Here is a 57,671-nt window from a genome sequence, read left to right on the forward strand (position 1 = left end):
CCGGCGGCTCCACCACCGCGTATGAGTGGGACGCCGCCGGCAACCGCACCAAGGCCGGCGATGCGACGTTCACCTACGACGAGCGCAACCGCCTCACCTCCGGCGACGGCACCGACTACACCTACACGGCGCGCGGCACGCTGGCCACCAGCACCAAGGCCGGCGCCACCACCAGCTACACCTTCGACGCCTTCGACCGGCTCATCGCCGACGGCGACAGCCTCTACAGCTATGACGCCCTCGATCGGATGACCAGCCGTATCCGCGGCACCGCCAAGCACACCTTCGCCTACAGCGGGCTCGGCAACGACTTGGCCGCCGTCACCGACAGCGGCGGAGTCGTCCAGGCACGCTATGCGAGAGACGCCGGTGGTGGCCTGCTCGGGCTGAAGGAGGGCACCGGCGCGGCCGTAGCGGCCCTGACGGATCTCCACGGCGACCTGGTAGCCACCTTCACCACCAGCCTGCAGTCCTCGGCTGCCTACGACCCCTTCGGCACAGTCACCGCTCAGACTGGCACCTCGAGTCAGCTTGGTTACCAGGGCGAGTACACCGACCCGGACACCGGCAAGCTCAACATGCACACCCGCTGGTACCAGCCCGGCACCGGCACCTTCACCAGCCGCGACACCGCCGACCTCACCCCCAACCCCTCCGTGCAAGCCAACCGCTACACCTACGCCAACGCCTCACCCCTGACCGGCACCGACCCCACCGGCCACGCCACCATCAGCATCGGCAGCGGCTCACTCGCCGGATTCGGCTACAGCGGCTCCGGATCGAGCGCTGCCGGCTGCATCGGCTACTCCCTTGGAGCCTGCGGAGGCGGCGACGCAATCGATACGTCCAACGACATGATCGGCGCCTGCCTCGCCTGCGTCACCGCAGGAGAGGTGATAACGAGCGGCTTCGTCTTGGTGATGACCGAGGAGCAAATGAGGACGCAGAATGTTCTCCCGAACGGCATGGAGCCTCCCAAGGGCTTTTGGGCCACCGATAAAGCGGTACGTAAGAGCGTCGTTGAGCTAATCTACAAGGGTGCGACCGAGGAGATCATCACTCGGATGTGGGCGCGCCTACAAATAGGCGGCCTTCCTGCGGCCAATGCCACGTTGAAGATCGCCGAGGCGCAAGCGGATATGGAAGTCACGCTCAGCCAGTGTAGGGAGAGCCTCCGCAGCGATGATTGCCAGAAACTGATCAAAGAGAAATGGGAAGAGTTCAGAAGTGCCATCTGCGAGAACCCTTCTTCGGGTAAGTGCACTCCTACGAAGGAGCTTAAGGATTCTGGCTACCCCGTGGAGCTCTACAAGTTCTTGGGCAGTCAGCCTCCAGGGCAAACGAATGCGAAGTTCACTGCCAATCTGATAAAGTGGGCAGAGGAGCATGGTAAGGGCTGCAGCAAGAGCGGGATATTGACCGTATGTACAGGTTTGCGCAAAACGAAGCATTTCGACGGTGACGCGATGACGTTGTCTTCGGTGATGCTCACTGACAAGAAGCCTGCGGCCGATTTGCTGCGGCACGAGGCCGTGCATGCGCGCCAGTGGGCGACCTACAACAAGGGCTCAGACTATTGGCCCACGTTTCTGGTTTACTACATGGCCGAGGGCAAAGATCCCTGCGAGAACAGGTTTGAGCAGCAGGCTGGGAAGGCGGGCAGGCCGTACAAATGCTCTTGACGCGGCGAAAGTGCTTCAACTCGATCTTCCGTGATCAATGGTCGGCTGCGCGGTTCGGCTGAGAGTTGATTGCGGGTGGTGGTTAGCGCGCCAGTATGTCTGCCGATAAACCATTCGTGCAGGTCAAGTTGCGTGTGAGTACTCGTGGAGGACTGCGCCTGCCGATAGTTACATCCGCCCAGGTCATGACTCTGCGAGGGCTTCACGTGGCGTACGCGAGCTCCGGTCCCCCGGGAGAAGGGGGCGCGTGCGGCAGGATGATCCGCTGTGCTCCGTCGCTTTGCCTACCTGGCCTGCGCCCGCCGAAAATTCCATCCATGCAGGTCAAGCGGCGTGTGAGTACTCATGGAGGATGCTGGCGAGCTGGTCTCGTCGGCGTATGTTCAGGCCGCTGATTCGCTCTGAATCCGTGATCGGATCGGAGACGGTGCGCAGCGGAGCAGCCTGGCTCAGGGCTTGGTGGGCGCGGTGCTGGTTGTAGAACCGCTCGTACTCGCGCAGAGCGTGCCGCAGGTGGCGTTCGTTCCATACCAGGCATCGGTCGAGAAGCTCGTGACGGCACGACTGCACCCACCGCTCCATGATCGAGTTCATCCGCGGTATCCGGATGCCGGTGAGCACCGTCTTGATGCCGGCCTCGGTGAGGATCTCGTCTATGAGGGCGGGGAACTTCCCATCCCGATCTCGGAGCAGAAAGCGCGCCCGACAACTCGCATCGTCGAGGTCCATCGCCAGGTTCCTTATCGCCTGGGCGACCCAATTTGCGGTGGGGTGCGCGGTGGTGCCGAGCACACGGATGCGCCTGGTGGCGTGTTCGATGACGGCCAGGATGTACTGGCGCTGGCCGTTCAGGGTGATGGTCTCGATGAAATCGCAGGCCAGCAGGGCGTCTGCTTGCGAGCGCAGGAAGTCGGCCCAGGTGGTGGAGGCCCGCTCGGGCGCCGGATCAAGACCTTGTGGATGCCCGAAACTCGGCCTTTGGGGTTGACCTGGGGTTCGGCGTTTCTGTTCGGGCGGGCATGATCGCTATTCATGGCGTTGCGGTTGCTTTATCTGATCTTCGTTCGGCTCGCGGGTTGGCTGGTGCTGTTGGGGCGCTCGCAGAGGTCGAAGGAGGCGGAGATTCTGGCCTTGCGTCATCAGCTCGCGGTGTTGCGTCGGCAGGTGGCCAGGCCTCAGCTGGCGTGGGCGGATCGAGCGGTGATCAGCGCGCTGGCGCGGCTGCTGTCTCTGGAAGGTCGTCGGCGGTTGTTCGTGACGCCGGGCACGCTGCTGCGCTGGCACGCCGATCTGGTGCGGCGGCGCTGGACCTTCAAGCGGCGAAGCCAGGGTCGGCCTCGCACCCGCGGCACCATCCGGGCCTTGGTGCTTCGTCTGGCCCGGGAGAATCCGCTGTGGGGTTACCGGCGGATCGCCGGGGAACTCGCCGCTCTGGGCTACCGGGTCGGGGCCTCCACGGTGTGGCTGATCTTGAAGAAGGCCGGTATCGAGCCGGCGCCACGACGCGCGGGGCCGACCTGGAGTGAGTTTCTGCGCGCTCAAGCAACGGGGATCTTGGCATGCGACTTCTTCCATTGCGACACCGTGCTGTTCAAACGCGTGTATTGCCTGGTCGTCATGGAAATCAGCACCCGGCGGGTGCACGTCCTCGGCGTCACCGAGCATCCGACCGGGCCCTGGGTTGCGCAGCAGGCCAGGAACCTGATGATCGAGCTGGGGGACAGGGCGGAGGGGTTCACATTCCTCATCCGTGATCGGGATACGAAGTTCACCACCATGTTCGACGAAGTCTTCACGGCCGCAGGCATCCGCATCCTCAAGACGCCACCTCGAGCTCCGCGGGCCAACGCTTTCGCCGAACGCTGGATCGGCGGCCTGCGCCGAGAACTCCTCGATCGGATCCTCATCGTCAACGCCCGCCACTTACGACGCGTGCTGGCGATCTACGAGACCCACTTCAATGAGCATCGCCCGCATCGCTCCCTGGGCCAGGCCGCCCCGCTGCGAGCCCTTCCCGACCCGGTCGAGGACGATATCAAGGTCATCCGGCGTGATCGCCTCGGTGGGCTGATCCACGAATATGTGCAGGTCGCATAGGGCGGCCGAGTTCTTGGCACCCACAGGCCTGGCGGCACGGGGGAGAGCGTTCGGCGGTGGCGGTGTGGACGGTCGAGCAGCTGGCCGCCTTCCTGCGCTACGCACAGGAGGATTCGCTGTTCGAGCTGTGGTGGCTGGTGGCCTTGCGCGGGCTGTGGCGCGGGGAGACCGCGGGCCTGCGCTGGGTGGACGTCGACCTGGAGCGGCGCGAGCTGGCCATCGCCCATCAGCTGGTGCACACCGACGAGGGGCTGGTCTGGTGCGAGCCGAAGAGCGCGGCCAACTGGCGGACGTTGGCGCTGGATCCGGAAACCGTGCGGCTGTTGCGCCGGCACGAGCGTGCGCAGCGCCGGCGGCTGGGGAGTGGTGGTCGCCGACCAGCCCGATCTTCACCCGGGCAACGGGACGGCCGTGCAGCCGAGCTATCTCACCCACCGCTTCCACAAGCTGGTGGCCGCCAGCGGGCTGCCGCCGGTCCGATTGCACGACCTGCGGCATGGAGCTGCGACGTTGGCGCTGGCGTCGGGCACGGAGTTGAAGGTGGTGCAGAGCACGCTGGGGCATGCCAGCATCGTGCTGACCGCCGATACCTATGTCTCGGCGCTGCCGCAGCTGTATCACGACAGCGCTTGCGCGACGGCGCGGCTGGTGCTGAGGGCGGTCCGGAGCAACCGGAAGATGGCAAGGCCCGGGAGACGGCATGACTCACCTGTGGCTCACCCTGACTCACCGGATGACGCGACTACAGACCTGGGTAAAGCCCCAAGGTCGAACGCGGTTTGGAGAGTAGGACGGGTGGGACTTGAACCCACGACCCACGGATTGTGAGCTGTGGAGGAATTCTCCCCGCCGTCCTGTCGGGAAGTGATGATTGATGCCGTGCTGTATCGCGCACACGCGAGGAATTGCCGAGCAACCCTGTGTTCTTGACCATCACCAAAATGTGCCGTTTGCCCCCTTCTCGACGTGGCCATGTGTTGCCACGAGGCCTCGCCCCCACGGCCGCCGAACGTGGGCGAGCAACCACGGAGCAGTCATGGGAGGCGATGCGTGCCCTCTTGCGAGGATGCCTTGTAGTCGCTTCGGAAGCGATGCAAAGCCTGCCTGACGTGCGCGGATATAATTTTCGGCAGGCGCAGTGTCATTGACGGCAACGATCTAGGCATCGGCGGCGCCGAGCCCTTCTCTCCTGCGGGAAGGATTACTGTGAGTAGGTAGAGGGCGTAAGGCGGTTGCCTGTCACGATGCCCACGAGCACGCATCGATCGACCTCAGCATTGTGGGGGCGGTGCGAGGCGAGCCAGGTGAGCTCATCGATTCTGCGGGTGCCTTCGGTGCCGGTCTTGGGAGTGAGGTCCAGGACGAGAAGCTGGCCGAAGGGCGCGTTTGTGTTGGTGTACTCGGCTTCTTGGGTGAGGTATTTCCCCTCAATGTGCTCGCGCGTGTTGTCGTCGCTGTCCTGTTTCATCTCGGTGAGGTAGCGCAGCGAGCCGAAGTGCACCATGACGTCGGCGCGTCCCATGCCGACATCGGTAGATTCGACCTGGACGATATTGTGCAGCTTGCCGGACATCAACCAGCTGTGAAAGTCTCGCTGTAGGTCGGCTTCGACGGGCATACGTTGCCCCTTTTCTGGTTTACGGCGGTAGTCGTAGGGAGGATCGTCCTTCTTGCCCGCGCCGAAGAGGCTGGTGCGGGTTAGGTCGGAGCGGCTTTTGAGGAAGAGCAAGGTCTGTTCGACAAGGGCGCTGAACGTGGTCCGGACATCAGCGGTGAAGGCAGGGTGGGAAGACAGTTCCGCAACGAAACGGTCCAGCAACGGCACGATCAGGGGATCAGAGGCTTCGAGCCGTGCGACATCACTGGTGTAGGCGATGCCCTGGAGATCGGCGAGTTGGAAGTCGTTGAGGTCTTCGGCGATACGCAGGGCTCGTTCAAGGCCGAGCGTGCGGACCAGGTTGGGTGCGATGCGGTGGAGGCGGTCGGCGGCTGCCTTTTGCCCGCCCTCCTCGTCGTCGTCTTCGGCAGGGTCCTTGATGGTGTCGCTGGTAGTCTCTCGGGCGTCGATCCTAACGATGATCTTCGTTGCCGTCTCGGTGTCGAATGCGGAACCGGGATAGTCCTGCGGGTGTTCGGCGGCGTGCCGGAGTGCGGCAAGAAAAGACGCCTCCCGTAGGAAGCTGTCTTCGATTGCGGGTTCGACCAGCGTGGCCAGGCCGGTGGCAGGCGTGCTGGTACCGACGGGCCGTACCGTGCGGGCAGCGCGATAAGCGTCGAGAACAGCGTCCAACGCACGCCAGGAGTCCATCCACACCGGCGCATTCAGTGTTTGCGAGGTTGCCCGAAGCTGGAGAAGAAGCCGTCCCCAGGCTATTTCGGCGGACCGGCGTGGCTGTAACCATGTGGGTTGGTGAGTGCCGTGCAGCCATGCCTCCCGCCGTTCCAGCGCCTGCGCTACTTGATCGGCGGCTGTGGCGACCTGTTCGGCGTTGCCCGCAGCGAAGTGCAGAATGGCATCGCACACCGCCGTATACACCTCGGCATCGTCACGGCCCTCCTCTGTGGCGGCGGCAGCAGCGAAGAACCGGCGGGCCTCGGTCATCTCGCCTGTGACTACTGACAGCTCACGCGAGGTCAGGGCGGCCCGGAGTCGGTCGCAGCCGAGTTCGAACAACGCGTCGACGTCAGCCGCCTCGTCGACCGACAGTCGTTGCAGCAGGTTGCGTACGGTCGCCGTGATCGCCGCGTCCCGCTGTGACCAGCAATCCAGCGCGACCCCGAGGATGCGCGGCAGTCGTTCAAGGAAGTCATCCGGTCCGTCGGCGGGCAGATCTTCCAGCGCCCCCCAGATCTTGTAGGGGCTGACGGCCTCCGCCACGGCCAGCCGCACTGCTCCCTCCAGTCGCGCCGCTGCAAGGAGGGGCACTGTGCGAATGGCCTCGGGCAGACCGTCCAGCAGGATGCTGTTCAGCGGGCCGGCAAGTCCACGAGCGGCGGCGGGACTGCTCAGCAGGGTCTCCAGCGCTGAGGAGAACGCCAAAAGGCTAGTTTGCCCTGCGAACCCGCTGGGGAAGGCTTCGGCCTTTTCGATCCAGGTCGCATCGCCTTCGTCGAAGGCGTGCACGATTGCCTCGGCCAGCAAGGGCGCGTAGGGGCCGGCCGCGACCTCGGGCACGTCGCTGTGCACCACCTGGGGTGGCAGGGAAACGGTCTGGAAAGTGATCGTCTGCCCGGAGGCCGCCAGGGCGTTCAGCCTGTCTGCCAACTGCGCCATGCCGTCTCCTTCACCAGCCCGCGATTTCGTCACCACAACGGCTTGCCGTCGGGAGCTTCGATGATGTTGCCCTGCTGCAGAACGTCATGAGCCAGCTTGAAGTCGGTGGTGGTGATCAGCACCTGCAGGTGCTTGTCTGTGGCGAGCGCGGCCAACTCTCCCAGCAGCCTCCGGATGTCGAGGTCTTGTACCTCCTCCGCTTTCGGGCTGTCGATGAGCAGCAGTCCCGGGTGGGTGGAGACATGATGGACGTCGCCCACTCGCAACAAGGCGATCACTACCGCGATGCGGAGCCGGAGTCGTTCTCCCGGACTTTGGACGCTGAAGGGCTTGGGCCGGTCACCGCCCTTGGTGATCTCCAGGCGCGCGGCGCGATCGATCTTCACCGCCTCCAGGGAGTCGATGCCGAAGCGTTGGCCGAGTTCAACGATCTCGCGGTTGAGGTCGGCGAAGAGTGTTGCCGCAGCCGATTCGTGATCTTCTTCCAAGATCTTGACTGCGGCCTTCAGCACTTGCAATGCCCGCGTCTCGCTGGGGTCATCGACCAAGGGCGGGAGTTCCGGAAAGACGCTCAGCGCGCCCTCCAGGCGCAGCACCTCCTCCCGCGCCGCGAGCCGGGCGGGCACTTGGGTGGCGAACTCCGCGCGGCGAAGCCGTTCTTGCACCTGGGCCAGGTCCTCGGAGAGACGCGCCAGTTCTGCTTCGGCGGCTTCCAACGCTTCCTTGGCGGCTTTTTCCGCAGCCGCGCTGGCCTCAAGTCGCTGCTTGGCTTCGGTGATGACGTCCTCGTGGTTGTCGTCGTCACCTGGCACCGGTCGCGAGCACACAGCGCACGCGCGCGCCTCGATCTCCTCGCGACGGCGGTCGGCGTTGATCTCCTGATCGCACCGCGGGCACGCCTTTGGGTCGAGCCCGTGAAAGAGCATCCGGGCGGTGGCACTCTCGCTGACATCGTTGAAGAGTTTGGAGTCGTGCTGGCGCTGGGCACGAGCACGGCGATGTGCCTGCATCATCTCGTCCCACATGTCCTGTGTGTTGGCCACTGCGCGGGAGAGCCCGACCGCCTCGGCCGCCAGATCTGTCAGAGACTCCTGCTCACCGTCTTCAGTGTCGCTGACCAAGGCGAGCCGCTCTTGCGCCTGCCGCAGATCCGCCTCGATCTGCTGTCGTTCCTGGCTACGTTGGTCTCTGGCTGCCTTGTCCGCGGCAAGGCGCGCCTTGCGGCGCGCTCCCAGCACATCGGCCGTGGTCTTGACCCGGGTGAGCGCGGCGGCGGAGGGCAGGTCCAAGAACACCTGCAGAAGGCGGCCGGGCAGGCCGCTCATCAGGAGCTCTCCGAGCAAGGCCTTGTCCCGTCCGGCAGGCAGATAGATCGCTCCAAAGTACACGGGCCAGCCATGGGTCTGGGTGCCCGTCTCCTGAAGGCTGTTCACGAGTGGATGCAGGTCCAGCCGGTCCATCATCAGAGCCTGAATCTGCTCGGAATAGCTCTCCTCGCTGGATGCCCGTAGAACCGCGACGATGTCACGGGTGGTGTCCGGTTCACGTGCCGCTTCCAGCGCTTGGATATCAGAGCCAGTCAGAACCACTGCTGAGGTGATCTTTTCCTCGGACAGGTTCAGCCGGAAGCCCATGGGTTGCCCGGCCACCTCGGCGTCCAAGTCGATCTCGTGCAACCAGTGCCGTACGCCGATCGACTCGCGCGGCGAGCCGCGGAGGCACCAGGTGATCAGTTCCAGAACACTGGTCTTCCCTCGGAGATTGGCCGCGACCAGCCCCGTCAGGCCTTCGGAGAACCGCAGCGAAGTATCGAACTTTCCCGGATAGACCGAGCCCGTACGCACTCCTGACAGGCGCAGCCTATGCAATCTGAGGGTCCGGGGCCTGGCGGGCGGTGTCGCGAGAGGAACCCCGTAGTCGTCGAACACACCGCGGACATCCTCCGCCGAAACGCCGCTCCGCTCAGCGATCCGGCTCTCCAGGGGCATGCCGTTCTCAGCCATGAATCACCGCCTGCGCTCGCAGTTTCTCCAGACGTGCCCGGGCCCGGGCACTGACCGATCCGATCCGCTCGCCCCGAGCCGCCTGGGCGTACTCGCGTTGCAGATACTGCCGCTTCTTGAGCTGGCTGCCTCCCAGTCCATCGGCCAGGGCGAGGACGAGACGCGTTCGTTCGACGTAATACTGAAAGACCGGTGCCTCGCGAATCATTTTTCGGGCTACTTCCCGCCCTGCCGCTAGCAAGAAGTAGTCATGCTGGCGCACCCGATTGATTGTGCCTCGCCGACGGCTGGCGACCAGACCGGCGCTGCGCAGAACCGCCAGGGCATCGTCCAAGGGCTCGTAGGCACCGAAGTGATGGCGAAGCATCGGGTACCGCCGGACTTCTGGCTCTTCGGAGTCCAAGATGCTGCCGGCGAGCTCCAGAAGAGGCCCTTCACCGCTCTTCTCATACTCCGTCAGCAGCTCGTCCGCGAGATAGTCGGGATTTCGCAGCCAAAAGTCCAGCTTCTGGATCCGCACCTGAGTTCGGACCACACCCACGGCCTCGGCAAGCCCGGGGAGAGCACGCTCGGCATCACTTACGGGCTCGCAAGCACCATCGATGAGTAGCAGGATACGCACCGCATCCTGCTCTCGGCTGGTCACTGTCGCTCCGATGTCCGAACTCGAATGTGCTAGATCCACCGGCTAAGGATAAGGGTCAAGGTCGCATTGTGCAGGATCTGAACAAGCCTGAATTCTGAGATTAAAATGTTATTCTGACACTCTTGTGCCGGACGCGATCACGAAACCGCGTGAAACGTCGAGCTGAGTGTCCGCAGGCGGAGCCGACCGGCGGAGTCCTCCGCGAGTACTCACGTGCCGCGTGAGCTGTATGGATGTACTTTCGGCAGGCGCAAGGACAAGCGCAGTAACACGATCGACCATCATGCCGTCCGTGCGAGCGTGCCCGGACCGTACGGCCAGCGGCCCCAGCCGGCGGGCCGAGCGACTCCAGCACGCCGGAGACGGTCACCAGCCGACCGGCCCCGTCGCGCGTATGCCACGCTGCCAGATGGCCCCTCTTCCACCACACCAGCGACCTCCAGGCCGGTGAGTTGGTCGCGCCAGCGCTCGTCCACCGTGGCCGGCGCGTAGGCGTGCAGCTCGACGGCGACGAGATCGGTCGCCGCCCGCCCGTACCAGTCGGTCAGCCGCCTAGCCGCGATCCTGACCACGTCGGCGGGCTGCCAGCCGTTCCACCACGACCCCGAGATCGCTCCGGCTACGACCTCCACCAGCACGCGATCGGCGTCGTCCCGGTTGGCCAGGTAGGCGGCGGCGGAGTCGAAGGCCGCCTGGTCCTCGCGGGCCAGCGCTTCCATCGCCGCGCCGATCAGCTCATTGGCCTTACCCACACATGCCGTCCACCTCTAGGAAAGTCCGCCAGAACTTCACCGTGACGGAGCCCCGTCCCTGCTCGCTGGCGGCGGAACGCGGCGAGGTACTGACCGACTCACCCTGTGTCGTTTCGGCTGGCGCCAGCCGCCTTGAGCCTCGTTTTCAAGCTGTGGAGAACACTGCATGTCCGGTCTTCTGCCACCCTGAGGCAGGGCACGCTGTGGCATGAGCGGGTTTCAGACCCATAACCACTTGTCCTGCAGCTCATCGAAGACGCCCGATACTCAGGACGAAGAGGCGAAGTGAAGGAGATGTATCCAGTTCTGGCCACACCTTCTGACCGTAATCTGGACCGCCGTAAACTGCCCCAGGCTGTCCCCATGCCGGAGGGGGAGAGCTTTTTGCGTAGAGCCTCTGGCCAACTATGCGCAAAGATGCTTCATTAAAGATGAGTAGGCGTGACACGTTGGTTAGGAGGCTCATGTCCAAGTCTCAGCATCAACGTTCTACGAAGACACAGCTCCTATTGGAAGTGCGACCAAGTGAAGTCTCGGGCGATCTCAAACCTCGCGTGCCCGAACTCCCTGAGAAGTTTGGCGCCCGGGCTCAGGAGATCGCAGACAGCATCGGCGCGGTTGCCGATGAACTTAGATCTCGTCTCGAACGGATTTTGGACCGCCCGGCACACCCTAAAGCCTGGGGCGTTGAATCCATCGAGATTGGATTCGATATCGCCGTTCAAGCGGAGACTGGCGTAGTAATCGCCAAAGCATCAACGGAAGCAACATTCTCTGCAAGATTAGTTCTTAAGCCTGCACCGGACAGCAAATGAGTCTTGCGGTAGGTCGGCTGTACGACACCGTGTCCGATCAAGAACTCGGAACGGTCTTTGCAGTAACTAAGAGCCTGGCCTTAACGGCTTTTCACTGTGTCGGAAATCGTCACACTGGCAAGGTCGAAGTACAGCGTTTGATGTGTGTTTGGGGTACTGCAGAGACTATGGCTACCGTAAGCGATGCCGATCATATCAATGATGTTGCCCTCCTTGCTTTGACGCAGGCTCTGCCAAGTTCGCTTGATCCGATCTCGCTATCCGTTGATATTCATGAACACGAACAATATGTTGCTCCCGGGGCTCCTAAAGCTGTAAAGGGGGCTTTCCTATACGCGGCATCGGGAGCTATCGTCTGGAGAGCTTCGCGGCTGGACGACGGTGCAGAGGCACTGCAACTCTCGTGTAGAGACTCTACCGCCGGCCTGTCGCTCCACGGCCTTAGCGGTGCGCCCGTTCTGGTTGGACACCCCATGCGGGCTGCCGGCCTCATTATGCGAAATCAGCCTCGGGACGATCGCCCTGATCTAGCGACGGGCGCCACCATCTATGCTGCACCAGCGCACAGAATTTTAGCTAAGTGGCCTCAATTACACGATCACCCAGTTGATATAAGTATTATCATAAAGCGGCTTGCGAGTCGCAGGGCCACTCGTAGATTAGAGGATGTTCGCGACGACATCCTTCAGCTACTACAGAAAGGCGACCTTGGTCTCACAGAGCTAGATCTAAGTGACGTGCGAAATTCTCTTTGGGGCGTTGGATTCCAGGTAGATATACGTATTGGACGCACTGTTATTGACGTCCGGCGAGACTTGACGGACAACAGAGACCTATTGGAAGCGAAAGCGAGTTTAGAGCAGTACATATCGGCAGTCCAGCAGCGTGATAAGGGTAACTATCTCGGTCTGGTCACCGATGGCAAGGAATGGCATCTTCATGTCTGGTCGGGTGGAAGTCTTCGCAAAATAAGATCCTTTTCCGTGACGGTGGGCAAGAAGCATGATGAAGTGGTCTCATGGCTTGAGGCAGTACTCGCTGTCAAACAAAGTTTGCGGCCCACTCCTGCTGAAATTGAGGCCAAGCTCGGCGCTGAAAGCCCATCGTATGCCCTCGCAGCCACACAACTGAAATCTCTCTACGAGAAATGCCGTGAATTCCCCCGAGTAAAAGTAAAGCGCGACATGTGGGCTAAGTTGCTTACAACCGCCTCAGGAACAAACTTCACCGACGATGATGCTTTGTTCGTGAATCATACGCTCCTAGTGGCAATGGCGGATGTTATTGGCCATGCAGTTTTAGGCCTGCTTCGGCCAGTGTATGGACAGGTTACAGCTGACTCAATCATGTCTGGACGCGAGTTCTCTAACGCACAGGTAGGGGGCGTTATCGAATCCGACTTCTTTGATTGGGTTAGTGAAATACCGGAGGGTCTTAGCTTTATTGATGACCTGATACGCCGACTACGCCGTTTCGCATGGGATGAAGTAGAACATGATGTGTTGAAGACGCTTTATGAGTCGATAATTCCTGAGCTGGTCCGCCATCGGTTGGGGGAGTACTATACGCCGGATTGGCTAGCGGAGAAAATTGTGTCTGATCTCGTAACAGATCCGCTCTCGCAGCGTGTGCTGGACGCCAGCTGCGGAAGTGGCACTTTCATATTTCATGCTGTTAGGCAATATGTTGAAGCCGCTGAGCAACACGGACTTCCTGTCCCCGACATTATCCGAGGAGTAACAGAAAAGGTTTATGGATTCGATGTACAGCCAGTTGCTGTTACTCTAGCGAGAGTCACGTACCTGCTCGCCATCGGGATGAGGCGCCTGCAAGCAGATAACCGTCCGCGTTTTACTGTCCCGGTATATCTCTGCGACTCGATGCGCTGGGGACAGGAAGGAAAGCTATGGTCATATGACGGCTTAAGTATACCGACAACCTTCGACCATGCAGCTCTACTCTACGATCCAGATTATGAAGGTGCAAATGCTACGGACAAACTCCGGTTCCCTGATCGTATAATGGCGAACGCTGGCCTATTCGACCAGATCGTGCAAGAGCTTGCCGATAAAGCAAGTCAACGTCTAGCAGATTCTTCAGTACCGCCTTTGAATGCCTTTTTTTGCAAATACGCGATCGAGGAAGAGGACCAGGCTGTACTCACGCAGACTTTCGAAAACATGTGCACTCTCCACGATAAGGGACGAGACCATATCTGGGGTTACTATGTACGAAATCTAGCTCGACCCATCTGGCTCGCAAGGCCAGATAATCGAGCAGATGTGTTAGTCGGAAACCCGCCGTGGTTGGCATATCGCTATATGACAGATATTCAGAAGACGTCATTTCGCATCATGTGTACTGACCGGGGCTTATGGAGGGGTGCTAAGCACACGACAAACCAAGACTTGTCGGCTCTGTTCGTTGTTCGATGTGTAGAACTCTACCTTCGTGCCGGCGGACGGTTTGGGTATGTCATGCCGTTGGCTGCACTTACTGGAGGGCAATATCGAGGCTTTCGTCAAGGTGTATATAAGGGCCAGAGTCCATTCAATGTTCGTTTTGAGCAGGCATGGGACTTATCGGGAATAAAGCCAACCTTCTTCAAGCAGGCTGTTGGAGTAGTTCAAGGTGAGCGTATGTCTCACGATAGAAGCCCGCGCGCACTTACGCGTGACTGCGAAGAGTGGGTAGGGCGGCTTCAGAATTCTGGTGGGCGCTGGTCAGATGCGGAGAAACATATACGGCGCAATCCTCGTGGTTCCATTCCCGCTCTCACTGCTAGTAGCCCCTATCGATCGCGCTTTTTTGAGGGAGCGACCGTAACCCCTCGATACCTATTTTTCGTAGAACCTGAGCCAGCGGGCCCTTTGGGCCCCGGGCCAGGACGACGCCGAGTAAAAAGTTATCGTAGCCCGAAGGAAGATAAGCGTTGGAGGCGCATGGAGTCACTCCGCGGAGTGATCGAATCGCAGTTCATTCAGCCTATTTATCTAGGTGACTCCCTTCTCCCATTCAGATGGCTCACGCCAATGGAGGCGGTCCTCCCCATGCATGAACAACGGCTAGTCGCAGATAGTGAGCAGCCTTGGTTGGAGAGGTATCCAGGATTCTTGCAATGGTGGCGAGCAGCAGAGGATGCCTGGCTGCAGAATAGAGCGAGTGACAAGATGGATCTTATCGATAGATTAGATTATATGAAAGCGTTGTCGCGACAATTCCCCGCTTCCGGTCATCGCGTTGCGTATCTTAAGAGTGGAATGTACCTTGCCGCCGCTATAGTTAAGGACAATGCGACCGTAATCGATCATTCGCTCTACTGGGGTGTGGTGGCAGATGAAGACGAGGGTCGCTACTTATGTTCGATTCTGAATTCAATGGTAACTACGATGGCTGTGCGTCATATGCAGGTCCGGGGCGAGCATAACCCTCGACACTTCGATAAGCATGTTTGGAATCTTCCCATTCCTACTTATGACCCCAGTGACCAGTATCATCGCCGACTTACTACTCTGGCCCAACAGGCTGAAAGTGTCGTATCTGAAATGTCACTCCCTGTGCTCAGTACCGATGCCTTGCGGCGCCGCGTGCGCCAAAAGCTTCTAGAGGAGGGCATCGCGGGTGAACTTGATCAGGTCGTTCAGACGCTGCTTTTTGCTCCGGATGCCACGGATGAACGCGGTCATGGAGGGGTGGGTGCAGTCCTGCCGCCGTAAGCTCCTGGATCGATGTCTGCTCCGGAACGAGCGCCTTTTCGGCATGCCTTGCGCGGGTGTGAGGCGTTCTACAACCGGCACAGAGCACATCAACCTCTGGACCAGGCGGCTCCTCTACGCGCCGTCGCCGATTCGATCACCGATCCGGCCAGGTTTGCGGACCTTGAAGGTACGGTGGTCTCCAAGTGGATCGCTCGGTACAACACCCGCAGAAGACACTTGGGCTTGATCCGGTTTGACGGACATCTGAGATCAGGGGTTCGTCCCCGGGAGGATGTCCATGATGGAGAACATGGGGAAGAAGAAGCCGCGTCCTCGCCGCTCGTTCACACCGGAGTTTAAGGCCGAGATCGTTGAGCTGTGCCGGCGTGGTGACCGCTCGGTCGGCCAGGTGGCCAAGGACTTCGACCTGACCGAGACCGCGGTGCGTCAATGGATCCGCCAGGCCGAGGTCGATGCCGGGCAACGAGAGGGACTGACCAGCAGCGAGCGTCAGGAGCTGGAGGCGTTGCGGCGGGAGAACCGGCGGCTGCGTGAGGATGTCGACGTTCTCAAGCGGGCGACGGCTTTCTTCGTGAGGGAGACCCGGTGAGCGTGGATCCGTTCATCGAGGCGGAGAAGCAGGGCGGTCACAGCGTCAAGCGGGCGTGTGAGCTGCTGGGAGTCTCCCGTGCCGCCTTCTACGCGCGCCGCAGTGGCGTACCCGGCCCGCGCGCGGTGCGCGATGCGGCGCTGGCCGAGCGCATCGCCGAGGTGCACGCGCGCTCACGGGGCAGCTACGGCGCGCCGCGCGTGCATGCGCAGCTGCAGCGGGACGGGCAGCGGTGCGGCAGGAGGCGGGTGGCCCGGCTGATGCGCACGCTCGGCCTGGCCGGACGGTATCGGCGCCGCCGGCAGCAGACCACTGTGGTCGATCCGAACGCCGATGCCCGGCCGGACCTGATCGGCCGTGTCTTCGCCCCTGATGCGGCAGCCGTCGATACGCGCTGGTGCGGCGACATCACGTACGTGCCGACCGAGGAGGGCTGGTTGTATCTGGCCACTGTCATCGACATCGCCTCCCGCCGGGTGGTGGGCTGGGCGACGGCCGACCATCTGCGCACCGACTTGGTGGCCGAGGCTCTGAAGCGGGCCTGCGCCCGGCGCCGGCCCACCGGGCCGGTGATTTTTCATTCGGACAGGGGCTGTCAATATACGAGCGCCGCCTACGCCGCCCTGGCTGAACGGCTCGGGGTGCGGCTGTCGGTCGGGCGCACCGGTCAGTGCTGGGACAACGCGCTGGCCGAGTCGTTCTTCGCCACCCTCAAGGGCGAACTCCTCGACCAGCAGGTCTGGCCCACCAAAGCTGCGGTCCGCAGCGCGATCTTCGAGTTCATCGAGGGCTGGTACAACCTGCACCGCTTGCACAGCAGCCTGGGTTACCGTAGCCCGGCCGACTACGAGGCCGCCGCAGCGGCCTGACCACCACAACGATGGTGTCCGTCAAACCGGATCAAGCTCAACTCCACTCTGGGCTACCTGAGCCCGCTCGACTGCGAGCAGCAAACCATCTCAAAGGACCTGCTCGGCGGACTGGCCGGAGTCGCTCGCCTGGCCGGGCGCCTGCGGTGAACGGAGCCGAAATGCCTGTGTGCGCCTCGGCCCACCGGAACAAATTGCTCGAACGTCGTGACCGCCCACCGGGCGAGGTCGGCGTTAAGCAGGTTCACGATGGCCTCCTCACCGGCGTCAGGGGCGATATGCTCTTGGGCGACGATTGCGGCGTGCAGCCAGTCACGGACGTCAGGGTCTTTGTGCATGAGGTAGTTCCTCCAGGCGCCCAGTTGCTTGAGCGTGGCTGCCTGGTCGGGGCTGATCTCGAAGTCATCCGGGCGCTCAAGCTCCGCGGCCGCGGCCGGCAGCTCCTTCCACGCGGTCTGCCACTTCATGAAGCCGGGGTGTCGGCCGGCCTTAGGTGCACCCAGCTGGCGTAGGACTCGGCGGCTGCCTGCGTCAGCATCACCGTAGCGATAGGGGCGTCGGTTTCACGGTTGCGTGGTTCCATTCCAGAAAGTCTCTGCTGGCGCTCGTTCTGGCAGTCGCGGTGCCGCTCAACCCTCGATATGCGTGCTCCAGGGCGGACCGAAAGTGCACGTGGCTAGCGTCGTAGATGTAGCCATGCGTCGATCATAACGATGGCGCGGGTGCAGCCTTTAGCCTGCCCTTGTCGCTGATTTGGAGGAGGACGGTGGTCACCATCGTCTTTGATTGCGAGCCGACGCGGAAGCGGTAGTCCGGTGGCATCATGCCGCCCTTGCTGTTGGGCAGCCGTGCAGGCCCGGTCCGGACCAGAGGCCGTCGGCTGCTCCTCCTGAGCCCTCACGATCCGATGCCGGTTCACCCAACTGCCCAGGGTGCTGGCGTTGCTGTCATGCTCGCACGCCACCGGTGCGACTCTCTGATCGCCTTCCAGCGCCAAGCGGATGGCTTTTCGCGACAACTGCCTACGACGCCTCGTCACGTACCTTCCAGAGTTCTGTCAACTTATGTTGCGAATGTCCGGAACATGCTGAGCACCTCACTCATCTATATCGGATGGACCAGAAGTCCCCATAAGTGCCGTAGGCATGCGTCGCATCGGTAACAAGAGAACCTGCTGGTGCTATGAGGGATAGACGGAACTAAAGTTCCTTCCGATGCGGGGGATGACCTCGGGCATCTTGAATGTCGAGCCGAGCGGGCTTTGCAGGGGTGAGCAGTGAGCTTCTTGGACCGGTTCCGGCGTGAACCCACTCCATCGACAAGGACCGCTCCGCAACCGGGATCCACCCAACATCTGTCCTCTGCCCGCCCTGCTCGCCACGCGATGCACGCTTCTGCCGCGCCAATGCCGCAGTCTCGTTCGTACGCTCCCGTAGATCCATGGTTGCCTCCGGGAAGGGGAGTAACCATAGCGGGCTACAACATCGTCGGCGGGCTCCTCTACGTCGGCGCCCAGTTAGCCGCGCCTTCGCAATACACAGTGGACCCTGCGCTGATCAACCCGACCTTGCCCGTTGACCTGCGTCAACCGGACTGGGGCGGGCAGGGTTTGGACTATTGGCCGTCGTACAGCGACATTCCGCCGCAGGCGAGGGCCGCCTATCTGGCCTGGCTTGCGGATGGGCGGCGCTTCCCGCAGGCGCCGATCGGCTATGTGTTCCTCTACTTCTACGGGCTGGAACGTCGGGTGCTGTATGACCTGCAGCGGGACCGTTCCACCGCGGCGTTCGAGCTGCCGATCATCCACCAGGAGGTCCGCCGTCTCCTGGCCATCTACGGCGGTCACAAGGCATTCAAGCGCTACGTGGGACAGTTCGAGCAGGTGCTGGACATGTTCACGGCTGAGCCCTCCGCGAAGGCGCCAGCGCCGACGCGTGATTACCCGCCCCCGCTACGGCTGCGCGCCGGTCTGGGAGCGTTCGCGGCGCAAGGTGTACCCGTGCCTGCGGACTGGGCGTTGACCTGGATCCGCTCGCACCCGGAGTACTACCCACGTACTCCTGCCACCCGATGCGCCGCCGAGTTTGACAGGCTCTTCTTGCAGCGCTACGCCGCCCGCTACGGGAAGGGTCTGATCGTGCGGCCCGGCCGCAAGAACGTCACGCTGGACTACCGGCCCGCCAGCGCCGGCTTCCGCGGCGTCGCCGAACTGACCTTGCCCGGCATCCCCGACGTTCTCGGATACGCCGCGCCGACCCGGAAGCTCGTCGCGTTGGCCGACGAGTGCACCGCGGACCTGGAGGCTTACAGCCGTTATCTCGGCCGGGTGCCCGACGGGCAGCGTTCGGTGCAGGCGCAGGCGCTGCTGCCGGTCGAGCTGGTGAACCTGTCCGGAGGCGGTGCCGGGCAGGCGATCGCGTGGGCGCGCCACCGGCTGGACGCTCGGGAGCTCGCCGTCGTGCCGGTGGCGGAGTTCTCGGCCTTCATCTCCTCACCTCAGGTGGCGAAACCGGCCAAGAAGGATGTCGTTGCGATGGCGCAGGTGCTGGGCCGGGTGGGGGTCGGCATCGAACCGGATCCGCGCCTGGGCGGCGCGGTGCTCACCTCGGGATCCATGGTGTTGTTCGCGGCGCCGGACGGCCCGACGGCGGCGGCTTCCGACGCCTACCAGGCGGCGACGCTGCTGCTGCACCTGGCGGCGGCGGTCAGCGCCGCCGACGGCGACTTCGACGGGACCGAGCAACGCCACCTGAGCGACCATCTGGAACGGGCGCTGCACCTGACCGCCGACGAACGGCGGCGCCTGCACGCGCACCTGCGCTGGCTGACCGTCACCTCGGTCAAGCTCACCGGCCTGACCCGGCGCATCGCGGGCATCGATGCGGGCCAGCGCCAGTACGTGGCGGAGTTCCTCACCGCGGTGGCCGGGGCCGACGGCCGGATCTCGCCGGACGAGATCAAGACCCTCACCAAGATCTACCGCCTGCTGGAGCTCGATCCCGCTCTCCTGCCGACCCCCACCAAGCCCGCCCCGGCGACGGAACCGGTCGTCGTCCGCCCAGCGCAGCCAGAACGCGGCTACGCCATCCCGCAGCAGGCCGAGCAGACCGTCGCCCCGCTCGTCCGGCTGGACGAGGCGGCGATCGCGGCCAAGCTGGCTGAGACCGCACGCGTCGGCGCGCTGCTGGGCTCGATCTTCACCGAGGACGAGCCCCCGCCGGTCGCCGCGCCGCTGCCCGCTGCCGCACCCGTAGCCGGGCTGGACGGGCAGCACTCCGGGCTGGTGCGCGAACTGGCGTCAACGGGGCAGATTTCGCGGGCGGAGTTCGAGCAGTTGGCGGCGCGCTGGAAGCTGCTGCCGGACGGCGCGCTGGATCGGATCAACGAGGCCGCCTACGAACTGGCGGGCGAACCGCTACTGGATGGTGACGACCCGATCTGGGTCGACCGGAACCTGCTGGGAGAGATGCTGACGTGACATCGACCGCGATCCGTCCCCGAGAGCGTGACGCCCTGCTGCAGTCCCTGCGGGCCGGCGTCGTGCCGCGCATCGGGCAGCGCCACATCCAGGTGGGACGCGAGCCCGAGGTGAAGGCGCTGGTGACCGACATCGACCGGATCTCCGACGGCGGTTCGGCGGTGCGGTTCGTGATCGGCGAGTTCGGCGCCGGCAAGACGTTCTTCCTGCATCTGGTGCGCTCGGTCGCGATGGAGAAGAAGCTGGTCACGGCGCACGCCGACCTCAACCCGGACCGGCGCCTGCACTCCAGCGGCGGTCAGGCCCGCAGCCTGTACGCCGAGCTGATGCGCAACCTCGCCACCCGCGCCAAACCGGACGGGGGAGCGTTGAGCAGCGTGGTGGAACGGTTCGTCTCCACCGCGCTGGCCGAGGCCCAGCAGAGCGGCACCGACCCCTCCCAGGTCATCCGGGCCAGGCTGGCCCATTTGAGCGAGATGACCGGCGGCTACGACTTCGCCGAGGTCGTCGGCGCCTACTGGCGCGGCCACGACAGCGGCGACGAGCAGCTCAAATCGGCGGCGGTGCGCTGGCTGCGCGCCGAGTACGCCACCAAGACCGAGGCCCGCTCCGCGCTCGGCGTGCGCACGATCATCGACGACACCACCGTCCACGACCACCTGAAGCTGATGAGCCGCTTCGTCCGGCTGGCCGGCTACGACGGGCTACTGGTGTGCCTGGACGAGATGGTCAACCTCTACAAGCTGGCCTCCACCCAGGCCCGCAACTCCAACTACGAGCAGATCCTGCGGATCCTCAACGACACCCTGCAGGGCACCGCCGCCCACCTCGGCTTCGTCTTCGGCGGCACCCCGGAGTTCCTCGCCGACTCCCGGCGCGGCCTGTTTAGCTACCCGGCCCTGCAATCACGGCTGGCCGAGAACTCCTTTGCCGCCGTCGGCCTGGTCGACTACTCCGGGCCGGTGCTGCGTCTGGCCGCGCTGACACAGGAGGACCTGTACGTCCTGCTGACCAAGCTGCGTCACGTCCAAGCCGGCGGTGACACCTCCCGCTACCTGCTGGCCGACGACGCGCTGACCGCGTTCATGTACCACTGCGCTAACCGCATCGGCGAGGCATATTTCCGCACCCCGCGCACCACGATCAAGGCGTTCTGCGACCTGCTGGCCGTGCTGGAGCAGAACCCGGGCGTGGACTGGCGGCAGATCCTGCCCTCGGTGGAGCCGGTGTCGGAGGCCAATCCCGACCTGGCGCCGCTGGACGAGGAAACCGATGGAAGGCCCGGTGATGACGACCTCGCCTCCTTCCGGCTCTGACGCCTTCGAACGCCTGCACCCCAAGGTCCAGCAGTGGATCTGGCAGCAGAACTGGCGCGAACTCCGCGAGGCCCAGGAAGCCGCCGTCGCACCCATCCTGTCCGGTGACCGGGACGTGCTGATCGCCGCAGCCACCGCCTCCGGCAAGACCGAAGCCGCGTTCCTGCCGATCTGCTCGGTCCTGACCGAGCAGCCGGACACCGGAGGGTTCGCCGCCGTCTACATCAGCCCGCTCAAGGCCCTCATCAACGACCAGTACGGCCGGCTCGACCAGCTCTGCGACCACCTCGGCATCACCGTCTCCCGCTGGCACGGCGACGTCGCCGCCTCATCCAAGAGCAAGCTGCTCGACCGCCCCCGGGGCATTCTGCTGATCACGCCGGAGTCGCTGGAGGCGATGTTCGTCCTGCGCGGCTGGAAGATCCGCGACCTGATGGCAGGCGCCCGCTACCTCGTCATCGACGAGCTGCACTCCTTTATCGGCACCGAACGCGGCGCCCAGTTGCAGTCCCTCATGCACCGCCTCGACCTGGCGGCCCGCCGCCGCATCCCCCGCGTCGGTCTGTCGGCGACCCTCGGTGACATGGGCAAAGCCGCCGACTTCCTGCGCCCGCGGGCCGGCGACGACGTCACCGTGATCGTCTCCAGTAGTGACGCGCAAGAACTCCGCCTGCAGATCCGCGGCTACGTCCAGACCGCGCCCACGCTCGACCCGCGCGCCCGCGCCGCCCACGAAGCCCTTGGCGAGGAGGTGGCCGCCGACGACGTGGCCACCGGCGACCGGCTCGCCATCGCCGACCACCTGTTTACCACGCTGCGCGGCTCGCACAACCTCGTCTTCGCGGGCTCCCGCGCCGCCGTCGAGGACTACACCGACCTGCTCAACCGCCGCTGCGAGGACGCCCGCGTACCGGAGGAGTTCGTTCCGCACCACGGCAACCTGTCCAAGGACATCCGCGAGCACGCCGAAGCCCGTCTCAAGGACCGCACCCGCCCGGCCACCGCCGTTTGCACCTCCACCCTGGAGATGGGCATCGACATCGGCTCTGTCACCTCCATCGCGCAGATCGGCGCTCCGCCCAGCGTGGCCGCCCTGCGGCAACGCCTCGGGCGCTCCGGACGGCGCGGCGGACCGGCCGTCCTGCGCCTGTACGTCAGCGAACCCGAAGCCACTCCGGCCATCCACCCGGCCGACGAACTGCGCGCCCAGCTCGTTCAGGCCATCGCCACCATCGAGCTGCTCCTGCACCGCTGGTACGAGCCCCCGGCCGCCGAAGCCCTGCACCTGTCCACCCTCACCCAGCAGATTCTGTCCCTCATCGCCCAGCACGGCGGCATCACCCCTGCCGACGCCTACCGCACTCTCTGCGGGCAAGGCCCCTTCCGCGCCGTTGACAGCCCGACCTTCGCCACGCTGCTGCGCGACCTCGCCGCCGCCGACCTCATCCGCCAGGAGTACGACGGGCTGCTGCTGCCCGCCGAGACGGGGGAGCGGCTGATCAACCACCACACGTTCTACGCCGCCTTCGCCGCACCCACCGAATACCGCATCGTCACCGAGGGTCGCACGCTCGGCAGCCTGCCCATCGAACAACCGCTCCCGGAAGGCAGCCTGATCATTTTCGCCGGCCGCCGCTGGCGCATTCTGACCATCGACACGCACGCCAAGCTCATCGAGGTCACCCGCGCCTCCGGTGGCCGCCCGCCCCGCTTCACCAGCGCCGGCCCGCTCGTCCACGACCGCATCCGCACCACCATGCGGCGCCTGTACGAGGACACCACGGTCCCGGCCTACCTGGACGCCACCGCCCAGAGCCTGCTCGCCGAGGGCCGCGCCGCCTACCGCCGCCTGGGCCTGCACGACATCCCACTCGTCGGCTACGGCAACGACACCCTGCTGTTCCCCTTCCGCGGCGACGCCGTCATGACCACTCTCGGCCTGGCCTTGCACGCCTACGGCGTCGACGTCATCCGGTACGGAGTCGCGCTGCTGATCAGCGACACCTCTCCGCAAGCCGCCGCCGGTCTCCTGGCCGACCTGGCCGCGGAGGGCGTTCCCGACGCCCTCGCCCTGGCCGCGCTGATCCCCGACAAACGCGTCGACAAGTACGACGACGTCATCGGCGAGGAACTCCTCACCCGCTCCTACGCCCGCCGCCTCGACGTCACCGAGACCCAGGAGTCCCTCACCGCTCTCGCCGCCACCAGCGACCGCACCCCAGCGGTCAACCTGGCCACACCCGAGGCTGCCGTATCGCCCCGCCGGCACCGCATCGGCTCGCTGCCGTACGCCGTCGTTGACGTCGAAGCCACCTGCCTCGACACCCGCAAGGCCCGCATCACCGAAATCGCGATCATTCGCCTGCACCCCGACGGCAGCGAAGACCGCACCTACTCCACCCTGATCAACCCCGGACGCCGGCCAGGCCCCACCCACATCCACGGCCTCACTGAGGACGACCTGGCAACAGCGCCTCACTTCCCGCAAATCGCCGGAGACGTGGCGGCCATGCTCGACGGCGCGATCGTCGTCGCCCACAACGTCCGCTACGACACCGAAGTCCTCAGCACCGAATTCGCCCGCATTGGGTACGCCCCCGACAACCTCATGACCCTGTGCACCCTGAACCTGGCGCGCCGCTTCGGGCCGCCCCTGCCCTCCCACCGCCTCGCCGATTGCGCCGCCGCCGAAGGACTCGGCAACGGCACAGCACACCACGCCGAGAGCGACGCCCGAACATGCGCCACCCTGCTGCAGATCTACCTCCAACGGGCAACAGCACAAGGACTGCAGGGGCTCGATGAGCTTGGCGCCACCGGACAACTTCCGGCGAGGCCGTGGTGTCCGGCACCCGCCTCCTCCCTCACCCGACGCCGTGTTATGTCAGGGCGAGAAGACCTTCATGAGACGTAGTCGAATGGCACCTCCGCGGCAGACCACGCTCCTCTCGCTTCTCGATATCGGCGCCGTCCTTTGGGTTGAGCTGCTAGGACCGCGGATCCCGACACCGCCGAACGTACTCAGCCTGATCCGGGCTGCTGCAGCTCTATCAACTAACAGAATGCGTACCGTAGGTCTGTCCTAGAGCAGGAGATCTTGATGACACGAAGCTCGGCGGGTGGGGCTGGGACAGCCGGAGGTGTGGGGCATGAAGCTCGATGCCTCGCTTGGGCGGCGGCGTACATGCTGGCTGAGGAGCCCCTGCCGTCCTGGGCTGGTGGCCATAGGGTCGTCGCGATCGGCGGCCAGACGGAACGGCCGGTCGATGACGTCGGGATTGTCACGGACGTCGATGGCTGGGTGACCGTCCAGGCGAAGAAGGCCATGGATCTGGCCAAGGCGGCGTCATCCTCACTGGCGGAGGCGCTTGAGCAAGTGGTCGATATCGCGGCGATCGGCGTACCTGATAGCCCGTCACGTCTTGATCAACTACGTCCGCTCGATCCGGCGAGGGACCGTGTCCTCATTCTGACCGACGATGCGGCCCCGAAGACTGTTAACGAGATGTTGGCCCCGGTGGTTGATCGCTTGCGAGACCTGCCGGCCGCCGTACCCATCACAGAGGTGCATCGGAACAAGGGCGAGGAGAAGGCGTTCAAGCTGCTCGAATCTCACCTCGGACGAGTGTGGGCAGGCCGCCATGGCGTGCAAATGGGTGAGCAAGATCTGCGCGCTCTTGGTCGGGTGCTTGGTGTCTATGCGGTGCATCTCGTCGATGGAGGCAGCCATGTCGCCGCAGCGCGGGAGTTGATCAAGGGCATTGCTCCAGACGCAGGCAACGTTTCGCGGATATGGGATCGGCTGGAACTAGAGGCTCGCCGCCTGGCCGAGGATCGCACCTACCTTGACCGAAGTGGACTCGTTCGGCGTCTGGAGGAGGAAGGCGTCTACCTGCTTCCCGTAGCGCGGCTTCGGCCCGATATCGTTCGGCTGCGTAGCCGGTCAGCGGGAAACCTCGCCACGATCTTCGGGGCATTGACGATTCATGCACCCGAGGGTCCTGTTTCGCTTCCGAGAACGGTTCTTCCGGCCGTTCTCGCTGCTGATGGCAACCTCGCAATCATAGGTGAACCTGGTGCGGGCAAGACCGTCATCCTTCACGCCTTGGCGACCCAATGTCAGGCACGGGGGACGGACGTAGTCGTGCTGCGGGCCAACGACCTCGGTGCCACGCGGGGGCAGACTCGTAGCGAACTCGGCGTGACGCACGATCTCGATGACGTGCTGGTCGGCTGGCCAGGGTCGGGCAGCGGAGTCGTTTTGATCGATGGGCTGGACCAGGCACGTGGAGCTGATCCATCGGTCTGGATGGCGGAGCTCGTCAAGAGCCTCAGCGGAACACGCTGGAGAGTCGTGGCGACCATACGCAGCTACGATCTCCGACACGGACACCGCTGGCGGCGCATGTTCGCCGGCGCTCCGATCGAACAGCAGCAGAGCGATTCTGCCTTCTCGAACGTCCGACACATCGTCGTACAGAACCTATCCCAAGCCGAGCTTGCCCCGCTCCAGTCCAGCAGCCCTCGACTATGGCATCTGATCGAGGGCGCCGAACCACGATTGGCGGACCTGCTCGCCAACCCCTTCAATCTCGATGTTGCCGGGGAGTTGCTCTCTGATGGTCTAACAACCGACCTTCTGGCGGTGCGCAGCCAGGTCGATCTGCTGCATGCCTACTGGGAGCGACGCGTAAACGATGAACCATCAGGTCGAGTGGACCGCACGCGTGCACTCGGCTCGATCGTGGGCCGCATGGTTGCTCAGGGCCGTCAGACGCTGCACCTCACCGATCTACCGGCAACGGCCTCAAGCTCTGCCGTGGAGGCCCTTACCAGTAGCGGCGTGCTTCGTGACGCTCCGGCAACCGCAGGCCACGCCGCAGCACCCATCGAGTTCGCTCATCCAGTGCTGTTCGACTACGCCGTGGCCATGCTGGCGCTGGGCGACACGAATCGGCCCGACAGCTTGGCAGACGTCCTCGACGGATCGCCGAACCTTGCCATCACCGTCCGTCCCAGTCTCCACTATCGGCTCGCCACGGTATGGAAAGACGACGCGTCCCGCGACGTGTTCTGGAAGCTCGCCCTACGGCTGGCATCGCGTTCAGAAGGCCATCCACTTGCCGTGCTCGCGGCCGGCCGGGTCGCGGTCCTTGAGGTTGAGCAGCCCAGCGATTTCGAGCCGCTCAGGGCCGCGTGCACCGCTGCCACCGGTGACTCGAATGCGCGATGGACCGTCGCTGACGCACACGAGATGGCCTTTCTCGTAGCGGCCACTGGTGCCTCCGCTCCCGAAGCCGCGTTCGCGGGCCTGACGGTGATGAGTGCCAAGCTCGCGCAGGAGGCGCGAAGCGCCAACGATGTTGGACTTGCGCTGCTGGCGGTGCAGCTCCCGCTACGCGCGTTCAATGACGATCTCGGCATGGTCCAACGCCACCTCGGCGAGCTGGCTGATGTAGCGGTGGCCAGCATGAGCGTGGCAAGCGCCGACCGCAGTGACCCTCCGCGGGCCCAACTGGCGAAATTGAGCGGTCGTCTCCTCTCCCTGGTAGCGATGGCAGACCCATCTCCCGTCGCCGCCATCATCGTGGAAGCTTGCCAGCCGACGGCGATCTACACCTGGGGCGTGGCTCACCTGCGCCCGCTCATCGAGAAATTGCCTGAGATCGTGCGATTGGACCCCGAACTGGCGGTTGCGCTCGCTGCCTCCGTGTGGGAGTTCCAAGAAACCCGTGACGAGCCGACGCCCGTACTGGACAGCTTCATCCTCGGTATGAGCAGCAACCGCCGGCAAGATCTCGAAAGTGCGAGGTATCAGGTAGGAAGCAAGTTCCCCGCCATTCTGCAGGCAGACCTGGCCGCCGCGACCAGGATTCTGATACGCGCAACTGAAACAGAGCAGCGCTACCCTCCAAACCCGCTCACGGACTACACCGCTACGCCCAGGCCTCTACTCGGCGATTCGCTGCAGTTTTCGGCCGGACACCATGTGCTCCTGCCCATGGTGCAGGCATGGACCGAGCAGCTTGTGCAGACGGCCGACGCTGCTGAGGATGCGGCAAGCGATGCCGCGGAAGTCGTTCTAGGGGAGCGCCTGAGCCAGGTTGTGGCACATGTGATCCAGAACCTGCGTCACGCCGAGGTCTGGCAGCATCTGCTTCTTCGGGCGTCGCTCGCCCAACGGCCAAGTCTAGCCCGAGCGCTCTTTCCTGCTCTGCTTTCCCCGAACCTCTTTGATTACCCCACAACACGCCATCAAGCGGCTCAGGTGGCGCTGCGACTTTCACCTTTGCTTAACGGCACTGAGCACGCCCAGCTCGAAGAGGCTATCCTGCAGATCGCCGTCCCCCATCACTCGAATGATGGCTGGGAGGGCACGACGGACATACTCGACGCAGCGTGTATAAGAATCATCGGCAGTTTCTCTGAGCAGAGTCTACAGACAGTCGAAGCCCAGGCGCGTTGGCAGACAGCCAGCCAGGACCCGGGTTTCGAGGGCGTTCCTGCACCCGATGAGAGCCAGTTCGACAGTATCGAGGCGGTGTGGGATAGCCCATCGCCTGAACCTGGCACTGTCGCCTATTACCGCGACGCGGTCATGCAGGCAGCCGAACGAATTAGAAGTAAGGATCCCGCTGAACGCGCCGACGCGGAAACCCAGCTGATCAACCTCTGGGCATTGCTCAAGCCGGCGGTCTCACCGGAGGGACGCGAGCAGAGCGAAGGCGATGAGGACAGTCTCTACGATCTGGCGCTGAGAACAGCCGAGCAACTCGCAACCGTTTCTCGTTGCGCCCCCACCACAACGCTCGGCAGTGAGATCTTCGGAGCACTGCTTGGCGCCCTGCCATCGGCATCAGCGCCGGCACTGGTCGATGATGTCAGCGGCACGTGGCATGTGCGGCCCGCTCCCGGTTGGAGCATGACCGCAACCATGAGTGCCCTGCAAGGTCTCGTATATCTCATCGGGCGCACTGACTGGCGTAATGCACACCGCGAAGACCTCACCGCGGCGCTTCGCCCGTTCCTCGACAGCTCAAATCCGGCCTATCGATTCGTCTCCCTGAAAGCGCTCGTGGTCATTTATGAGCAACCGGCTGAATTGCTGACTGAACTTGGACGGCGTCTAGTGCAGGAGTCTGACCGGCATGTCAGCGCGTACTTGCTTCGTCATCTGAGTACGCTAACCCATAAGTTTCCTCGGGATGTTGACCGCGTGCTGCGAGATCTTGCGAATCAGCCGTCCTGGCTGGTGCTTACGCCAGATCCCGCAGGCGATAAGGTTGAGCTGCGTGACAGCCGATCGACCCAAGCTGTTCATCTGCTGTCCGCTCTCGCGACTATCCATGCCACTGCTCATGCGGAAACCGTGGTCTGCGCATGGTGGACTAATCTATGCGATCACCCAAACCGAGTCACGCAATCCATGAGATCCTGGCGTAGCCTCCTCAATCCGGACGACGAAGTGCTCAGAGGGGCTCAGAGGCAGGCTTTCCGCATTATCAACCTCGGCCTGAATCAACTCGGTGAAACTTGGGTCCAGCGGGGATCCGCTGGACAACCACCACACACCATGGCATGGGAGCGAGGGGCGCGTTCCGCCAGGATTGCGGAGGAGATCGCGCAGCAACTTTACTTCGCTAGCGGGGCAACTAAATCTTCACCCCTAGAACAGCCGGCATCGGGTAAGGATTTCCACAAGTTCTGCAGCTACGCCATTCCAATCCTGGACGCCCTTACCAACGTGCAGCACCCGGCCGTAACCCATCACATTGTGCAACTGGCCGACGTCCTCTGTTCGTATGAGCCGCACGCAGCAGTCCTGACCGCCGAAAAGGCCGTCGTCGGCGATAGAGGCTACGCCCGTGAAGCGCTCGGACTGGACGCTACCCTGAGCCTGGCCAGGCGCTATTTGACCGATCATCGCGATCTCCTCCGTACGGACGCCCTCTGCTTGACCGCTATCCGGGCGCTCTTGGAGGTGTTCGTACGAGTTGGCTGGGACCAAGCGCTGAGGCTCTCCGAAGACCTTGACGAACTGTTCCGATGAACGTCAACATACGGCCCTCGGCGCTACGCCGGAGTCAAGGAAGCCACCAGTACGCGTACACACGCAGCCTCGGTCGAAGCTGCGTTTTGGGCACTGCTCTGCGGTTGTAGGGATCGAACATCACGGCCGCTGAAGGGAACACAACCCGTGGCGCTACAAGAGGCGCTCGCGATGAGCGGTGGCTTCCTCCCGAACTTCCGCGAAGAACGCCGCTGTCCGGCGCTTTTGCCACTCCTCATCGTCGAGGTCTTCAGCTTCGTCGAACTCGGTCGCGTCTTCGGCGTACAGCAGCCAGCAGCCACGGATGCCGCTGAGCAGGTCCTCCAGAAGGTCGAGGGCCGGGCGGGCGGGGTCCAGAGGCGTGATCCGCAGGTCGAGCGCGTCCAGGTTCGGCTCGGACTGGTCCTCGCGCCGCTTGTCGAGCAGTTGCTCGGCGGCGGTGATGCGCTGCTGGAGTGCCGTGATGTCAGGGATCTCGCCTTCCGCGACCCGTAGGGCGTTGCGGATCAAGGGCATCACCGCCTGGCGAGGCGTGGCGCCGTCGGCCATTAGCTCCAGGACGAGGGTGGGGGTTTCGTGGGGGAGTGCCTCGATGTTGTCGGCTTCGGCCACGATCTGGGTGGCGGGGAGCCCGGTGGACTCGGCGGTGACGGTGGCGGCCGCGTCCAGCCAGTGTGCGGCGGCGATGGCGGCTGCGGCCGGGTCGATCTCGGTGAAGAGTGCTTCGGGGCCGAAGGGGTTGTCGTGTAGCAGGTTGCTGGCTTGGGCGACTTGGAGCGGTGAGGCGTCTTCGCGGGTGAGGGTGACGGCCTGGCGGGCGCGTTCGGTCAGGTTGCCCAGCTCGGCCTGTTCGATGGCGGCCAGTTCGGCGCCGACGTCGATGGTGACGCGGGTGGTCAGCTCGGCGGCGTTGAGGGCGTGCAGGGCTCGGCCGACCTGGTGGGCGGCTTCTTCTACCTGGATGTAGGACTGGATCATGTAGCTGTCGGAGGGCAGGTTGGGGTTCGTCAACGCGGTCAGGACACTGGCGAAGGCGTCGCGTTCTTCCTGGCGGCGTTCGCCTTCGGAGTTGGGCTCGTGGCTGTCGGCGGCGCTGGCGGGGTGGGTGTAGCAGCGCCAGCAGATCTCGGAGAGCTGGGTCAGCGCCTTGGCCAGGTTCAGGGCATCGTGGCTGGAGATCCCGGCAGGAAGATCGGCTACGTCCACCGCGGTATCTCCCGACCCGGTGCTCCAAGAGGCGATGAGGGCTTTACGGCGGTGATCGACGGCGTACCGGGTCAAAATGCTCCTCGCGAATGAGCAAGAACAGTGCTGGGACACGCTCAGCATGGAGCATCAACGGTCGGTTGAGTACCGAATTCAGGAGGCGCACCTGATCTTTCGCCCGCCTGCCGTCAAGAACGAGTCCGACTTCTGGCCGGTCTACCTGGCCAGCCCTGAGGCGGGTGGATCAGCGTGGGCCTGACCAGTACACCTTGCGGGCAGCCGTGATGGACGCCTGCAGGGCAGAAGCCGAGTACGACGACGCGTGCGCCTGGCTGGAGGCGGCGATGAAGGGTCCGATGAACCCGCTCGCGGCAAAGGTCTGGGTCTTCGACGAAGCGTTTCAGCACGTGCTGTTGGTCAAGCATCGCTGGCGCGGGTGGGTACCGCTGGGCGAGCGAGCCGAGCCTGGCGAGAGCCTGCGGGATGCCGCGCATCGTGAGCTGCTCGTGGACGGGGATTTCCGCTGATCTGTTGGAAGCTCCGGCCGTCAGCGCCTGCGCCGGGATCTCGATGTGGAACCTGAGCGCGCCACTGGATCGCAGCTGCTCCAGGCGGCGCCGCACGGTCGTGTGCGACAACCCGCTGGCCGCCGCCAGCTCGTACCCGGCCCGCCCGTCCTTGGCCAGCACCCGCAGCAGCGCATGGTCCTGCCCGCCCAGCGAGATGTCCGTCTTCTGCGGCGCCGCCGGCCGCGCGAGCAGAGCAAGGCGCGGACGGGGAGGGGCAAGGGGAGGGGCGGTCAGCCCCTCCCCTTCAACTGGGAGGGGTTCGGGGGCAGCTCTCCTCCCGGTGGACGAGGTCGAGGCCGGATGGCGGGCGTGCCTGCTGACGGGTTGCGGCGGTGTGAGGGCACACCCCCACATTCGAGAGTTCGGGGGCGGTGACGCGGGCGGGGGTGGGTGGCGGGCTATCGCATGCCAGCCAATCCGTGACTACCGATTGCTATGGGATGATTACGGGTGTAGAGATGGGGAGACTGACCGCACTGGAGGGGGGCGGCAGCCTGGGGCGTCTAGGGATCCGCGTACGTGATCCTAGACGCCCACCCCTCAAGATCCCTTCCGCGAAGGGCCCCCCGGCTCGGCCGGGCGGGCTTGAGGTAGTAGAGAAGGGCATCACACAGTCCAGGACAGCGCGAGTGCTCGCGTGCGTGCCACCTCGCCTGGCGGCGTACATTGATGTCCTGAAGCGGTGGATATGGTGGCCGTACGGTGCTTATGGAGCGCCTCTGGTGTGCCGGGTTGTAGCGGAGGTGGGGGTTCTGCCCTCGTGGCCGGTCTCACAGCGCGGTATCGGCTCGCGGCAACGCGGCGCGCGGCCGGATGAGTGTGGGCCAGGCTTGACCTGGTGCGCTGGGCACAGGTCGGACGGCTTTGGGGCGCGATCAGACGCTGTGGCTCGGCTGTCCGGAGAGCAGCGGGGAGCGCGGGGACGGGGCATGAGAAGCAGGCGCAGATGCACGCGAGAGCCGCGATGGTCGCGGTGCTGGCTCACGACGTGGCAGAGAGACTGGATGACGGTCTGTGCGAGCATGTCGGGCGAGCTGGCACGGGACGTGTCGAACCCGTCGGCGCGGAGGTAGGCAAGCGAGCCGCGCGGGTCGGTGATCGTGAGGTTGACGCCTGTGTCGTCGGTCCAGACGGTCAGCGTGGCGTTGTGGCTGCCGCTGTCGATGAGGGTTGAGGCGGCTTCGTTGGCGGTGAGGAGAAGGTTGTGGAGGCGATCGGTGGGCAGTCCCGCGCGAGCGGCGAAGGCCTGGAGATCCTGGCGGAGGAGGGGGAGATCGCGGGTGATCGGCCATTGACCGCGTACGGCTGTGAACACGGGGGTGCTCCCTGTCTCGGCCCGTGGACGCCTCGGGAGGAGAGGCGTCACAAGGGTAGCCTCCTGCCCGCTGCGGGGGTCTGGTACGCATGGCGGCTCCGTGAGCAGTGGGAAGCGGGGAAGGTGAGGCGAGGCCGGGGACGGCCTCCCCGAAGTACCGTCCCCTGCGCTGCCTACCCTCAGGCTCCCGGCCGCACAAGAAGATCAGCGCGATGGATGTAACGCCGGTCGGCCACATCCTGTGGGCCGTGGGGAAGGCCGCATGGTCATCATGCGGGAACCGGTCGTGGGATGTGAAGCATCCCGGCGCGGTTGGGCGCTGAAGTCATGTGCCCTCTTGACCTGGGTAGTTGAGGGGGAGCCTCGCCCGGGGTGGACACCCTCTCTCTTTCCGATTCCGGGCGGGGCCCATAGCGGGATACATCCGCAAGGATCGGTGGTGCGGGGACGGCATCACCCCTCATGTGCCGTTCCCGCCTGCGGCGCTTCCTCAGGTCGGTGACGAAAGGGACCAGCGGGATGCATGGACCCGACCGGATTTCGGGTACGGCGTGAGGAAAGGCCGCATGGTCATCATCCGGCTCAGGCGGCCCAATGTGGGGGCATCCCGGCGCGAGCCGCGACCGTGTCATATGCAGTCTTGACCTGGGCGGATGAGGGTGGGCCTTATCCGGGGTGAGGCTCGTGGCCGGTTTAGCCTCTGATGCTGCGGTATTCCAGTCGTTGTGGTGGCATAGTGGGTCGAGCAGGGGGATACGCGCGACGAAACGTGCGCCTTGGTCGGAATCGTCGATGGTGAGCGTGCCACCGTGATGGTGGGCGATCTCCCGGGCGATGGGGAGGCCGAGCCCAGAAACTCCGGCGTCCTTGGCTCGGGCGTCGTCGAGCCGGGCGAAGCGCTGGAAGACCACTTCGCGCTGGTCGGCTGGGACGCCCGGGCCGTCGTCTTGCACCTCCAGTACGGCCTGATCGTTTCGGCAGTGCAGGGTGACGCGGATTGTGGAGACAGCGTGGCGTTCGGCGTTGTCGAGAAGGTTGGTGAGCATCCGGAGGAGTTGTACGCCGGTCGCCTCGGACGAGGGCAGGGTGGCAGTGGGAGATGGGGGTCTTGCCTTGGGTGCGGCGCCCGAGTTCATGATGATGAGTTCGTTCAGGTCGACGGGCGCCATTGGAGCGCCCGCGCCGGCGTAAAGACAGTCGAGCTCCGTCTGATCGGCGACGATGACGTGCAACCGGTCGACGCTGGAGAGCAGGGTTCGCGCGACAGCGGGCCAGTCGGTGTCGTCCGGGTGCAACAGCGCCTCTTCGATCTGGGTGCGCAGGGCGGTGACGGGGCTGCACAGGTCGTGTGAGGCGTCGGCGGTGAACCGCCGTTCCCGGGCCAGGGCGGCGTCCAGCATCTCGAGGGTGTGGTTCACCGTGCGGGCCAGGTCGCGGATCTCGTCGCGAGGTCGGGGGACCGGTACCCGATGCCCCAGATCGGTCGTGGTGTTCTTGGAGAGTTTTGCCCGGATGGCCTCGACGGGCTTGAGGGAGGTGATGACGATGCCGCGCGCACCCAGAGCGGTGAGGGCGACGATCAGTGCAGAGCCCGCCAGCAGGGGCACGAGAAGCTGACCGCTGACATGCCAGGGGTCGGCCGGGGCGGCGGCGTAGGTCATCCAGTCGCCGCCGCGTCTGGGGACGCGCTGGACCGAGACGAGCATGTACGCAGTGCCGAAGCCAGGCACCTGGCACACGGCGCGGGTGTGTCGAGCACGCTGGCCAGGCGAGCCACGGCGCTCACGTCGGGGCGACCAGATGGCTTTCGAGCGCCTGGACGTAGGGTGAGGACATGTCCGCCTGGTCGGCGACCTGCTTGGGGGTGAGGCCGAGCCGGTGGCGATAGCTAGCGGATGCGTCATCCGAGTTCGCCGTTGCCTGCCACGAGGATCCTTCCTGGTCGTCGCCATGAAGCCAGCCACCAGGTCGTTCCGTGCACAGGGTCCTTTGACCCTTGCGCGCCCGACATCCGGCCCTGCTGCGGACGGCCCTGAAATGGGTCTGATGGAGAGGAGAAGGGGGAGGGATCGTCGTGATCACTGTAGGGGTCGACGGCTCCGTGACATCGCGAGCCGCGGTGGAGTGGGCAGCAGACGATGCTCTCCGCATGCAAGAGCCGCTGCGGATCGTGCATGCCGTGGACCGCTCGCCGTACCAGATCGGCGGATATCCCAATCCGGCCCTACCGGACCTGCTGCTGCGCCAAGGACGAAGGATCCTGTACGAGGCGGAGCAGTACGCGCGCCAGCGCCAGCCCACCGTCGACGTCACGACCGAGGACATCGAAGGTTCGCCTGCCCCGATCCTGTGCGAGCAGGCCGAGGGCGCCGCCGAGATCGTCGTCGGCAGCCGCGGGCTGGGCGGGTTCACCGGTGCGCTGCTCGGATCGGTCAGCATGCGTGTGGCGTGTCACGCGGACTGTCCCGTGGTGGTGGTGCGCGGCGAGCATCGGCCGGTGTGCGGGGAGGTCGTCGCCGGGGTCGATGACTCGCTGGGATGCGAACCTGCGCTGGAGTATGCCTTCGAGCAGGCGAAGCTGCGCGGCAGCACGCTGCGGGTGCTGCACGCCTGGCAACTGCCGGTGCACGCCTTCGCGCCGGAGATCGCCTACGACATGGATGAGGTCCGTACAGCGCAGCGGCAGGTCGTCCACGACCGGGTGGCACGCTTCAGCGAGGATTATCCGCAGGTGAAGGTGGTGGAGGATGTGCAGTGCGCGCATCCGGTCGATGCGCTCACCGACGCGTCCGAGCGGGCGGACCTGCTGGTGGTGGGCTCGCACGGGCGCGGCGCCCTTGGGGCGGTGCTGCTCGGCTCGGTAAGCCGGGGCGCCCTGCACCACGCCCACTGCCCGGTGGCCGTCGTCCGGCTTTGAGCACCGGGACCATGGTCTCCGAGCACCGGCACGTCGGCTTGAGGGTGGGAATGCGTGCGACAGCCGACAGGGCCGTGCCGGCCTCGCCGATCATCTCGATGTCGTCCTCGGACTCCAGAGGAGCCGCGACGCCACGCCACACGACGCTTCTATTAACTGCTCACCGCGGTTACTGTGAGCTAGAGACCGCTACGCAATGTTAGTGTTCGTTTGGCTTGACTGTGCGGACACGGGGGTGCAGTGCGGAAGGCCGCTGTGGTCGTCGCGAAGCTGTTGGCGATCGCTGTGATGACGGCGCGTGCCGAGCAGACATCCGCGGAGTCGACGCATGAGTCGGTTCTCACCGACGGACTTCCTGTGGGCGGCTCTTGGAACAGCGGAAACTATCGCGTCAAGAAGAGCCTGAAGAACAGCGGCAACTTCATCGATGCCAACGGCCCCAGAAACATCGCCAACACCAGGATCGGCGGCAATAACGCCAACGGTCCCATCCGCTTCAAGGTTGTGGGCGCCTGACAAGAAAGAGACAGATCCACGTGGACGGCCCACGTCAACGCGCGGCATATCCCCGGCACACCCGCACGCCATGGTGTCTGAGATGGGGCTCACTGCGGCCGGTGTGACACTGGTAGTCATGGACAGCGAGCGTCGCCCGTTGGCGCCGCAGATGCGGCTCGATGAGTTGCTGGCCGAGGTGCAGTTGCGGCTGGATGCCGTGCTGGAGACCCGGGATCGGGTGCATGCGCTGCTCGAGGCCGTGGTGTCGGTGGGCAGTGATCTCGATTTGGAGACCGTGCTGCACCGCATCGTGGAGACGGCCACCAGGTTGGTGGACGCCTGCTATGGGGCGTTGGGCGTGGTCGGCCAGGACAACACGCTGGTGCGGTTCGTCCCGGTAGGGCTGACTGAGGAGGAGATCGCCAGGATCGAGCACTGGCCGCACGGTCTGGGCCTGCTCGGCTTGCTGATCAAGGATGAGCGCCCGCTCAGGCTGGGGCGCATCTCCGACCACCCGGAGTCGTACGGATTTCCACCCGGCCATCCCCCGATGGGCACGTTTCTCGGCGTCCCGATACGGGTGCGTGATGAGATTTTCGGCAACCTTTACCTGACCGAGAAGCGGGGCGGCGGCGAGTTCGACGAGGACGACGAGGCGATGGTGGTGGCGCTGGCCACTGCCGCCGGCGTCGCTGTGGAGAACGCCCGCTTGTATGAGGAGTCGCGGCGGCGTGAGACCTGGCTTCAGGCGTCCGCCGAGGTGACCACGAGTCTGTTGTCCGGTGCCGATCCACGGCAGGTGCTGGGCTTGGTAGCGGTCCGGGCTCTGGAGATGAGTGACGCGGACCTGGTTCAGGTGCTGCTGCCGGACCTGTCCAGGCGGGCGCTGATCGTTGAGGTCACAGAGGGCGGTGGAACGGAAGGACTGCTGGGCACAGCGTTCGACGTGTCGGCCACCTTGGCGGGCGAGGTGTTCACGCGGGGGGAGCCGACATCCTGTACGGACATGCAGAGCACTGCCTATCCTGACTCGCCGCTGCGGCGGTGGGGTTACGGGCCTGGGTTGATGGTGCCCTTGGGCAGTGCGCCGGCCGTGCGCGGAGTGCTGGTGCTGGCCAAGCGGAGCGGACGGCTGCCGTTCAGCATGACGGACCAGCGGATGCTGCAGGCGTTCGCCGCCCAGGCGGCGATCGCGCTGGAGCTGGCCGAGGCACGCCGGGACGCCGAGCGGCTGGGCCTGCTCGAAGATCGTGATCGGATCGCGAAAGATCTGCATGATGTGGTGATCCAGCGGCTGTTCGCGACGGCGATGACGCTGATGAGCTCGGTCCGGCTGATGGAGCGGCCGGAGGCGGTCAAGCGCGTCCAGCACGCGATCGGCGAGTTGGACGAGACCATCCGGCAGATCCGCTCGACCATCTTCGCCTTGCAGGGCTCCGGCGAGGATGCCTCGCCCAGCCTGCGGGGGCGGATCGTGGAACTGGTGGAAGGCGCCGCCGGCCATCTGGGGTTCATGCCGGGCTTGCGCCTGGAGGGGCAGATCGACACGCTCGTGCCCGAGCCGGTCGCCGAGCACCTCCTGGCCGTGTTGCGTGAGGCTCTGTCGAACGTGGTCCGCCACTCCCGGGCGACCCGCGCTTCCGTCCTCCTCGAGGTTGGCGGTGCCGAACTCGTTCTCGAGGTCACGGACGACGGTGTCGGACTGGGGGAGACAGGACGCCGGAGCGGCCTGCGCAACATCGAGGAACGTGCGGCGCGGTTGGGCGGCACAGCGCAGCTGGAAACCCCCGAAGAGGGGGGCACTCGGCTGCGCTGGCGGGTCCCGCTGTGACCCCGGAGATCTCGCTGCGAGAGTGATCGGCCCGCCGGGGCACGTCGGAGGCCTCTGGGAAGGGACAGGCCTGATGGGAAGGCTGGAGGTGTGGAGCGTCTCTGGTCGATGGGATTCCTGGCTTTCACGGCGGCCGCGTTGGTCGTCGGGATCGTCCTGAGCCTTGCCGGGCTGTCCGTTTGGGGTGACGTGGTGCTCGCGGTGGGGACGATCGTGGCCCTCGGGCCGGCCTCATGGTGGGTGGTGTCGGCGCTACGAGCGGGCCGGCTCGGGGTGGACGCGATCGCGGTGCTCGCCCTGGTCGGGACGTTGGCCGTGCGCGAATATCTCGCGGGTGCGCTGATCGCGGTGATGCTGGCCGGCGGGCGGGCGCTGGAGCACTACGCGATGCGGCGGGCCCGGCGTGACCTGACCGCGCTCTACGAGCGGGCGCCGCGTTCGGCGCACCGGTATGACCGCGACGGCCTGCGCAGGCTGGACGTGGGCGAGGTGTCGAGAGGGGATCTGCTGCTGGTGCCCGCGGGGGAGATGGTGCCCGTCGACGGCGTGGTCTCGAGATGCGCAGCGCTGCTGGATGAGTCAGCGCTCACAGGTGAGGCGCTTCCGGTGGACTACCCGGTGGGGGAGAGCGTGCGCAGCGGCGTCGTGAACGTGGGTCCTGCCTTCGACCTGCGGGCCACCAGTACGGCCGAGGAGAGCGCGTACGCAGGAGTGGTGCGGTTGGCCGGTGAGGCCGAGGCCGGCAGCGCTCCGGTGGTGCGCGTGGCTGACCGGTTCGCCGCGTGGTTCCTTCCCGCGACGCTGGTGCTTGCAGGGCTGGCGTGGGTTTTGTCGGGGGAGGCGGTGAGGGCGGTCGCGGTGCTGGTGGTGGCGACCCCGTGCCCGCTGCTGCTGGCGGCTCCGGCCGCGATCGCATCCGGGCTGTCGCGTACTGCACGCCGGGGAGTGGTCGTCAAAGGCGGCGGCGCGCTGGAGACGCTGGGTCGCGCCCGCACGCTGGTGCTGGACAAGACGGGGACGCTCACTCAGGGCCGCCCCGAAGTCGTGGACATCGTTGCCGCGCAGGGCTTCAGCGCGCGGGAGGTGCTCGGGTTGGCCGCGTCGGTCGATCGGATGTCCGCCCATGTGCTGGCCGCCGCCATCACCCAGGCCGCGGATCAGCGGGGCGCCGAGACCGTCGTTGCCGAGGGGGTGCACGAGCAGGCCGGATCGGGCACTACGGGAAGCGTCGACGGGCGGCTGGTGCACGTCGGAAAGGCGCCCAAAGGACTGGACTCGGCATGGATGGCGGCCCAGCGGGCCAGGGCGGCGCTCGACAGCGCGATGACCGTCTGGGTGAGCGTGGACGGCAGCGTCGCTGGATTGATCCTCCTCCGCGACGAGGTACGCGCGGACGCCGCCCGTACGTTGCGAAGACTCCGATCAGCCGGCATCGAACGGGTGGTGATGCTCACCGGCGACCGGGCCGAGGTCGCCGAGAGCGTGGCGGCCGTGCTCGGCGTCGATCGGGTGATCGCCGAGCAGACGCCCGCCCAGAAGGTGGCGGTGGTGCGCGAGGAGGCCGAACGCGCGCCGACCGTCATGGTCGGCGACGGCGTCAACGACGCACCTGCCCTCGCCGCCGCCCAGGTCGGAGTGGCCATGGGCGCACACGGGTCGGCCGCCTCGACCCAGGCGGCCGACGTGGTGCTGACCACAGACCGGCTCGACCGCCTGGCCGACGCCATGGACGTGGCCCGGCGTACCCGGCGCATCGCCGTGGAGAGCGCGGGCATCGGCATCGGCCTGTCGGTGGTGGCGATGGTCGCAGCGGCTCTGGGAGCCATTCCGCCCGCCGGTGGTGCACTCCTGCAGGAGGCCATCGACGTCGCGGTCATCCTCAACGCGTTGCGCGCCCTGCGCCCCGGCAGGGGGACCCGGTTGCACGTGGACGCCCCCACTGACGCCCTGCTGCACCACTTCGACCGCGAGCACGCCACGCTGCGGCCCGCCCTGGACCTGCTCCGCGAGGCCGCCGACGCGCTCGACCGGCCATCGGCTCAGGCGTTGCCGCTGGTGCGGCACGTCCACGACGTGCTGTCCAGCGAGATCCTGCCGCATGAGCAGGCCGAGGAGCAGCGCCTCTACCCGGCGCTGAGCAGGCTCCTCCGCGACCCTGAGGCGACCGTGACCATGAGCAGGGCTCACGCCGAGATCTCCAGGCTCGCGGCCAGACTGGCCCGCCATGTGGAGCTCGCCGGAACGAACGGGCCCAGGCCGGAGCAGATCGACGACCTGCGGGCCTGCCTGTATGGGCTGCACGCCGTGCTGACCCTGCACTTCGCGCAGGAGGAGGAGGCCTACTTCTCGCTTACCGGCCGGGCGGAGTAAGGAAGGCGCAGGCGCGTGCAAACGGTGTGCTGTGCATCTTCTCGTGGTCGTTTCTGGGCAAGGCCTTCGGCCGGGGCTTCGCGACCCTGGCCGTCGACGTGGATCAGCGCTGTCAGGGTGCGCCCTGTGGGTTTCTGCCGCGCGGCACGTTCCGGCCCACCGACCCGCACAACCTCGCGCGTTCCGTGCGTACGTGAGCCCAATGGTCCTGGTGTCCAGAGGCTTCCTCCTCTATGGCTGACGGGCTCGCCGGAGGTGAGCTGGACGGGTGGTAGGGGGAATGGAGGCGGGTTGCGATGGACATGCCTGAAAGGCGGGGTATCGGGCTCCTGTTCCCGGAGTTGATGGAGTGGCTTGAGCAAGCGATGGTCGGTTTGCGGCCATTTGTACAGATACTCCGGATCGGGGAGCGCGTTGAGGCTCGCTGCGTCCTGCGCGCGGAAATGGGCGAAATCGACTTCGGCCAAGACGTCGAAATCGTGGTGGACGATGGTGTGCTGCGCATTCGGGTAGAGAGAACCCGGAACACTGAACCGTGCCGCTCCAGCATCGCCTACTGGAGCGTGACGCTGCCGGCAACGGCCGACATCGATGACGTCAGGACCAATTACCGGGATGGTGTCCTGGAGATCGGCGTGGGGCTGACCGAAGCCAACAAGGCCAGGGATCCGGGGTCGCGTCGATGTCCGGCTCCCGTACGAGCCGACGTGGAGTCCCTGCCGGAGCTCGAAGCCCATGGGGGAGGCCGATGATGGACGCAGCGATCGTCGTCGGAGTGGACGGCTCGCCGACCGCGTGGTCGGCGCTGACCTGGGCTGCCGAAGACGCCGAGCGCCGCGGCCTGCCGCTGCGCATCGTCCACGTACGCGAGCCCTGGCTGGCCGAGCACCCGCTCGGAGCTTCCGGCGAAAGGGAGACGCTGACCCAGCGGTGTGACAGGCTGCTCGCAGGTTCCGCCGCGCGTGCTCGTGAGTGTGCCCCGGGATCGCGGATCTCCACTGCGATCGTCACCGGTGCGGTGATCGAACGGCTGAAGACCGAGTCGGAGACGGCCGACACCGTGGTGGTGGGCAGCAGGGGATTCGGCGGTTTCGCCGGGCTGGTGCTTGGCTCGGTCGGGCTCGGTCTCGCCGGATACGCCCAGAGCCCGGTCGTGGTCGTGAGAAGGCTTCCGAGTGACGGTGCCGGCGAGATCGTGGTGGGCTACGACGGTTCACCGTGTGCCGACATGGCGTTGGAGTACGCTCTGGCGCAGGCGGCCGCCCGCCGGAGCCGCCTTCGCGTGTTGCATGGCCAGCGATATCCGGTCGTGAGTCCGCACCCTGTCGGCTACGGACCGTTGCCCATCGATGAGGTCCCGGACATCGGTCAGCGGCTGATCGCCTGGCGGGAGAAGTATCCCGATATCGAGTTGATTGCATCAATGATCCGCGATCACCCCGTTCCGGCTCTGGCCGCGGCCTCTCGGGACGCCGATCTCGTGGTGGTGGGCGCGCGGGGGCTGGGCGGGTTCACTTCCGCGATGCTGGGTTCGGTCAGCCACGGGATCCTGCATCGATCGCACTGCCCAGTGGCCGTGGTGGGCGCGCTTCGGAGACGGTCATGACCGTTGTACCGCATCAAAGACTTTCTGGGGCATTTGGAGGACATCGCGGGAATATCTCCCTATGAACTCTTCTGGGCGAATTGCAACGCTGTTGCTGTTCTGATCCGGTATGGAGGGCTTTCCTGAGAACGGAGCAGAGTGAGGGAAGGGCAGCCGGTCGCACAGGGTGCGACGGCTCTCGCGGATGTGCAGGCCGCTTCGCGCGACCAAACCGACGTCTGACGGTGTGATCGTGATGACGGTCGCCGGTGAGCCGGCTTGCGCGTCGATTGCGGACCCACGGCCGTCAGCGGGCGTCCCCCGGTCGTGGTCCCTTACAGGGCTCGGTTCCGGCGGGCGGGATCGGCCCCCGCGCGGTCGCCGTGATCGCAGGCGCACTGACGCGAAGCCCCCTGCCATGGTCGCCCCTGTGCGCAGGAAGCCCTCGTCCAGAATGGCGGTCAAGTCATCCAGCGCCCTGCACAGCGCCGTGGCGGACGGCGGGACGTCGGGATGGTGGGCGCCCGCTCGCCTTTCTGCGAGGCTGACAGCGTGACCGATCTGCCGGGCAGCGGGATGTTCTTGTCGCCGTCGTAGAGGTGCTAGGACTCGGCGTATGGAGCAAGTCGAGCGTGATGACCGCGACGGCCGAGGCCAGGCTGGCCAGCAGGGCGGAGCATCCTTCCGAGTCGCTCGGGAGGTCGCTCGCCAAGAGCGGCGGCCTCCCGGGCGCTGAGGCGATTTCAGCCACGTGGGAGTGGCCCCGCGTCTGCCTCCGATCTCACCGTGAGAGGGCCGTGAAGGCATACCTCGAGGATGGCATCGGGGATGGTGTGAGCGAACACGGTGCCGCTCGCACCTATGCGTTCGTGGCGAAACGACTGGGTCGAAAGACCTCCCCACCTAGGACTTCCGTCCCTGCTCAGCGGCTCTTGAAAGTGGATTAATAGTCATATAGCAGCCGAGAAGGACATGGAGGTATCCATGGACACCCTGATGCGCAGGGAGCGCTTCCTGCCCGACCTGTTCGACTGGCTCGAAGAGCCGCTGGCCTCCATCCGGTCGCACACATGGCAGCCCATGCGATTCGAGGACTACGTCAAGGACGGCCGGTACGTCCTCCGCGTCGAGCTGCCGGGCATTGATCCCGAGAAGGATGTCGAGATCGACCTGGCCAACGGCGTGCTCACCGTCCACGCGGAGCGGCGCGAGGAGCACCGGGAGCAGTGCCGCACCGAGTTCCGGTACGGGACCTTCACGCGCGCCATCTCGCTACCTGCGGGAGCAGACGAGAGTGACGTCAGAGCCGTCTACGACAAGGGCATCCTCGAAGTGAGCGTGAGGCTGGCCGAACAGCGGCCAGAGGGGCGTCACATCCCCATCGAGAGTGCCACCCCGCCGAAGGAGTGATCGGTCCACAACGACGAACGAGCTGGGGCCGAGCGGGTGGCGGACTCCTCGGTCCCGATAACGAATGAGAGATCCATCTGGTCGAAGGCCGTTCTCGCATTGTGTGTCTCACCAGGGGACAGCCGCATCCGGAGGGGAAAGGTGGGAATACCGAATCCTGTCACCTGCAGGCGGAACGGGGGCCGCTGATGGATGTTGTGGTGTTGCAGTCGCTGGAGCCGCTCATTGAGGCGCTGACGTCCAGCGGCTACACGGTTGTGGGACCCAGGGTGGAGGACGGGGCCATACGCATGGCGGAGATCTCCTCGGGCGCGGACCTTCCCGCTGGGGTGGGCGACGTCCAGAAGCCCGGCCGATACCGCTTGACCTCGGGTGATGACGGCATGGTGTTCGGCTTCGCGGCCAGCCCTGATTCGGCCAAGCGATACACGCAACCGCCTCGCCAGACCCTGGTACGGGTGCGTGACGAGGCGATCGAGGAGGTCGAGCAGGAGGCGCCCCGAGTGGCGTTGCTGGGCCTGCGGGCCTGCGACCTCGCGGCGGTCGCCGTACAGGATCGGGTGTTCGCCGGCGGCAGGCACCCCGACCCCGCCTACCTGAGGCGCCGTGAGGCGCTGTTCCTCGTCGCGGTGAACTGCGCGGTACCGGGTGGTACGTGCTTTTGCGTGTCCATGGGCACCGGACCGAAGGCCGTCGCCGGGTTCGACCTTGCGATCACAGAGCTGGCCTCGCCGCACCGGTTCCTGGTCGAGACGGGCAGCGAGCGGGGCGGCGAGATCGTCGCGCTGATCCCTCACCATCCGGCCACGAGCGTGGACATCGACGCGGCGGAAGAGGTCTCCCGAACGGCGGCGTCCAGGATGGGACGCCAGGTCGACACCGACGGCATCCAAGAGTGGCTGCCCGCCGCCCACGACTCCCCGCGCTGGGCGGATGTGGCATCGCGGTGCCTGAGCTGCACGAACTGCACGATGGTCTGCCCGACGTGCTTCTGCAGCACGGTGGAGGACGTCACCGACCTCACCGGTCAGGTCACGGAGCGCTCCGAACGATGGGACTCGTGTTTCACGCTGGACTTCTCCGAGGTCAGCGGATCGCATGTACGCAGCTCGGGGCTCGCCCGCTACCGGCAGTGGCTGACCCACAAGTTCGCGACCTGGTACGACCAGTTCGGCACGTCAGGCTGCGTGGGCTGCGGCAGGTGCATCACCTGGTGCCCCACCGGCATCGATGTCACCGAGGAGCTGGCGTGCATCCGATGACGCCCGCGCCCTTTCGGGTGCGTTCACGCCGCCCGGTTCGGGCCGACACGGTGAGCTTGACCTTGGAGCCGGTGGAGGGGCCGTGCCCGCCGTTCCTGCCAGGCCAGTTCACGATGATCTATGCCCGTGGGGTGGGCGAGATCCCGATCTCGATCAGTGGCCGGACCCGTGCGGGCGGGTACCTGCAGACGATCCGCGCGGTCGGCGCGGTCAGCCGGGCCCTGTGTCACGCGCGCCGTGGTGACCTGGTGGGAGTGCGTGGCCCGTACGGGACGGCATGGGATGTGCCCGCCGCAGCCGGGATGGACGTCGTCGTCGCAGCGGGCGGGCTGGGCCTTGCGGCGTTGCGACCGGTCGTTCGGGAACTGGTGGCGCACCGCTCACGCTACGGCCGGATCAGTCTGATCGTCGGCACCCGGGCGCCCATGACGCTGCTTTATCCGCGGGATCTGGCCAGATGGAGTCACGCGGGGATCGATGTCCAGGTCACGGTGGATCATCCGGATCACGCGTGGCAGGGGCCGGTCGGCCTGGTCACCAGGCTGGTCGATCGGATCGTCTTCGAGCCTCGCCGTACCGCGGCCTTCGTGTGCGGGCCCGAGGCCATGATGTGCGCCGTCGCCGACGACCTGGTTCGCCGCGGGGTCCCGGCGGCACGGATCGTCCTGTCGCTGGAACGCAACATGAAGTGCGGCGTCGGCCGGTGCGGCCACTGCCAGCTCGGGCCGTTGCTGCTGTGCCTGGACGGCCCGGTGGTGAGCTACGAGCGTGCGGCGCGACTCCTGGCGGTGAAGGAACTGTGATGAGCGCCGCCGAGAAGAGCAGGCCGAAGCTGGCGGTGTGGAAATTCGCCTCCTGCGACGGTTGCCAGCTCACCCTGCTCGACTGCGAGGACGAACTGCTGCCGCTGGCCTCGACCGTGGAGATCGCCTACTTCCTTGAGGCGTCGAGCGCGATCGGACCGGGCCCCTACGACCTGTCCCTGGTCGAGGGGTCGATCACCACGCCGCAGGACGCCGAGCGCATTCGGCACGTGCGCCGGGTGTCGCGGCGCCTGGTGACGATCGGGGCCTGTGCGACCGCCGGCGGCATTCAGGCCCTGCGGGACTTCGCGGACGTGCGCGAGTTCGCGGCCGTCGTGTACGCCCGGCCGGACTACATCGCCACGCTGGAGCGCTCCAAACCGATCTCCGCCCACGTGCCGGTCGACTTCGAACTCCGTGGCTGCCCGATCGACAAGCGGCAACTCCTCGAGGTCATCACGGCCTTTCTCGCCGGTCGACGCCCCGTCGTGCCCGGACACAGCGTGTGCGTGGAATGCAAAGCACGAGGCAACATCTGTGTCCTGGTTGCCCACGGCACACCCTGCCTGGGCCCGGTCACCCAAGCAGGCTGCGGCGCGCTCTGCCCGGCCTTCAACCGGGGCTGCTACGGCTGCTTCGGCCCCACCGAAACACCCAACACACGAGCGCTCAACGCCCAGCTTCGCCGGCTCGGGATGAGCGATCCCGACCTCGTACGCGTCTATCGCACGTTCAACGCGACCGAGGAACCGTTTCTCCAGGCATCCGAGGAGGCCGAAGGTGACGCATAAGACGGTACGACTCGGCGGCCTTTCCCGTGTCGAGGGAGAGGCCGCGTTGCTGGTACGCGCGCACGACGGCCGCATCACCGACCTGCAGCTCAACATCTACGAACCGCCCCGGTTCTTCGAGGCGCTGTTGCGCGGACGCTCCTACGATGAACCACCCGACATCACCGCGCGCATCTGCGGCATCTGCCCGGTGGCGTACCAGATGAGTGCTTGCCAAGCCATCGAGGCCGCCTGCGGCGTGGACGTGTCCGGCCCGCTTCGGGACCTCCGGCTGCTTCTCTACTACGGCGAGTGGATCGAGTCGCACACGCTCCATGTCTTCCTCCTGCACGCCCCCGACTTCCTCGGTTACGACAGCGGCATGGCGATGGCCGTCCACCACCGCGACCACATGGAACGGGCACTCGCACTGAAGAAGGCCGGCAACGAACTGGTGGCGACCCTGGGCGGGCGAGCCATCCACCCCGTCAACGTACGGCTCGGCGGCTTCTACCGCGTCCCCCGCCGGCAGGAACTCGCCCCGCTGGCCGAACAGCTACGGAGGGCGCGCGAGCACGCGATCACCACCGCCGCCTGGGTGGCGGGCTTCGACTTCCCCGACGTCCAGCACGACTACCGATTCCTGGCGTTGCGCCACCCGGACGAATACGCCATCCTCTCCGGAACCCCCACCGTCAGCGAGGGCAGCACCTTCCCGGTCCAGCAGTGGCCGGCGCACGTGGTGGAAGAGCAGGTCCCGTACTCCACCGCCGTTCATGCCCGCCTCGACGGAGCCGGCGGCTACCTGGTGGGGGCGCTCGCCCGCTACGCGATCAACTTCGACCGGCTCTCCCCGCTGGCCCGCGCGGTCGCGAGGGATGCCGGCCTGGAGGACGTCTGCCGCAATCCCTTCCAGAGCATCGTCGTCCGCGCCGTGGAGATCGTGCACGCCTGCGACGAGGCCCTGCGCGTCATCGACGCCTACACCGAACCGGACACACCCGCCGTACCGGTCGAACCGGTCGCAGGTACCGGACACGGCGCCTCGGAGGCGCCGCGCGGCACGCTCTACCATCGCTACCGCATCGACGAGAACGGCCTGATCGCCGACGCGGACATCGTCCCGCCTACCGCGCAGAACCAGGCACGCATCGAAATGGACCTGCACGAACTCATCGCACCCAGACTCGACCTGCCCCAAGCCGAACTGGCCCGGCTGTGTGAGCGCGCGGTCCGCAACCACGACCCGTGCATCTCCTGCTCCGCGCACTTCCTCGACCTGAACATCGATGCACGCTAGGACGGTGGTGATCGGCGTGGGCAATGACGCCAGGGGCGATGACGCGGCAGGGCTGCAGGTCGCCCGGCTGCTCCGCGACATGCTCCCGCCCCGCATCCTTGTCGCCGAGAGCTCCGGAGACCCCATGCACCTGGTCGCCACCTGGAGTGGTGCCCAGCTGGCCATCGTGATCGAGGCGGTCTCCTCGGGAGCGGCGCCGGGCACGGTCCATCACGACGTCAGCCCTCGGCTCACGCACCCGTGGCAAGGCAGCTCCCACGCCCTCGGCCTTGCCGACGCGATCGCCCTCGCAGCCGCGCTCGACCGGCTCCCTCGCGACCTGCACATATACGGGATAGAAGGCGCCGACTTCGCTGTCGAGGCCCCCGTCACGCCTGCTGTCCAGGCAGCGATCCGCGAAACCGCGCAGGCCATAGGCAGGAGGCTAAAGACCATAGCCGGTGGTACCGGTATACAAACGAATTTTGCTTCTTTCCGGCGGCACCCACGCTGAGGCTTGGACCACCAGGGGTACGAGAGCGTGAGCGGTTCATCGACGGGTCCGGGGGCGGTCCGGTGAGCATAGAAGACCGGGAATGAGCCGCCCCAGGGATGATGCGACATCGAAACCGGCACCTTCTGGTGGTCTACGCCGGGCGGTACCGCCGCCGAACCGCGAAGTGGAGATGGGATCGGAGGGAACACAATGTCGCACACACGAGTACAGAGCATCGAGCACGCTGTCCAGATCACCAACCGGTGGCTGGCGGACCTGGCTGACGCGATCGGCACGAAGGACCGGGACTTCGCCCAGCGGGTGCTGAAGGCTTGGCTGCACGCGGTCAGGGACGGTCTGACCGTGGACAGTGCGGCCCACTTCGCCGCGCAGCTGCCCGATCTGCTTCGTGGGGTCTACTACAACGGCTGGGATCCCAGCCGCGTACCGATCCGCCGCGGCCGGGAGGAGTTCATCGAGTTCTTCGCCCGCTCAGCCCGCATCGCGCTCCGCGATGTGGCCGACCTCGCCCCTACGGTCACGCATTTCCTGTTCGAGGAACTGTCGGAGCAGTCGGTCGTGCATGCGCTCGACCGGCTTCCTCGCGACATACGCGCCGTGTTGCAGCCCACGGGAGCGGCCAGGAGGGAATGATCGCATGTCCGAGCCGGTCATCGTAGGTGTGGACGGTTCTCGGGCAGCTCTGGCAGCGGTGCTGTGGGCGGCCGACGACGCGGCCCGACGCGGCTGCGACCTGCGGCTCGTCCACGTGGAGGAGCCGCTGGTCTTCGGTGGGCAGGTGTACGAGCGGTCACCCGACGATCCCGTTCGCAAGGAAGGTGAACGGCTGCTGGCAGAGGCCGCCGCAGTGGCGGCCGACTTCCGTGGCAACGTTCATGTGAGTGCCGAACTGCTCTACGGTCACATCGTGGAGATCTTGTGCGCGCAGGCCGGCGAGGCTGCGGCCACCGTGGTGGGCAGCCGCGGCCTGGGCGGATTCGCCGGGCTCCTGCTGGGCTCGGTGGGGTTGGGCGTCGCCGGGCACGCGGTGGGGCCTGTGATCGTGGTCCGCGGCACACCCGCCGTGGTGCAGGGTGAGCTCGTGGCCGGTCTGGATCCCGAGGACGCCGTGCACCCGGCCATCGATTACGCCTTCGAGGAGGCGCAGGCACGCGGGGCTCGGCTGCGGATCGTACACGCGTGGGATCTGCCATCGACCAGCGTCGTTGCGCGCATCCCACCAGGCCTTGATTTCATCGCCCAAGCGCGGCAAGGACATGTCCATGACGTGCTGTCGCCATGGTTGAAGCGGTATCCCGATGTAACGGTGGCCGAGTCGGTCTTCCGCGGGAACCCCATCGCGGCGCTGTGCGAGACCTCCGCTCGTGCCGACCTGGTCATCGTGGGGTCGCGGGGCCGGGGAGTGATCCGTTCCGCCATGCTCGGCTCGGTCAGCCACGGTGTCCTGCAGTATGCCTCCTGCCCGGTCGCCGTCGTACGGCCGCGTCGAAGCTCCTCTTGAGAGGAGGCTTTCGGCTCGTGCGTGTCCGCTCCGCGGAGCCACCAGGCCGCGGCGCACGATGTGCCGCCGGCGCAAGAGTCCACCCTGCTGGAGACGTCGGCTGTGCCGGGGGATTTCAGGACCTTCGACGCCGCGCGGCACCTTATGGCAGCGGGTTCGGAGCTAGCGCCGGACAGCCTGCTTCGGGAGCACCGTGAGGTCGGCTTCGGGCGCTACTTGGGCGAGCGTGTGGCCGATCGTCGTTGCCCACACACCGTGGCACCGTTCCTTGGCCCGTCCGTATACGCGGCGGCTGAGCGGGAAGGGGGAAGCGTATGAAGGCAGCAGTCGGAGATCTGCTGGTGATCGAGGGCGCCCGTCAGGGCGAGCCCCGTCGCATCGGCATCATCGTCGCCCTGCGTCACAGCGACGGATCACCGCCGTACGATGTGCGCTGGCCCGATGAGAAGCATGAGACCTTGGTCTATCCAGGGCCGGACGCCCACATCGAACACCGCGAAACGTACAGAACCCCTTGATGGAGTGACGGCTCGAGACCGCCGAGCGTTCGTGAGCTGAATGTTGCGGCCATGAAGTCATGCCGCGAACGGGAGTTCTCGGCCCTCTTTCAAGCTGGCTTGTCGGCTTCGGCGACCGCAGCCACTTCTCCCGCCTGCCATCATGCGCCCTACGTGTCGTCGCGTTTCCACTGAAGCTCGTCGATCACATTGACCACGCCGTCGACGCGTGCAATCAGCCGTACGGCGAGCAGCGCCCGGCTGCGGCGGTCCATGTGGCCGCTCAGTGTCACGACTCCCTGACGCACGTCGACGTTGACGCCTGCGGTCTCTACCAGCAGCGAGCGCTTCAGCACATCCTCGCGGACTTCCCAGGCGATGTCGGAGTCGGGGCGCACGAACGCTCTGAGCAGGTCGCGCCGGCTGACGATGCCCTGCAGCGTGCCGTCCTCGTCGACGACGACCAGGCGTTTGACGCCGTGCTCGTCCATTCGCCGGGCGGCGATCACAGCCGAGGCGGTGGCGGGCACGGTCACAGCCGGTGCGCTCATCAGTTGCGCGGCCGTGTGCCCGGCGGCCTTGCGCCGGACGTCGGCTCCTTCCCCGGACAGGCGGTGGCGCAGCCGGGCGCGTAGCGGCGGCTGGTAACCCTCGGCGTAGTACGCTTCGCGGAACTCCTCCTTGCACAGCAGGTCCGCCTCGGACACCACCCCGAGCACGTGATTCTCGGCGTCGACGACCGGTACTGCGCTGACGCCGTGAGCGATGAGCACTTCAGCGATGTCCTTGAACGGGGTGCTGCCGTTGACCGAGGCGACCTCGGTGGTCATGATGTCCCGGACTGTGACTCGCATGACAGCTCCTCCCCTCGAGGCATTCCTGCCCTCAACCCAGCGCGGGACGCATCCTGACCGTCTTTTGCGAGGACATTGACGGAGATCGGCGGGCAAGGGGCTGCCCGCCGCTCGACGACGCGCCCGAGGTGTTCATGGGCCTGACATTATGCGCGATTGCCGAAATTGCAGGTCAAAGGTGTCTTTAGGCGGGTTTCTTGTGCTGCCGTCGGAGCAGCTTCACCATGAAGCGGAATCGCGGGAAGGAAGATCAGCGACATGACGACAGCACGTGATGTCATGCACCGTGGTTGTGAGTGCCTGCAGGTCAACGAGACCGTCGACGTGGCGGCGCGCCGGATGGCGGAGCTGAACGTCGGTGCACTACCGGTCTGCGGAGAGGAGGGCCGGCTCAAGGGAATCATCACCGACCGGGACATCGTCGTGAAGTGTATCGCCAGGGGCAAGGACCCGGCCGCAGTCGCTGCTGGGGAGCTCGTTGAGGCAGAGCGCGTGTGGTCTGTCGACGCGAATGCGGACGTCGAGGATGTCCTGCACCAGATGGTCGAGCACAAGATCCGTCGCCTGCCGGTGCTGGAGAACCAGGAACTGGTCGGCATCATCAGTCAGGCCGATCTGGCGGCGAAGCTGCCCGAGGACAAGGTGGGCGAGCTGGTGGAAGCCATTTCGGCGACCTCCCACTGAGCGTCCGACGGCCGGACCGCGGTCCGGCCGTCGGAGGCAGTCGTCGAAGTGGTCATCCCACGCGTGTCCTGCTGAAATGGTCGGCGAACCAGTCGCGCGCCAGGTCGGCGACCGTCTCCAGCGCTCCGGGCTCCTCGAACAGGTGCGTGGCATCTGGGATGATCTCGAGGCGGTTCTCGCAGGCCAGCCGTTCTTGGGCCGTCTGATTGAGTTCGAGCACCAGTTCGTCGCGGTCACCCACGATCAGCAGCGTCGCCGCACGCACCGCCGGCAGCCGAGGTCCGGCCAGGTCTGCTCGCCCACCCCGTGAGACGATGGCGGCCGCCTGGCTGCCCTGCTCCGCTGAGGCCCACAGCGCGGCCGCCGCCCCGGTGCTGGCTCCGAAATAGCCGATCGGCAGTCCCGCGAGCTGAGGCTGATCGCTGAGCCGGTTCGTCACCTGCGCGAGCCTTCCGGCCAGCAATTCGATGTCGAACACGTTGCGACGGTCGTACTCCTCCTCGGTCGTGAGCAGGTCGATGAGCAAGGTGCCCAGACCCGCGCGGTTGAGCACCGAGGCCACGTACCGGTTGCGTGGGCTGTGCCGGCTGCTGCCGCTGCCGTGCACGAAGACCACCACCCCCGCGGCTCCCTCTGGAATGACGAGTTGCCCCGTCAGCCGGACAGGGCCGGCATCCACCATCACCTCGTCGGGGGGCTCCGTCGGATCTGGTTTCACCACGCGCCCCCTCCCGGCCGCAGCCCCCTTGGTGGCAGGTGGCATGGCCCGCCGCAGCAGTTCGACCACCTGCTCGTCGGAGGCTTGAGTGAAGTCGTTGTACCAGGTGCCGATGGCCCAAAGGGCGGTAGGCGTTTCCAAACAGATCACCTCGTCGGCGTCCTCGCGCAGACCCGCGATGGTGTCCGGTGTTCCGACCGGGACCGCCAAGATCACTCGCGATGCCCCGCGCGCACGAGCCACCTGACATGCGGCGCGGGCAGTGCTGCCGGTGGCGATCCCGTCGTCCACGACGATGACCGTACGGTCCGCAAGATCGACCGATGCGCGGTCCCCACGGAAACGGCGAACACGGCGCAGCACTTCGGCCTGCTCGCGGCTTTCAACCGAGGAGATCTCCTCTTGCGTCACATCCGCCATCCGGACGACGTCCGTATTGATCACGCGTACGCCGCCTTCTCCGACAGCGCCGAATCCCAGCTCGGGCTGGAACGGCACCCCCAGCTTGCGGACCACGATCACATCCAGCGGCGCGCCCAGGGCCTTGGCCACTTCGAAAGCCACGGGCACTCCCCCTCTGGGCAGACCCAGGACGACAGCATTCTCATCGGTGATGTGTCCGGCCAGCCGCTCGGCCAGACGGATCCCGGCGTCATGACGATCGGCGAACATCAGGCTCGCACCCCCCTTGACCACCATGGTGGCGGCGATAAGAACCCCCCTTGACATCACCATCTGAGACGGGGACCCGCACGAGTAGGGTCGAAGGTCCCTATTCGTGCGCCCGCGCCGCGCCGAGGGTACGGGCACCGACAACGACGATTCGACAGCTGCGGCGCCGGGCCTCACTCGCCACGCAGAAGTAGACCGCTTGTTGGCGAATCGCCGGTGACGTGTTGCCTGCGCGACGGCTACTTTCCCTGGTGCTGTGACCGGAAAACGTTCACCGGGTTGGGTTGCGGGTGACTGAAAGGTTTGTAACGCCAGTGGGATGACTACAACATTAACTGGCGTCAGGGGTTCGGGGACGGAGTCGGTCAAGGCCGAGGACTTGACTCCTGAAACGCCCGCAAGGCCGCCCCAGCGGAGGCGACGTCCAGGCCGACCACGAGGTTCTCGCCCTCCCAGCGGCCACTCTGCGAGATCACGAGGCCTATCAGCGCCAGCTCCGCGGCCTGGTTCCGTACCGCAACCAGCTGATGGGTCTCCGCATCGAGGTCGCCGAGCTCGTCACGCTTCCAGGCATCCACCGCCGCCTCGGCTACGGCTCTCGGCAGTCGCACGGTGACCAGGCCAGCCTGCGCGTCGACATACGCCCCGATCGCTGCCAACACCTTCGAGTCATCCAGATACCGGATGTATTGCTCCTGATCCACCATAGGCTGAGGCTAACCAAGGCTGCCGGACTTGTCATGGACGAATAGTCCGGTGAACGTTTCCGGTCACAGCACCAGGGAAGATGTACGCTTCACCGTTATCAGGGGCCGTCATGTTCAGGAGCCGACTCGCCGTCGGCGTACTCGCGGCGGCTGCCATCCTCCCGTCCTCCGCATCCGGCGTACAAGCCACCGATCAACTGCTCGGCACGTGGAGCCAGGGCCTATGGTTGGTCCTTTGCCGGTGACGGCTCCTTCACGTGGTCCATGAGCTATCGAACCCGGACCGCGCCGCACCTAACCAGGCGATGCGGTTGCTGGAGACCGGTCATTACCGCGTAGAGGGGGATCTGCTCGCGATATCGCCACGAAGCTGTCGTACGGAAGTGCGGAACTCTGACCTTCCGAACGGTGGCTACGTCAAGGAGGAAGCATGGACCGCCCTTCGGCGCTATGTCTGGTCAGTGCAAACCTCGTCTGATGGGGGGCGAGTCCTGACGCTGTCCGACTCGGCGGGCGATCAGGGCACCCTCGCGAACCCGTGCATGCCGCCGCGGCACCAGACGGCGATCGGGCCCGACACTGTCGACAGCTTCACGGGATGAACAACGGACAGCCTTCGCGGGGCTGCCCAGAACCACACGTGATTTTCCACAGCACCACTTGTCGCGACATCGCTGACGATCGGCCACACAGTGCCCCGTTGTCAGAGGGGCCCAGCGCCCATGATGCCGATGACCCGAAGGGGCGGTTGGGAGGCGCGCATGGCTCTCGGCGTTGAGGCCGTGCCGACCGTCCGAACCGGCAACGGCGCCGAGGAAGTGTCAACGGCCATGAGGATCCCCAGGTAGGTGGACTTGGGTTCTCTCAGCTGGTGGCCATCAGAAATCCATGCTGATGGCCGGGGTGGTCCTGATGGGTGGTCAGGTCAACGGGGTGACGCCCTTGCCCGCCAGAGCCTCGGCGAGCCGGTGGGAATCGCCCTTGGTCAGGACCAGGTGGGCGTGGTGGAGGAGCCGGTCGACCGAGGCGGTGGCCAGGGTCTTGGGCATGATGGTGTCGAACCCGCTCGGGTGAATGTTGCTGGTGATGGCGATCGAGCGGCGTTCGTAGGCGGCATCGATGATCCGATAGAACGCCTCGGCGGCGTCGGTTCCGGCCGGGAGCAGCCCGATGTCGTCGATGACGATGAGGTCGGCGCGGCAGATCCGGGCGACGGTGCGCGCGATGGAGCCGTCGACTTTAGCCTTGCCGATCGTGGTGGTGAGGGTTTCCAGGGTGAACCAGGCCACGCGTAGGTCCTTCTCGATGGCCGCGTGGGCCAGGCCCTCGGTGAAGTGCGATTTGCCGGTGCCCGAAGGGCCGGCGATCACCAGGTTTTCGGCCCGGCTGATCCATTCCAGCGTGGCCAGGGCGTTCTGGGTGGGTTCGGGGATGGAGGACTCCTCCGGTCGCCAGGACGCGAGGGTCTTGCCGGTGGGGAAGTTGGCCGAGGTGCGGCGCAGCCGCCGGGTGGCCGCGTCGCGGCCGGTGACCTCCTCGTGGATGAGAATGCGCAGGACTTCGGCGGGGTCCCAGCGTTGCGCGCGGGCGGTGGCCAGCACGTCGGGGGCGGCTTTGCGCAGGTAGGGCAGGCGCATCCGGCGCAGCAGCCGGTCCAGTTCGTCGGGCAGAGCCGGTGGGGTGGGCGAGGTCATGGGTGGGGTTCTCCTCATCGCGGGCACCCGCCCGGCCGCGCAGGCCGGGCAGGTGGTGGGGTGGTCACTGGCCCAGGGCCTGCCAGGATGCGGTGCCGGGCTGAGCCGAATGCCTCTCATCGGCGCGCACGAGTTCGCCGACGGCCCGGTGGTCGCTCAGATGGTCGACGATGGCGGGCAGGTCGTCGTCGGCGAAGCGGCCGGCGATCGCGGCAAGGCCGAGTGCCTCGTCGACGCGTTCAGCGCCGAGCACTGCGGCCAGTTCGACGGCGCGGGCCATTTTGGCGCGGATGCGCGCGGCTCCGGCGGGTCCGGCCTCGGTCAGCCACCGCTTGGCGCCCGGTCCGATGCCCAGGAAGGCGACCTCCGCCTCGTTGCGCGGCCGTGGTTTCGGCTGGTGGATGCTGCGCCCATTGGGATGGTGCGGGTAGTGCTCGGCCAGGATCTGTGGGTTACCTGGGACAGACACTCGATGGCGGGCGATCTCGGCGAGCTCCCCGCCGGCGGCCCGGGCGGTGATGACGAGTTCCTCGCCGACCACGCGCACCCAGACCTTGGTGTCGACGTGTCCGGGTGGGGTGGAGTAGCGCACCGAGGCGAAGCTGATGGTCTGGTCGTCATAGACGATCCGCTGCTCACCCAGCGCCAGCGCGAACGGCTCGGCGGGCAGCACGTGCAGCGTCTGCTGCTCGATTAACAGCTGCTCGGCGGGGATCTGGCCGCTGCCGCGATGCCGGCGGGCGTTGATCTTCTCGCACCAGGTCCGGCATTGTTCGGCCAGCTCTGCGAAACCGCCGTACTGGCTGCGGAGGTTGGCCTCGGTGGGTACCAGGTCGGCCTTGGCGAGCCGGACGGTGGCCTCCACGCCGCCCTTGGATTCGGGATCGTAAGGCACGCAGGTCTCCACGGTGCAGCCGTAGTATCGGCCCGCGGCGAGGATCTGCGGATGCCGCACCGCGATCCCGGCGACGTGGTCGCTGGTCACGGTCTTGGCGTTGTCGGTGAGCACGTAGGTGGGGGCGCCGCCGATCCGCCGCAGCGTGGAGTCCAGGCACGACACCAGCGTGCCCAGGGTGCAGTCCCAGACCGGGATCACTACCCGAAACTTCGACCAGGCCAGCCAGGCGCACCACAGCCAGGTGCGTCTTCCGCCGACCCGTGGGCCTTCGCCCCAGTCGAACTGCAGCCACATGCCCGGCTCGGGGATCCACGGCCGGTAGGTGCGCCGCCGCCCGGCCCGCCACGCGGCCTTGGCGGCGTTGACCGCTCGCCGGGTGGAGCGGGGACTGCCCCGGTATCCCATCGCGATCAGCTTGTCGTGGGCGACATCAGCGCGGATCTTCGCCTTCGACGCCTCCACCCATTCTTCGATCTTCTCCAGGAACGGATCGATCAGCTTCGGCCGGGCCGCCCGCTCATACGGGTTGAGACCCAGCTGGCGCAGCTCGACGTAGCGTTTGACGGTCTTGGGGTCCGCGCCGGACAGCTGCGCGGCGGAGTGGATGGTCTTGGTCAGGTCGTATGCCTCAAAGATCTTCATGATCTCTCTGTCAGACTTTGTCACGGGACCTCTTCGGTCGGCTTGCGAAATGCGGCAAACATCAGCAAACCGGACCGGGGAGGTCTCCCGAGGGGGTGGGTGGAGATCAGGGCACCCGGGGCCATCCACGGGGAATTCTCGTGGCCATCAGCCGGGACTCAACTGGCCGCCCACCAGGAGTCTTCCATGGCCGTCGGCAGAGGAAGGAATCCGGCCGTTGGGAGAGCTCTTCCGGGGGCATATGCCTGGTGAAGGGCCAGGTGGGGACGGCAGAGCGCAGGGGCGTCAATCGATGGGATCGTGGGCAGAGATCAAAGAGACGCACGCCTCCACGGGGATCTTTCTTGGTGATCGCGTGTTCAAGCTCAGGAAAGCTGTGAAGCTGGGCCCACTGGACTTCACCACTCGCGAAGCCCGGCAGGGCGTCTGCAGGGATGAGGCGGAGCTGAATCGCAGGCTGGCGTCTGACGTCTACAAGGGAGTCGCCGACGTGTTGGGCTCCATTGCGTAGCCGCACCTCAGGCCATCACAGAGCTACCGGCCGGTGACGTGTCGGGCGCCGATGAGGCGACCGCCAAAGCCACGGCGCCCTGGCCGGAGGCGGTCGAGATCGACAGCGGCTTGGGACCGGATCACGCGCTCGATCGGGCGCTCATGGCGATCCACGCTAGCTGGCCACTGAGCCGTGGCGCTTTCGGCGCCCCCAGATGGAGCCGGACTGAGCGGCGCAGCGCAGCCCGTCGATCATGGTGGTGGCGTCGATCACGGGAGGCGCCCGGGAGGCGTGCTCGGCGAGCTGGACGATCGCGCCGGTCATCTGGGCGCCAGGCGTGCCGCCATGTCGTGGTAGGCCTGCCGCACGTCGTCGGGGGTGCGCAGGCCAAGCCGTACGCCGCCCACGTACCTGTCACTGGTGATGGCGTCGATGTAGGCGTGCGCGGTGCCGCGTCCCCGTGAAGAACCGTAGGTACGCCGAGCGCTCCGACGTGGACCCCGCTCGACCTCCAGAACTCGGGGCTTCCGCGGGGCAGGCGAGGCCGGTAGTGCCGGGCGCCCCCGTGGCGAGGGCTCAAGGTCCCCGCCTCACTCCTACGGGACCAAGGTCCCTTCGGACCGGGCCACCTGACCCTGGGTCTTGCTCCAGGCGGAGTCCGAGACTGGAGGTGATGATTCACCTGCCTG

The 57,671-nt window shown here is 65.8% G+C and carries 43 protein-coding genes and 1 pseudogene; 29 read left to right on the forward strand and 15 right to left on the reverse strand.

Translation table 11 applies throughout. From position 1 onward, the window contains the following. Window positions 1-1,682, forward strand: a 1,682-nt coding sequence (locus FH608_RS48590; protein WP_139638013.1) for an RHS repeat domain-containing protein, incomplete at its 5' end; no start/stop codon positions are given. A 324-nt stretch (window positions 1,683-2,006) separates the two neighbouring features. Here the strand turns inward: FH608_RS48590 and FH608_RS54630 are convergent. Beyond that, window positions 2,007-2,264 (reverse strand): hypothetical protein, encoded by a 258-nt coding sequence (locus tag FH608_RS54630; RefSeq protein ID WP_394367750.1) that lies wholly within the window; start codon window positions 2,262-2,264, stop codon window positions 2,007-2,009. Between the two features lie 228 nt (window positions 2,265-2,492). On the opposite strand from FH608_RS54630, the gene FH608_RS54635 reads away from it, so the two are divergent. The 3 genes from FH608_RS54635 (at window position 2,493) to FH608_RS54640 (ending at window position 4,607) form a co-directional block, all read left to right on the forward strand. Next, window positions 2,493-2,705: a hypothetical protein gene (locus tag FH608_RS54635; protein ID WP_193319058.1), complete on the forward strand. Its 213-nt coding sequence runs from the start codon at window positions 2,493-2,495 to the stop codon at window positions 2,703-2,705. A gap of 9 nt (window positions 2,706-2,714) precedes the next feature. After that, entirely contained in the window at window positions 2,715-3,779 is a 1,065-nt protein-coding gene (locus FH608_RS48605) for an integrase core domain-containing protein (RefSeq protein WP_139638016.1), read from the forward strand. Window positions 3,780-4,229: 450 nt separating this feature from the next. Continuing rightward, entirely contained in the window at window positions 4,230-4,607 is a 378-nt protein-coding gene (locus FH608_RS54640) for a tyrosine-type recombinase/integrase (RefSeq protein WP_394367751.1), read from the forward strand. 373 nt (window positions 4,608-4,980) lie between these two features. Here FH608_RS54640 and FH608_RS48615 read toward each other — a convergent pair whose 3' ends face one another. From FH608_RS48615 to FH608_RS48630, 4 genes are all read right to left on the reverse strand, one after another. Then, window positions 4,981-7,053, reverse strand: coding sequence for a hypothetical protein (locus tag FH608_RS48615; RefSeq protein ID WP_139638017.1), 2,073 nt, complete (start codon window positions 7,051-7,053; stop codon window positions 4,981-4,983). Between the two features lie 29 nt (window positions 7,054-7,082). Next, a complete protein-coding gene (locus FH608_RS48620) occupies window positions 7,083-9,056 on the reverse strand; it encodes an ATP-binding protein (protein WP_139638018.1) in 1,974 nt (657 codons plus the stop codon). Next, a complete protein-coding gene (locus FH608_RS48625) occupies window positions 9,049-9,741 on the reverse strand; it encodes a hypothetical protein (RefSeq protein ID WP_226900566.1) in 693 nt (230 codons plus the stop codon). Before FH608_RS48625 ends, FH608_RS48620 begins: the two co-directional genes overlap by 8 nt. A gap of 242 nt (window positions 9,742-9,983) precedes the next feature. Next, on the reverse strand, window positions 9,984-10,454 hold the full coding sequence (locus FH608_RS48630; RefSeq protein WP_139638019.1) for a hypothetical protein: 471 nt from the start codon (window positions 10,452-10,454) through the stop codon (window positions 9,984-9,986). 464 nt (window positions 10,455-10,918) lie between these two features. Here FH608_RS48630 and FH608_RS48635 point away from each other — a divergent pair, with 464 nt between their 5' ends. The 4 genes from FH608_RS48635 to FH608_RS48650 all read left to right on the forward strand — a co-directional run bounded on the left by FH608_RS48635 (window position 10,919) and on the right by FH608_RS48650 (window position 16,446). After that, window positions 10,919-11,269, forward strand: a complete 351-nt coding sequence (locus FH608_RS48635; RefSeq protein ID WP_139638020.1) for a CU044_2847 family protein — start codon at window positions 10,919-10,921, stop codon at window positions 11,267-11,269. Then, window positions 11,266-14,985: an N-6 DNA methylase gene (locus FH608_RS48640; protein ID WP_139638021.1), complete on the forward strand. Its 3,720-nt coding sequence runs from the start codon at window positions 11,266-11,268 to the stop codon at window positions 14,983-14,985. Before FH608_RS48635 ends, FH608_RS48640 begins: the two co-directional genes overlap by 4 nt. A gap of 280 nt (window positions 14,986-15,265) precedes the next feature. Then, window positions 15,266-15,577, forward strand: coding sequence for a transposase (locus FH608_RS48645; protein WP_193319060.1), 312 nt, complete (start codon window positions 15,266-15,268; stop codon window positions 15,575-15,577). Next, window positions 15,574-16,446 (forward strand): IS3 family transposase, encoded by an 873-nt coding sequence (locus FH608_RS48650; RefSeq protein ID WP_139638023.1) that lies wholly within the window; start codon window positions 15,574-15,576, stop codon window positions 16,444-16,446. Before FH608_RS48645 ends, FH608_RS48650 begins: the two co-directional genes overlap by 4 nt. 53 nt (window positions 16,447-16,499) lie before the next feature. Here the strand turns inward: FH608_RS48650 and FH608_RS48655 are convergent, their stop codons facing one another. Next, on the reverse strand, window positions 16,500-16,913 hold the full coding sequence (locus tag FH608_RS48655; protein WP_139638024.1) for a hypothetical protein: 414 nt from the start codon (window positions 16,911-16,913) through the stop codon (window positions 16,500-16,502). A gap of 938 nt (window positions 16,914-17,851) precedes the next feature. On the opposite strand from FH608_RS48655, the gene FH608_RS48665 reads away from it, so the two are divergent. The 4 genes from FH608_RS48665 (at window position 17,852) to FH608_RS48680 (ending at window position 29,290) form a co-directional block, all read left to right on the forward strand. Next, the gene (locus FH608_RS48665) at window positions 17,852-19,924 is read left to right on the forward strand and encodes a tellurite resistance TerB family protein (protein ID WP_226900568.1); all 2,073 of its coding nucleotides are present in this window, start codon (window positions 17,852-17,854) and stop codon (window positions 19,922-19,924) included. Then, on the forward strand, window positions 19,921-21,240 hold the full coding sequence (locus FH608_RS48670) for an ATP-binding protein (protein ID WP_139638027.1): 1,320 nt from the start codon (window positions 19,921-19,923) through the stop codon (window positions 21,238-21,240). The genes FH608_RS48665 and FH608_RS48670 overlap by 4 nt, the downstream gene beginning before the upstream one ends. Further along, on the forward strand, window positions 21,197-24,154 hold the full coding sequence (locus FH608_RS48675) for a DEAD/DEAH box helicase (RefSeq protein WP_193319062.1): 2,958 nt from the start codon (window positions 21,197-21,199) through the stop codon (window positions 24,152-24,154). Before FH608_RS48670 ends, FH608_RS48675 begins: the two co-directional genes overlap by 44 nt. Window positions 24,155-24,424: 270 nt before the next feature. Beyond that, window positions 24,425-29,290 carry an NACHT domain-containing protein gene (locus FH608_RS48680; protein WP_139638028.1) on the forward strand — a complete coding sequence of 1,622 codons (4,866 nt, stop codon included), beginning with the start codon at window positions 24,425-24,427 and terminating at the stop codon, window positions 29,288-29,290. Window positions 29,291-29,443: 153 nt separating this feature from the next. Here FH608_RS48680 and FH608_RS48685 read toward each other — a convergent pair whose 3' ends face one another. Continuing rightward, window positions 29,444-30,496 (reverse strand): hypothetical protein, encoded by a 1,053-nt coding sequence (locus tag FH608_RS48685; protein WP_226900571.1) that lies wholly within the window; start codon window positions 30,494-30,496, stop codon window positions 29,444-29,446. Window positions 30,497-30,780: 284 nt separating this feature from the next. On the opposite strand from FH608_RS48685, the gene FH608_RS48690 reads away from it, so the two are divergent. Further along, window positions 30,781-31,023, forward strand: coding sequence for an NUDIX domain-containing protein (locus FH608_RS48690; protein WP_153262122.1), 243 nt, complete (start codon window positions 30,781-30,783; stop codon window positions 31,021-31,023). An 81-nt stretch (window positions 31,024-31,104) separates the two neighbouring features. Here the strand turns inward: FH608_RS48690 and FH608_RS48695 are convergent. Both FH608_RS48695 and FH608_RS48700 read right to left on the reverse strand, forming a co-directional pair. Beyond that, a pseudogene (locus FH608_RS48695) lies at window positions 31,105-31,419 on the reverse strand (AsnC family protein); the annotation flags it as partial. Between the two features lie 1,230 nt (window positions 31,420-32,649). Beyond that, window positions 32,650-34,086 (reverse strand): sensor histidine kinase, encoded by a 1,437-nt coding sequence (locus FH608_RS48700; RefSeq protein WP_193319063.1) that lies wholly within the window; start codon window positions 34,084-34,086, stop codon window positions 32,650-32,652. Between the two features lie 368 nt (window positions 34,087-34,454). Here FH608_RS48700 and FH608_RS48705 point away from each other — a divergent pair, with 368 nt between their 5' ends. The 15 genes from FH608_RS48705 to FH608_RS48780 all read left to right on the forward strand — a co-directional run bounded on the left by FH608_RS48705 (window position 34,455) and on the right by FH608_RS48780 (window position 49,641). Continuing rightward, window positions 34,455-35,297: a universal stress protein gene (locus FH608_RS48705; protein ID WP_139638031.1), complete on the forward strand. Its 843-nt coding sequence runs from the start codon at window positions 34,455-34,457 to the stop codon at window positions 35,295-35,297. A gap of 255 nt (window positions 35,298-35,552) precedes the next feature. Continuing rightward, window positions 35,553-35,813 (forward strand): hypothetical protein, encoded by a 261-nt coding sequence (locus FH608_RS48715; protein ID WP_139638032.1) that lies wholly within the window; start codon window positions 35,553-35,555, stop codon window positions 35,811-35,813. Between the two features lie 118 nt (window positions 35,814-35,931). After that, the gene (locus FH608_RS48720; protein WP_139638033.1) at window positions 35,932-37,626 is read left to right on the forward strand and encodes a GAF domain-containing sensor histidine kinase; all 1,695 of its coding nucleotides are present in this window, start codon (window positions 35,932-35,934) and stop codon (window positions 37,624-37,626) included. 108 nt (window positions 37,627-37,734) lie between these two features. Beyond that, entirely contained in the window at window positions 37,735-39,996 is a 2,262-nt protein-coding gene (locus FH608_RS48725) for a heavy metal translocating P-type ATPase (protein ID WP_139638034.1), read from the forward strand. A 296-nt stretch (window positions 39,997-40,292) separates the two neighbouring features. Continuing rightward, window positions 40,293-40,748: an Hsp20/alpha crystallin family protein gene (locus tag FH608_RS48730; RefSeq protein ID WP_139638035.1), complete on the forward strand. Its 456-nt coding sequence runs from the start codon at window positions 40,293-40,295 to the stop codon at window positions 40,746-40,748. Further along, window positions 40,745-41,602, forward strand: a complete 858-nt coding sequence (locus FH608_RS48735) for a universal stress protein (protein WP_226900573.1) — start codon at window positions 40,745-40,747, stop codon at window positions 41,600-41,602. Before FH608_RS48730 ends, FH608_RS48735 begins: the two co-directional genes overlap by 4 nt. Before the next feature lie 963 nt (window positions 41,603-42,565). Continuing rightward, window positions 42,566-42,991 carry an Hsp20/alpha crystallin family protein gene (locus FH608_RS48740; protein WP_139638036.1) on the forward strand — a complete coding sequence of 142 codons (426 nt, stop codon included), beginning with the start codon at window positions 42,566-42,568 and terminating at the stop codon, window positions 42,989-42,991. Between the two features lie 188 nt (window positions 42,992-43,179). Then, entirely contained in the window at window positions 43,180-44,253 is a 1,074-nt protein-coding gene (locus FH608_RS48745) for a 4Fe-4S dicluster domain-containing protein (protein ID WP_139638037.1), read from the forward strand. Beyond that, window positions 44,250-45,056: an FAD/NAD(P)-binding protein gene (locus FH608_RS48750; RefSeq protein ID WP_139638055.1), complete on the forward strand. Its 807-nt coding sequence runs from the start codon at window positions 44,250-44,252 to the stop codon at window positions 45,054-45,056. Before FH608_RS48745 ends, FH608_RS48750 begins: the two co-directional genes overlap by 4 nt. Next, window positions 45,056-45,847, forward strand: coding sequence for an NADH-quinone oxidoreductase subunit B family protein (locus FH608_RS48755; RefSeq protein ID WP_139638038.1), 792 nt, complete (start codon window positions 45,056-45,058; stop codon window positions 45,845-45,847). Before FH608_RS48750 ends, FH608_RS48755 begins: the two co-directional genes overlap by 1 nt. Further along, the gene (locus FH608_RS48760) at window positions 45,837-47,126 is read left to right on the forward strand and encodes a Ni/Fe hydrogenase subunit alpha (protein WP_139638039.1); all 1,290 of its coding nucleotides are present in this window, start codon (window positions 45,837-45,839) and stop codon (window positions 47,124-47,126) included. Before FH608_RS48755 ends, FH608_RS48760 begins: the two co-directional genes overlap by 11 nt. Window positions 47,127-47,130: 4 nt before the next feature. Beyond that, window positions 47,131-47,619: a hydrogenase maturation protease gene (locus FH608_RS48765; RefSeq protein WP_226900575.1), complete on the forward strand. Its 489-nt coding sequence runs from the start codon at window positions 47,131-47,133 to the stop codon at window positions 47,617-47,619. Window positions 47,620-47,811: 192 nt separating this feature from the next. After that, window positions 47,812-48,255 (forward strand): DUF2267 domain-containing protein, encoded by a 444-nt coding sequence (locus FH608_RS48770; RefSeq protein ID WP_139638041.1) that lies wholly within the window; start codon window positions 47,812-47,814, stop codon window positions 48,253-48,255. Window positions 48,256-48,259: 4 nt separating this feature from the next. Beyond that, the gene (locus FH608_RS48775; RefSeq protein ID WP_139638042.1) at window positions 48,260-49,123 is read left to right on the forward strand and encodes a universal stress protein; all 864 of its coding nucleotides are present in this window, start codon (window positions 48,260-48,262) and stop codon (window positions 49,121-49,123) included. 314 nt (window positions 49,124-49,437) lie between these two features. Then, window positions 49,438-49,641 carry a DUF1918 domain-containing protein gene (locus tag FH608_RS48780; RefSeq protein ID WP_139638043.1) on the forward strand — a complete coding sequence of 68 codons (204 nt, stop codon included), beginning with the start codon at window positions 49,438-49,440 and terminating at the stop codon, window positions 49,639-49,641. 149 nt (window positions 49,642-49,790) lie between these two features. On the opposite strand, the gene FH608_RS48785 is transcribed toward FH608_RS48780, so the two are convergent. Next, entirely contained in the window at window positions 49,791-50,450 is a 660-nt protein-coding gene (locus FH608_RS48785; protein ID WP_264372961.1) for a CBS domain-containing protein, read from the reverse strand. A 282-nt stretch (window positions 50,451-50,732) separates the two neighbouring features. On the opposite strand from FH608_RS48785, the gene FH608_RS48790 reads away from it, so the two are divergent. Beyond that, window positions 50,733-51,158, forward strand: a complete 426-nt coding sequence (locus tag FH608_RS48790) for a CBS domain-containing protein (RefSeq protein WP_139638045.1) — start codon at window positions 50,733-50,735, stop codon at window positions 51,156-51,158. A gap of 52 nt (window positions 51,159-51,210) precedes the next feature. On the opposite strand, the gene FH608_RS48795 is transcribed toward FH608_RS48790, so the two are convergent. The 5 genes from FH608_RS48795 to FH608_RS52280 form a co-directional block, all read right to left on the reverse strand. After that, window positions 51,211-52,575: a phosphoribosyltransferase gene (locus tag FH608_RS48795; protein ID WP_226900577.1), complete on the reverse strand. Its 1,365-nt coding sequence runs from the start codon at window positions 52,573-52,575 to the stop codon at window positions 51,211-51,213. A gap of 338 nt (window positions 52,576-52,913) precedes the next feature. Then, on the reverse strand, window positions 52,914-53,255 hold the full coding sequence (locus FH608_RS48800) for a hypothetical protein (protein ID WP_139638046.1): 342 nt from the start codon (window positions 53,253-53,255) through the stop codon (window positions 52,914-52,916). A 920-nt stretch (window positions 53,256-54,175) separates the two neighbouring features. Continuing rightward, entirely contained in the window at window positions 54,176-54,949 is a 774-nt protein-coding gene (gene istB / locus FH608_RS48805; RefSeq protein WP_139638047.1) for an IS21-like element helper ATPase IstB, read from the reverse strand. Window positions 54,950-55,013: 64 nt separating this feature from the next. After that, window positions 55,014-56,489 carry an IS21 family transposase gene (istA, locus tag FH608_RS48810; RefSeq protein ID WP_139638048.1) on the reverse strand — a complete coding sequence of 492 codons (1,476 nt, stop codon included), beginning with the start codon at window positions 56,487-56,489 and terminating at the stop codon, window positions 55,014-55,016. A 667-nt stretch (window positions 56,490-57,156) separates the two neighbouring features. Then, the gene (locus tag FH608_RS52280; RefSeq protein ID WP_193319064.1) at window positions 57,157-57,306 is read right to left on the reverse strand and encodes a hypothetical protein; all 150 of its coding nucleotides are present in this window, start codon (window positions 57,304-57,306) and stop codon (window positions 57,157-57,159) included. Window positions 57,307-57,671: the final 365 nt, after the last annotated feature.

The sequence above is a fragment of the Nonomuraea phyllanthi genome, from assembly GCF_006334985.2.
Taxonomy (GTDB): Bacteria; Actinomycetota; Actinomycetes; order Streptosporangiales; family Streptosporangiaceae; genus Nonomuraea; species Nonomuraea phyllanthi.

Coding starts and splice junctions, on each gene's coding strand:
- FH608_RS54630 (WP_394367750.1), bottom strand. CDS start 2,264: ATGGAGCGGTGGGTGCAGTCGTGCCGTCACGAGCTTCTCGACCGATGC.
- FH608_RS48605 (WP_139638016.1), top strand. CDS start 2,715: ATGGCGTTGCGGTTGCTTTATCTGATCTTCGTTCGGCTCGCGGGTTGG.
- FH608_RS48615 (WP_139638017.1), bottom strand. CDS start 7,053: ATGGCGCAGTTGGCAGACAGGCTGAACGCCCTGGCGGCCTCCGGGCAG.
- FH608_RS48620 (WP_139638018.1), bottom strand. CDS start 9,056: ATGGCTGAGAACGGCATGCCCCTGGAGAGCCGGATCGCTGAGCGGAGC.
- FH608_RS48635 (WP_139638020.1), top strand. CDS start 10,919: ATGTCCAAGTCTCAGCATCAACGTTCTACGAAGACACAGCTCCTATTG.
- FH608_RS48640 (WP_139638021.1), top strand. CDS start 11,266: ATGAGTCTTGCGGTAGGTCGGCTGTACGACACCGTGTCCGATCAAGAA.
- FH608_RS48645 (WP_193319060.1), top strand. CDS start 15,266: ATGATGGAGAACATGGGGAAGAAGAAGCCGCGTCCTCGCCGCTCGTTC.
- FH608_RS48655 (WP_139638024.1), bottom strand. CDS start 16,913: ATGAAGTGGCAGACCGCGTGGAAGGAGCTGCCGGCCGCGGCCGCGGAG.
- FH608_RS48665 (WP_226900568.1), top strand. CDS start 17,852: ATGCCGCAGTCTCGTTCGTACGCTCCCGTAGATCCATGGTTGCCTCCG.
- FH608_RS48675 (WP_193319062.1), top strand. CDS start 21,197: ATGGAAGGCCCGGTGATGACGACCTCGCCTCCTTCCGGCTCTGACGCC.
- FH608_RS48680 (WP_139638028.1), top strand. CDS start 24,425: ATGCTGGCTGAGGAGCCCCTGCCGTCCTGGGCTGGTGGCCATAGGGTC.
- FH608_RS48690 (WP_153262122.1), top strand. CDS start 30,781: ATGGACGCCTGCAGGGCAGAAGCCGAGTACGACGACGCGTGCGCCTGG.
- FH608_RS48700 (WP_193319063.1), bottom strand. CDS start 34,086: ATGCTCGTCTCGGTCCAGCGCGTCCCCAGACGCGGCGGCGACTGGATG.
- FH608_RS48720 (WP_139638033.1), top strand. CDS start 35,932: ATGGACAGCGAGCGTCGCCCGTTGGCGCCGCAGATGCGGCTCGATGAG.
- FH608_RS48725 (WP_139638034.1), top strand. CDS start 37,735: ATGGGATTCCTGGCTTTCACGGCGGCCGCGTTGGTCGTCGGGATCGTC.
- FH608_RS48730 (WP_139638035.1), top strand. CDS start 40,293: ATGGACATGCCTGAAAGGCGGGGTATCGGGCTCCTGTTCCCGGAGTTG.
- FH608_RS48735 (WP_226900573.1), top strand. CDS start 40,745: ATGATGGACGCAGCGATCGTCGTCGGAGTGGACGGCTCGCCGACCGCG.
- FH608_RS48740 (WP_139638036.1), top strand. CDS start 42,566: ATGGACACCCTGATGCGCAGGGAGCGCTTCCTGCCCGACCTGTTCGAC.
- FH608_RS48745 (WP_139638037.1), top strand. CDS start 43,180: ATGGATGTTGTGGTGTTGCAGTCGCTGGAGCCGCTCATTGAGGCGCTG.
- FH608_RS48750 (WP_139638055.1), top strand. CDS start 44,250: ATGACGCCCGCGCCCTTTCGGGTGCGTTCACGCCGCCCGGTTCGGGCC.
- FH608_RS48755 (WP_139638038.1), top strand. CDS start 45,056: ATGAGCGCCGCCGAGAAGAGCAGGCCGAAGCTGGCGGTGTGGAAATTC.
- FH608_RS48770 (WP_139638041.1), top strand. CDS start 47,812: ATGTCGCACACACGAGTACAGAGCATCGAGCACGCTGTCCAGATCACC.
- FH608_RS48775 (WP_139638042.1), top strand. CDS start 48,260: ATGTCCGAGCCGGTCATCGTAGGTGTGGACGGTTCTCGGGCAGCTCTG.
- FH608_RS48780 (WP_139638043.1), top strand. CDS start 49,438: ATGAAGGCAGCAGTCGGAGATCTGCTGGTGATCGAGGGCGCCCGTCAG.
- FH608_RS48785 (WP_264372961.1), bottom strand. CDS start 50,450: ATGACCACCGAGGTCGCCTCGGTCAACGGCAGCACCCCGTTCAAGGAC.
- FH608_RS48790 (WP_139638045.1), top strand. CDS start 50,733: ATGACGACAGCACGTGATGTCATGCACCGTGGTTGTGAGTGCCTGCAG.
- FH608_RS48795 (WP_226900577.1), bottom strand. CDS start 52,575: ATGGTGGTCAAGGGGGGTGCGAGCCTGATGTTCGCCGATCGTCATGAC.
- FH608_RS48800 (WP_139638046.1), bottom strand. CDS start 53,255: ATGGTGGATCAGGAGCAATACATCCGGTATCTGGATGACTCGAAGGTG.
- istB (WP_139638047.1), bottom strand. CDS start 54,949: ATGACCTCGCCCACCCCACCGGCTCTGCCCGACGAACTGGACCGGCTG.
- istA (WP_139638048.1), bottom strand. CDS start 56,489: ATGAAGATCTTTGAGGCATACGACCTGACCAAGACCATCCACTCCGCC.
- FH608_RS52280 (WP_193319064.1), bottom strand. CDS start 57,306: ATGACCGGCGCGATCGTCCAGCTCGCCGAGCACGCCTCCCGGGCGCCT.